60 protein-coding genes, 1 rRNA gene and 1 pseudogene (1 of these 62 running past the window's edge) are annotated in these 53,777 nt (G+C 68.7%); 34 read left to right on the top strand and 28 right to left on the bottom strand.

Going from position 1 to position 53,777, the window contains the following annotated elements; all coding sequences use genetic code 11:
- Positions 1 to 512, top strand: the 3' portion of a protein-coding gene (locus AC07U4_RS08105) for an SDR family oxidoreductase (RefSeq protein ID WP_495195068.1). 277 nt of this gene lie to the left of the window's left edge; 512 of the gene's 789 nt are visible here — the last part of the coding sequence; its start codon lies beyond the left edge, outside the window; the stop codon is at positions 510 to 512.
- Between the two features lie 101 nt (positions 513 to 613).
- On the opposite strand, the gene AC07U4_RS08100 is transcribed toward AC07U4_RS08105, so the two are convergent.
- Positions 614 to 907, bottom strand: coding sequence for a 4a-hydroxytetrahydrobiopterin dehydratase (locus tag AC07U4_RS08100; RefSeq protein ID WP_038664984.1), 294 nt, complete (start codon positions 905 to 907; stop codon positions 614 to 616).
- 49 nt (positions 908 to 956) lie between these two features.
- Here AC07U4_RS08100 and AC07U4_RS08095 point away from each other — a divergent pair, with 49 nt between their 5' ends.
- From AC07U4_RS08095 to AC07U4_RS08085, 3 genes are read left to right on the top strand one after another with little or no spacing between them, the layout of a single operon-like run.
- Positions 957 to 1,367 carry a metallopeptidase family protein gene (locus AC07U4_RS08095; protein WP_249340758.1) on the top strand — a complete coding sequence of 137 codons (411 nt, stop codon included), beginning with the start codon at positions 957 to 959 and terminating at the stop codon, positions 1,365 to 1,367.
- Complete coding sequence (gene ccmA, locus AC07U4_RS08090; protein WP_495195067.1) at positions 1,364 to 1,918, top strand: heme ABC exporter ATP-binding protein CcmA; 555 nt, start codon at positions 1,364 to 1,366, stop codon at positions 1,916 to 1,918. Before AC07U4_RS08095 ends, ccmA begins: the two co-directional genes overlap by 4 nt.
- Positions 1,918 to 2,565 (top strand): heme exporter protein CcmB, encoded by a 648-nt coding sequence (locus AC07U4_RS08085; RefSeq protein WP_495195066.1) that lies wholly within the window; start codon positions 1,918 to 1,920, stop codon positions 2,563 to 2,565. Before ccmA ends, AC07U4_RS08085 begins: the two co-directional genes overlap by 1 nt.
- Positions 2,566 to 2,572: 7 nt before the next feature.
- On the opposite strand, the gene AC07U4_RS08080 is transcribed toward AC07U4_RS08085, so the two are convergent.
- From AC07U4_RS08080 to AC07U4_RS08040, 9 genes are all read right to left on the bottom strand, one after another.
- Entirely contained in the window at positions 2,573 to 2,869 is a 297-nt protein-coding gene (locus AC07U4_RS08080) for a hypothetical protein (RefSeq protein ID WP_495195065.1), read from the bottom strand.
- A gap of 11 nt (positions 2,870 to 2,880) precedes the next feature.
- The gene (locus tag AC07U4_RS08075) at positions 2,881 to 3,750 is read right to left on the bottom strand and encodes a class I SAM-dependent methyltransferase (protein ID WP_179506905.1); all 870 of its coding nucleotides are present in this window, start codon (positions 3,748 to 3,750) and stop codon (positions 2,881 to 2,883) included.
- On the bottom strand, positions 3,747 to 5,138 hold the full coding sequence (gene thrC, locus AC07U4_RS08070; protein WP_495195064.1) for a threonine synthase: 1,392 nt from the start codon (positions 5,136 to 5,138) through the stop codon (positions 3,747 to 3,749). The genes AC07U4_RS08075 and thrC overlap by 4 nt, the downstream gene beginning before the upstream one ends.
- Before the next feature lie 221 nt (positions 5,139 to 5,359).
- On the bottom strand, positions 5,360 to 5,947 hold the full coding sequence (locus tag AC07U4_RS08065; RefSeq protein WP_495195063.1) for an SURF1 family cytochrome oxidase biogenesis protein: 588 nt from the start codon (positions 5,945 to 5,947) through the stop codon (positions 5,360 to 5,362).
- The gene (locus AC07U4_RS08060; protein WP_495195062.1) at positions 5,944 to 6,339 is read right to left on the bottom strand and encodes a DUF983 domain-containing protein; all 396 of its coding nucleotides are present in this window, start codon (positions 6,337 to 6,339) and stop codon (positions 5,944 to 5,946) included. Before AC07U4_RS08060 ends, AC07U4_RS08065 begins: the two co-directional genes overlap by 4 nt.
- A 20-nt stretch (positions 6,340 to 6,359) precedes the next feature.
- On the bottom strand, positions 6,360 to 7,292 hold the full coding sequence (locus AC07U4_RS08055; RefSeq protein ID WP_495195061.1) for a cytochrome c oxidase subunit 3: 933 nt from the start codon (positions 7,290 to 7,292) through the stop codon (positions 6,360 to 6,362).
- Between the two features lie 38 nt (positions 7,293 to 7,330).
- Positions 7,331 to 7,897, bottom strand: coding sequence for a cytochrome c oxidase assembly protein (locus AC07U4_RS08050; RefSeq protein ID WP_495195060.1), 567 nt, complete (start codon positions 7,895 to 7,897; stop codon positions 7,331 to 7,333).
- Positions 7,894 to 8,028: a cytochrome c oxidase system small membrane protein gene (locus AC07U4_RS08045; protein WP_495195059.1), complete on the bottom strand. Its 135-nt coding sequence runs from the start codon at positions 8,026 to 8,028 to the stop codon at positions 7,894 to 7,896. Before AC07U4_RS08045 ends, AC07U4_RS08050 begins: the two co-directional genes overlap by 4 nt.
- Positions 8,025 to 8,927: a heme o synthase gene (locus AC07U4_RS08040; RefSeq protein ID WP_495179813.1), complete on the bottom strand. Its 903-nt coding sequence runs from the start codon at positions 8,925 to 8,927 to the stop codon at positions 8,025 to 8,027. The genes AC07U4_RS08045 and AC07U4_RS08040 overlap by 4 nt, the downstream gene beginning before the upstream one ends.
- 145 nt (positions 8,928 to 9,072) lie before the next feature.
- Between AC07U4_RS08040 and AC07U4_RS08035 the strand changes: the two genes are divergently transcribed.
- Positions 9,073 to 9,966: an iron-containing redox enzyme family protein gene (locus AC07U4_RS08035; protein WP_038665014.1), complete on the top strand. Its 894-nt coding sequence runs from the start codon at positions 9,073 to 9,075 to the stop codon at positions 9,964 to 9,966.
- A gap of 144 nt (positions 9,967 to 10,110) precedes the next feature.
- On the opposite strand, the gene AC07U4_RS08030 is transcribed toward AC07U4_RS08035, so the two are convergent.
- The 4 genes from AC07U4_RS08030 to coxB all read right to left on the bottom strand — a co-directional run bounded on the left by AC07U4_RS08030 (position 10,111) and on the right by coxB (position 16,160).
- Positions 10,111 to 11,493 (bottom strand): DUF1501 domain-containing protein, encoded by a 1,383-nt coding sequence (locus AC07U4_RS08030; RefSeq protein ID WP_495195058.1) that lies wholly within the window; start codon positions 11,491 to 11,493, stop codon positions 10,111 to 10,113.
- Between the two features lie 5 nt (positions 11,494 to 11,498).
- Positions 11,499 to 13,208, bottom strand: coding sequence for a DUF1800 domain-containing protein (locus AC07U4_RS08025; protein WP_495195057.1), 1,710 nt, complete (start codon positions 13,206 to 13,208; stop codon positions 11,499 to 11,501).
- Positions 13,209 to 13,357: 149 nt separating this feature from the next.
- Positions 13,358 to 15,019, bottom strand: a complete 1,662-nt coding sequence (ctaD, locus tag AC07U4_RS08020) for a cytochrome c oxidase subunit I (RefSeq protein WP_038665022.1) — start codon at positions 15,017 to 15,019, stop codon at positions 13,358 to 13,360.
- A gap of 1 nt (position 15,020) precedes the next feature.
- On the bottom strand, positions 15,021 to 16,160 hold the full coding sequence (gene coxB / locus AC07U4_RS08015; RefSeq protein WP_495195056.1) for a cytochrome c oxidase subunit II: 1,140 nt from the start codon (positions 16,158 to 16,160) through the stop codon (positions 15,021 to 15,023).
- A 207-nt stretch (positions 16,161 to 16,367) separates the two neighbouring features.
- Between coxB and pyrE the strand changes: the two genes are divergently transcribed.
- From pyrE to AC07U4_RS07990, 5 genes are all read left to right on the top strand, one after another.
- Positions 16,368 to 16,949: an orotate phosphoribosyltransferase gene (pyrE, locus tag AC07U4_RS08010; RefSeq protein ID WP_495195055.1), complete on the top strand. Its 582-nt coding sequence runs from the start codon at positions 16,368 to 16,370 to the stop codon at positions 16,947 to 16,949.
- Positions 16,946 to 17,677: a pyridoxine 5'-phosphate synthase gene (locus AC07U4_RS08005; RefSeq protein WP_495195054.1), complete on the top strand. Its 732-nt coding sequence runs from the start codon at positions 16,946 to 16,948 to the stop codon at positions 17,675 to 17,677. The genes pyrE and AC07U4_RS08005 overlap by 4 nt, the downstream gene beginning before the upstream one ends.
- Before the next feature lie 165 nt (positions 17,678 to 17,842).
- Positions 17,843 to 18,253 carry a holo-ACP synthase gene (gene acpS / locus AC07U4_RS08000; RefSeq protein WP_038665027.1) on the top strand — a complete coding sequence of 137 codons (411 nt, stop codon included), beginning with the start codon at positions 17,843 to 17,845 and terminating at the stop codon, positions 18,251 to 18,253.
- Positions 18,250 to 19,197 (top strand): signal peptidase I, encoded by a 948-nt coding sequence (gene lepB / locus AC07U4_RS07995; protein ID WP_495195053.1) that lies wholly within the window; start codon positions 18,250 to 18,252, stop codon positions 19,195 to 19,197. Before acpS ends, lepB begins: the two co-directional genes overlap by 4 nt.
- Before the next feature lies 1 nt (position 19,198).
- On the top strand, positions 19,199 to 20,275 hold the full coding sequence (locus AC07U4_RS07990) for an AI-2E family transporter (protein ID WP_495195052.1): 1,077 nt from the start codon (positions 19,199 to 19,201) through the stop codon (positions 20,273 to 20,275).
- Here AC07U4_RS07990 and AC07U4_RS07985 read toward each other — a convergent pair.
- Positions 20,249 to 21,304 (bottom strand): glycosyltransferase, encoded by a 1,056-nt coding sequence (locus AC07U4_RS07985; protein ID WP_495195051.1) that lies wholly within the window; start codon positions 21,302 to 21,304, stop codon positions 20,249 to 20,251. The two genes, AC07U4_RS07990 and AC07U4_RS07985, sit on opposite strands and share 27 nt — an antisense overlap.
- 115 nt (positions 21,305 to 21,419) lie before the next feature.
- Between AC07U4_RS07985 and AC07U4_RS07980 the strand changes: the two genes are divergently transcribed.
- The 3 genes from AC07U4_RS07980 to AC07U4_RS07970 are packed head-to-tail and all read left to right on the top strand — an operon-like array spanning position 21,420 to position 24,081.
- Positions 21,420 to 22,361 (top strand): hypothetical protein, encoded by a 942-nt coding sequence (locus tag AC07U4_RS07980; protein WP_495195050.1) that lies wholly within the window; start codon positions 21,420 to 21,422, stop codon positions 22,359 to 22,361.
- Positions 22,358 to 22,885: a DUF2141 domain-containing protein gene (locus AC07U4_RS07975; RefSeq protein ID WP_495195049.1), complete on the top strand. Its 528-nt coding sequence runs from the start codon at positions 22,358 to 22,360 to the stop codon at positions 22,883 to 22,885. Before AC07U4_RS07980 ends, AC07U4_RS07975 begins: the two co-directional genes overlap by 4 nt.
- Positions 22,885 to 24,081 carry a glycosyltransferase gene (locus tag AC07U4_RS07970; RefSeq protein WP_495195048.1) on the top strand — a complete coding sequence of 399 codons (1,197 nt, stop codon included), beginning with the start codon at positions 22,885 to 22,887 and terminating at the stop codon, positions 24,079 to 24,081. The genes AC07U4_RS07975 and AC07U4_RS07970 overlap by 1 nt, the downstream gene beginning before the upstream one ends.
- A 217-nt stretch (positions 24,082 to 24,298) precedes the next feature.
- Here AC07U4_RS07970 and AC07U4_RS07965 read toward each other — a convergent pair whose 3' ends face one another.
- The 4 genes from AC07U4_RS07965 to ubiG all read right to left on the bottom strand — a co-directional run bounded on the left by AC07U4_RS07965 (position 24,299) and on the right by ubiG (position 27,414).
- Positions 24,299 to 25,018 carry a polysaccharide deacetylase family protein gene (locus AC07U4_RS07965; protein WP_038665045.1) on the bottom strand — a complete coding sequence of 240 codons (720 nt, stop codon included), beginning with the start codon at positions 25,016 to 25,018 and terminating at the stop codon, positions 24,299 to 24,301.
- The gene (locus tag AC07U4_RS07960; protein WP_495195047.1) at positions 25,015 to 25,965 is read right to left on the bottom strand and encodes a hypothetical protein; all 951 of its coding nucleotides are present in this window, start codon (positions 25,963 to 25,965) and stop codon (positions 25,015 to 25,017) included. Before AC07U4_RS07960 ends, AC07U4_RS07965 begins: the two co-directional genes overlap by 4 nt.
- On the bottom strand, positions 25,848 to 26,471 hold the full coding sequence (locus AC07U4_RS07955) for a hypothetical protein (RefSeq protein ID WP_495195046.1): 624 nt from the start codon (positions 26,469 to 26,471) through the stop codon (positions 25,848 to 25,850). Before AC07U4_RS07955 ends, AC07U4_RS07960 begins: the two co-directional genes overlap by 118 nt.
- A gap of 217 nt (positions 26,472 to 26,688) precedes the next feature.
- The gene (gene ubiG, locus AC07U4_RS07950; RefSeq protein WP_495195045.1) at positions 26,689 to 27,414 is read right to left on the bottom strand and encodes a bifunctional 2-polyprenyl-6-hydroxyphenol methylase/3-demethylubiquinol 3-O-methyltransferase UbiG; all 726 of its coding nucleotides are present in this window, start codon (positions 27,412 to 27,414) and stop codon (positions 26,689 to 26,691) included.
- A gap of 52 nt (positions 27,415 to 27,466) precedes the next feature.
- Between ubiG and AC07U4_RS07945 the strand changes: the two genes are divergently transcribed.
- The 3 genes from AC07U4_RS07945 to AC07U4_RS07935 all read left to right on the top strand — a co-directional run bounded on the left by AC07U4_RS07945 (position 27,467) and on the right by AC07U4_RS07935 (position 30,703).
- Positions 27,467 to 28,729, top strand: a complete 1,263-nt coding sequence (locus AC07U4_RS07945; RefSeq protein WP_495195044.1) for an aspartate kinase — start codon at positions 27,467 to 27,469, stop codon at positions 28,727 to 28,729.
- Between the two features lie 29 nt (positions 28,730 to 28,758).
- Positions 28,759 to 29,745 (top strand): NAD(P)H-dependent flavin oxidoreductase, encoded by a 987-nt coding sequence (locus tag AC07U4_RS07940; protein WP_495195833.1) that lies wholly within the window; start codon positions 28,759 to 28,761, stop codon positions 29,743 to 29,745.
- A 202-nt stretch (positions 29,746 to 29,947) separates the two neighbouring features.
- A complete protein-coding gene (locus tag AC07U4_RS07935; RefSeq protein ID WP_495195043.1) occupies positions 29,948 to 30,703 on the top strand; it encodes a hypothetical protein in 756 nt (251 codons plus the stop codon).
- Here AC07U4_RS07935 and AC07U4_RS07930 read toward each other — a convergent pair.
- Both AC07U4_RS07930 and AC07U4_RS07925 read right to left on the bottom strand, forming a co-directional pair.
- Positions 30,693 to 30,899 (bottom strand): helix-turn-helix transcriptional regulator, encoded by a 207-nt coding sequence (locus AC07U4_RS07930; RefSeq protein WP_038665063.1) that lies wholly within the window; start codon positions 30,897 to 30,899, stop codon positions 30,693 to 30,695. The two genes, AC07U4_RS07935 and AC07U4_RS07930, sit on opposite strands and share 11 nt — an antisense overlap.
- Positions 30,896 to 31,306: a hypothetical protein gene (locus AC07U4_RS07925; RefSeq protein WP_156143853.1), complete on the bottom strand. Its 411-nt coding sequence runs from the start codon at positions 31,304 to 31,306 to the stop codon at positions 30,896 to 30,898. The genes AC07U4_RS07930 and AC07U4_RS07925 overlap by 4 nt, the downstream gene beginning before the upstream one ends.
- Positions 31,307 to 31,402: 96 nt before the next feature.
- Here AC07U4_RS07925 and AC07U4_RS07920 point away from each other — a divergent pair, with 96 nt between their 5' ends.
- The 6 genes from AC07U4_RS07920 (at position 31,403) to pal (ending at position 36,278) form a co-directional block, all read left to right on the top strand.
- Positions 31,403 to 31,861, top strand: coding sequence for a YbgC/FadM family acyl-CoA thioesterase (locus AC07U4_RS07920; protein ID WP_038665067.1), 459 nt, complete (start codon positions 31,403 to 31,405; stop codon positions 31,859 to 31,861).
- Complete coding sequence (gene tolQ / locus AC07U4_RS07915) at positions 31,858 to 32,550, top strand: protein TolQ (RefSeq protein ID WP_038665070.1); 693 nt, start codon at positions 31,858 to 31,860, stop codon at positions 32,548 to 32,550. The genes AC07U4_RS07920 and tolQ overlap by 4 nt, the downstream gene beginning before the upstream one ends.
- Before the next feature lie 4 nt (positions 32,551 to 32,554).
- Positions 32,555 to 32,995, top strand: coding sequence for a protein TolR (gene tolR / locus AC07U4_RS07910; protein WP_137899561.1), 441 nt, complete (start codon positions 32,555 to 32,557; stop codon positions 32,993 to 32,995).
- Positions 32,995 to 34,020, top strand: coding sequence for a cell envelope integrity protein TolA (gene tolA / locus AC07U4_RS07905; RefSeq protein WP_495195042.1), 1,026 nt, complete (start codon positions 32,995 to 32,997; stop codon positions 34,018 to 34,020). The genes tolR and tolA overlap by 1 nt, the downstream gene beginning before the upstream one ends.
- A gap of 304 nt (positions 34,021 to 34,324) precedes the next feature.
- Complete coding sequence (gene tolB, locus AC07U4_RS07900; protein ID WP_495195041.1) at positions 34,325 to 35,701, top strand: Tol-Pal system beta propeller repeat protein TolB; 1,377 nt, start codon at positions 34,325 to 34,327, stop codon at positions 35,699 to 35,701.
- A 52-nt stretch (positions 35,702 to 35,753) separates the two neighbouring features.
- Positions 35,754 to 36,278, top strand: coding sequence for a peptidoglycan-associated lipoprotein Pal (gene pal / locus AC07U4_RS07895; protein ID WP_038665080.1), 525 nt, complete (start codon positions 35,754 to 35,756; stop codon positions 36,276 to 36,278).
- 102 nt (positions 36,279 to 36,380) lie between these two features.
- On the opposite strand, the gene AC07U4_RS07890 is transcribed toward pal, so the two are convergent.
- The 3 genes from AC07U4_RS07890 to AC07U4_RS07880 are packed head-to-tail and all read right to left on the bottom strand — an operon-like array spanning position 36,381 to position 39,373.
- Entirely contained in the window at positions 36,381 to 37,241 is an 861-nt protein-coding gene (locus tag AC07U4_RS07890) for a S1/P1 nuclease (RefSeq protein WP_038665083.1), read from the bottom strand.
- 48 nt (positions 37,242 to 37,289) lie between these two features.
- Complete coding sequence (locus AC07U4_RS07885; protein ID WP_495195040.1) at positions 37,290 to 38,219, bottom strand: isoaspartyl peptidase/L-asparaginase family protein; 930 nt, start codon at positions 38,217 to 38,219, stop codon at positions 37,290 to 37,292.
- Positions 38,216 to 39,373: an acyltransferase family protein gene (locus AC07U4_RS07880; protein ID WP_495195039.1), complete on the bottom strand. Its 1,158-nt coding sequence runs from the start codon at positions 39,371 to 39,373 to the stop codon at positions 38,216 to 38,218. Before AC07U4_RS07880 ends, AC07U4_RS07885 begins: the two co-directional genes overlap by 4 nt.
- A gap of 65 nt (positions 39,374 to 39,438) precedes the next feature.
- Between AC07U4_RS07880 and ispG the strand changes: the two genes are divergently transcribed.
- The 5 genes from ispG to AC07U4_RS07855 are packed head-to-tail and all read left to right on the top strand — an operon-like array spanning position 39,439 to position 42,645.
- A complete protein-coding gene (gene ispG / locus AC07U4_RS07875) occupies positions 39,439 to 40,575 on the top strand; it encodes a flavodoxin-dependent (E)-4-hydroxy-3-methylbut-2-enyl-diphosphate synthase (RefSeq protein WP_038665090.1) in 1,137 nt (378 codons plus the stop codon).
- 36 nt (positions 40,576 to 40,611) lie between these two features.
- Positions 40,612 to 40,908, top strand: a complete 297-nt coding sequence (locus AC07U4_RS07870; RefSeq protein WP_495195038.1) for an AbrB/MazE/SpoVT family DNA-binding domain-containing protein — start codon at positions 40,612 to 40,614, stop codon at positions 40,906 to 40,908.
- Positions 40,905 to 41,282 (top strand): type II toxin-antitoxin system VapC family toxin, encoded by a 378-nt coding sequence (locus AC07U4_RS07865; protein ID WP_249340739.1) that lies wholly within the window; start codon positions 40,905 to 40,907, stop codon positions 41,280 to 41,282. The genes AC07U4_RS07870 and AC07U4_RS07865 overlap by 4 nt, the downstream gene beginning before the upstream one ends.
- Positions 41,279 to 42,172: a DMT family transporter gene (locus tag AC07U4_RS07860; protein WP_495195037.1), complete on the top strand. Its 894-nt coding sequence runs from the start codon at positions 41,279 to 41,281 to the stop codon at positions 42,170 to 42,172. The genes AC07U4_RS07865 and AC07U4_RS07860 overlap by 4 nt, the downstream gene beginning before the upstream one ends.
- Positions 42,169 to 42,645, top strand: a complete 477-nt coding sequence (locus tag AC07U4_RS07855) for a GNAT family N-acetyltransferase (protein ID WP_495195036.1) — start codon at positions 42,169 to 42,171, stop codon at positions 42,643 to 42,645. The genes AC07U4_RS07860 and AC07U4_RS07855 overlap by 4 nt, the downstream gene beginning before the upstream one ends.
- Positions 42,646 to 42,895: 250 nt before the next feature.
- Here the strand turns inward: AC07U4_RS07855 and ppa are convergent, their stop codons facing one another.
- The 3 genes from ppa to AC07U4_RS07840 form a co-directional block, all read right to left on the bottom strand.
- Complete coding sequence (gene ppa, locus AC07U4_RS07850; RefSeq protein ID WP_038665105.1) at positions 42,896 to 43,474, bottom strand: inorganic diphosphatase; 579 nt, start codon at positions 43,472 to 43,474, stop codon at positions 42,896 to 42,898.
- 32 nt (positions 43,475 to 43,506) lie between these two features.
- Positions 43,507 to 45,423 (bottom strand): M61 family metallopeptidase, encoded by a 1,917-nt coding sequence (locus tag AC07U4_RS07845; protein ID WP_495195035.1) that lies wholly within the window; start codon positions 45,421 to 45,423, stop codon positions 43,507 to 43,509.
- 67 nt (positions 45,424 to 45,490) lie between these two features.
- Positions 45,491 to 46,078 carry a DUF1345 domain-containing protein gene (locus AC07U4_RS07840; protein WP_495195832.1) on the bottom strand — a complete coding sequence of 196 codons (588 nt, stop codon included), beginning with the start codon at positions 46,076 to 46,078 and terminating at the stop codon, positions 45,491 to 45,493.
- Here AC07U4_RS07840 and AC07U4_RS07835 point away from each other — a divergent pair.
- From AC07U4_RS07835 to AC07U4_RS07810, 6 genes and pseudogenes are all read left to right on the top strand, one after another.
- Positions 46,045 to 46,161 (top strand): annotated as a pseudogene (locus tag AC07U4_RS07835) (hypothetical protein); the annotation flags it as partial. The gene AC07U4_RS07840 and the pseudogene AC07U4_RS07835 sit on opposite strands and share 34 nt — an antisense overlap.
- A gap of 36 nt (positions 46,162 to 46,197) precedes the next feature.
- Complete coding sequence (hisS, locus tag AC07U4_RS07830) at positions 46,198 to 47,442, top strand: histidine--tRNA ligase (protein ID WP_495195034.1); 1,245 nt, start codon at positions 46,198 to 46,200, stop codon at positions 47,440 to 47,442.
- Positions 47,443 to 47,479: 37 nt separating this feature from the next.
- A complete protein-coding gene (prfA, locus tag AC07U4_RS07825) occupies positions 47,480 to 48,559 on the top strand; it encodes a peptide chain release factor 1 (protein ID WP_038665117.1) in 1,080 nt (359 codons plus the stop codon).
- Between the two features lie 472 nt (positions 48,560 to 49,031).
- Positions 49,032 to 49,847, top strand: coding sequence for a peptide chain release factor N(5)-glutamine methyltransferase (gene prmC / locus AC07U4_RS07820; RefSeq protein ID WP_137899636.1), 816 nt, complete (start codon positions 49,032 to 49,034; stop codon positions 49,845 to 49,847).
- Between the two features lie 308 nt (positions 49,848 to 50,155).
- The gene (locus AC07U4_RS07815) at positions 50,156 to 51,169 is read left to right on the top strand and encodes a DUF4167 domain-containing protein (RefSeq protein WP_495179776.1); all 1,014 of its coding nucleotides are present in this window, start codon (positions 50,156 to 50,158) and stop codon (positions 51,167 to 51,169) included.
- Between the two features lie 148 nt (positions 51,170 to 51,317).
- Complete coding sequence (locus tag AC07U4_RS07810; protein WP_495179777.1) at positions 51,318 to 51,746, top strand: CBS domain-containing protein; 429 nt, start codon at positions 51,318 to 51,320, stop codon at positions 51,744 to 51,746.
- Here AC07U4_RS07810 and AC07U4_RS07805 read toward each other — a convergent pair whose 3' ends face one another.
- The gene (locus AC07U4_RS07805) at positions 51,747 to 53,231 is read right to left on the bottom strand and encodes a lipopolysaccharide biosynthesis protein (protein WP_495195033.1); all 1,485 of its coding nucleotides are present in this window, start codon (positions 53,229 to 53,231) and stop codon (positions 51,747 to 51,749) included.
- Positions 53,232 to 53,703: 472 nt separating this feature from the next.
- On the opposite strand from AC07U4_RS07805, the gene AC07U4_RS07800 reads away from it, so the two are divergent.
- Positions 53,704 to 53,777: ribosomal RNA gene (locus AC07U4_RS07800) — 16S ribosomal RNA — on the top strand; the annotation flags it as partial.

Below are 53,777 nucleotides of genomic sequence, written 5' to 3'. Positions count from 1 at the left end.
GCGGGCCGCTCGCCGAGGCGCGGTTCGAGGAGATCGACCGGACGATCGCGATCAACTTCACCGGCGTGGTGAACGGCGCGCGGATCGGCCATGCCTATCTGGCGCGCACGCCGGGATCGGTGCTGCTCAACACCTCGTCGGCGTCGGGCATCTATGGTTCGTCGGGACTCGCCACCTATTCGGCGACCAAATTCGCGGTGCGCGGGCTCAGCGAGGCGCTGGACGGCGAATGGCATCGCGAGGGGATCAAGGTGCGCTGCCTGCTGCCGAGCTTCATCGAGACGCCGCTGCTCGATGGCGTCGCCGGCGGCACCAACCGGACGATCCGCGAATCGGTGACCGGCGCAGGGCTCGAACTGACCCCGGTCGACGCGGTGGCGGAAGCGGCGTGGAAGGCGGTGCATGGCGACGCGGTTCACACCTATGTCGGCAAGACCGCCGAACGGCTGCGCTTCGCCGCGCGCTGGTTCCCCGGCGCGCTGCGGAAGCGGATGCGGCGGTCGCTGCGCTGATCGGGGCGCGGTATTTCCGCCCCGTTCGCCCTGAGCCTGTCGAAGGGCCTGAGTCTCAAGCTGCTTCGACAGGCTCAGTACCAACGGCCAGGCGTGTCGGCCTATTCGTCGACGATCGCGTCGATCGCCTCGGCCATTTCGATGTCGCGGCCCGACAGGCCGGCGGCATCGTGCGTGGTCAGCAGGATTTCGACGCGATTGTAGACGTTGCGCCATTCGGGATGATGGTTGGCCTTTTCCGCCATCAGCGCGACCTGCGTCATGAAGCCGAACGCCTCGACGAAATCGGCGAAGACGAGGCTGCGGGTGATCGCGTCGCGCGCCTCGTCATAATCCCATTCCGGCAGGCCATCGAGCGCATCGGCACGTTCGGCTTCGCTAAGGGCCTCGATCATCGGCGGTCTTCCTTGCTGGACGGGAAAGGGACGCGGTATGGCGACAGGCATGAACGGGCAAGATGCTAATGGACCGGCACCCGATGCCGATGCGATCGAGCGGATCGCCCGCGACACGATCGCGCGGCTGCCCGCGGCATTCGCCACGCACCTCGGCGACGTCGTGCTGCTGGTCGAGGAGGAGGCGGACGCCGAGACGCTTGCCGCTTTGGGGATCGAGCATCCGCTCGACCTGACCGGACTCTATCACGGCCGGCCGCTGGGCGAGAAATCGTCGATGGAATCGGGCGCGCTGCCCGACCGCATCCATCTGTACCGGCAGGCGATCCTCGTCGAATGGGTGGAGACGGGGGTGCGGCTCGACGATCTCGTCCGCCACGTCACCATCCATGAGATCGGCCATCATTTCGGCCTGTCCGACGACGATATGCACGCGCTGGAAGACGCGGTGGTCGATTGACCGGGCTCGCACTGGCGGATGTCGCCTGCATGCGTGGCGGCCGGATGCTGTTTGCGGGCGTGAGCGTCGCGCTCGGCGCGGGCGACGCGGCGCTGGTCAGCGGACCCAATGGCGTCGGCAAATCGAGCCTGATCCGCATCGCCGCCGGACTGCTGCGCCCCGCCGCAGGCGCGGTGACGCGCGACGGCGCGGTGGCGCTGCTCGGCGAGGCGCATGCGCTCGATCCCGAACTGCCGCTGGCGCGGGCGTTGGCCTTCTGGGTCGGCGGGCGAACCGAGGCGGCGATGGCGGCGGTCGGGCTGGCGCATCTCGCCGCGGTGCCGGTGCGCGTGCTGTCGACCGGGCAGCGCCGCCGTGCCGGACTGGCGCGCGTCGTGGGTGCGGACGCGCCGATCTGGTTGCTCGACGAGCCGGCCAACGGCCTCGACGCCGACGGGGTGACGCAGATCGAGACGCTGATCGCCGCGCATCGCGCCGCCGGCGGGATCGCCATCGTCGCGACGCATCAGCCGGTCGCCTTACCCGGCGCGGTTCGCGTGACGCTGCACTGATGCGGATCGGCGGCATCGTCTGGCGCGATCTGCGCCGCGCCTGGGCGGGTGGGGGCGCCTTGTGGCCGGTCGCCTTCTTCCTCCTCACCGCGATCCTCTTTCCGTTCGCCGTCGGGCCCGACACGGCGTTGCTGGCGCGGATCGGTGGCGGGGTGATCTGGGCCGCGGCGCTGCTCGCCGCGTTGCTGCCGGTCGAGCGGCTGGTGGCACCCGACGTCGAGGCGGGGGTCATCGATCAATATGCGGTGCGCGAGGTCCCGCTGACGCTGGTCGCCTTCGCCAAGATCGTCGCGCACTGGCTCGGCTTCGCGCCGCCGCTGATGCTGGCGGCGGTGATCGCGGCGGGGCTGTTCGACCTGTCGGCGACGACGCTGGTGCGTATCGAGCTGGGGCTGCTGATCGGGACGCCGGGGCTGGCCGCGCTCGGCGTCGCCACCGCGGCGCTGGTTGCGGGCCTGCGCGGCAGTGGCGCAGTGGCGGGGCTGGTGATGCTGCCGCTGGCGATCCCGCTGCTCATCTTCGGCGCGGGATCGCTCGATGGCGAGGCAGGGGCGGGGGCGGTGAAGCTGCTCGCCGCGGTCAGCCTGCTGCTGACCGCCGGCGCGCCGTGGATCGCCGCAGCGGCGATCCGGAGCGGGATGGATTAAATTACGGTTACGACTTCGATCCGTGATCCGAAGCATAGACCATCGCTGCGGCCGTGCCGGTCGCCGGTTTCAAATGAAACCATTCGGGACGGTCGATCGCAGTAAGAAACGCGAGCACGGTCAGGCCGAACATCAGCAGCGCCAGCCGACCCCACAGCGGATTCGGCTCGGCATCGTCATGCGTCGTTTTGGCGAGATCGTCATTGGGTCGCATCATCGTGCCTCCATGTGCTGATCTACCGATATAGGCAGAAAAGCCTTCTGATCGACGAGCGTTCCGTAACGTTTGTTTGCTGCGCTGCACCAACCGCCGCGTCAGCGGCTCCAGCGGGCCCAGATCGCGGTCGGCAGCGTCAGGCCGCGTGCCTCCTCGCGCACGCCGAGTTCGCCCGCCTCGACCTTGCCGGGCAGGTCACCGAACAGCTGGCGGACCAGCTCACCGATCGCCAATGCCGACATGCGCACCGCATAGACGGTGAGGAACAGGAAGCGGCTGTCGGCGTCGATCAGCTTGCGGCAGTCGGCGATCAGCCGCGGCAGATCCTCCTCCAGCCGCCACAATTCGCCCTCCGGCCCGCGGCCATATTTGGGTGGGTCGAGCAGGATGCCGTCGTAGCGGCGCTTGCGACGCACCTCGCGCGCGACGAACTTGACCGCATCGTCGACGATCCAGCGGATCGGCGCCTCGGTCATGCCGGACAGGACGGCATTGCCGCGCGCCGCCTCGACCGATTTCTTCGAGGCGTCGACATGGACCATCTTCGCGCCCGCGGTCGCCATCGCCAGCGTGCCGACGCCGGTATAGCCGAACAAATTGAGGCATTCGGGCTGGTCGAGATCGGCGACCTGCTCGCGCATCCAGCTCCACACCGGCGCCATGTCGGAGAAGAAGCCGAGGTGGCGGAACGGCGTCGGCTGCGCGGTGAAGCGCACCTCGTTCCATTTGAGCGGCCAGCCCTCGCGCGGCACCGGCTCGGCAAAGACCCAGCGGCCGCCGCCATCCTCGTCGCTTGCCGGCACGAACTCGCCCTGCGCGCGCCAGTTCTCGGTGGCGGGCGCCCACATCGCCTGCGGCTCGGGGCGGATGAAGCGGTAGCGGCCGTAGCGTTCGAGCTTGCGGCCGTTACCCGAATCGACGAGGCCGTAATCCGCCCAGGGCTCGCCGATCAGCGTGTCGAGCTTCATGGCTTCGGCACCGCGCGCTCGGCGACATAAGCGGTGACCGCGTCGAACGTGCCGGGGAGGGTGGCGTAGCGCTCCTCGCGCTCGAACAGGTCGCCGATCCGGCCGGGCAGGGTCGGGCGCTGGCCGGTGGCGCGTTCGACCGCGTCGCGGAACTTGGCGGGATGCGCGGTAGCGAGCGTCACCACCGGCACGTCGCTGGGATGACGGCGCGCGGCGGCGAGCGCGATCGCGGTATGCGGGTCGATCACCTGCCCGGCATGTTCGTGCGCCCAGCGCATCGCCAGCGTCATGTCGTCGAGGTCGACGCGGTCGCTGGCGAACAGCGCCGCGCCGGTATGCTGCGCATTGGTGAGGCGCATCGCGCCCGACGATTCGAAGCCCTTCATCTGCGCGCTGAGCGCGGCGCCGTCGCGGGCGCCGAGATCGAACAGCAGCCGCTCGAAATTCGAGCTGACCTGGATGTCCATCGACGGCGTCGGCGTCTGCTGGACGATTCCCTTGCTGTAATCGCCCGCCGAGATGGCGCGATGGAGGATGTCGTTGACGTTGGTCGCGACGATCAGCTTGGCGACCGGCAGACCCATCTGCGCGGCGACATAGCCGGCGAAGACGTCGCCGAAATTGCCGGTCGGCACCGAAAAGGCGACGCTGCGCTCGGGCGCGCCGAGGCGGACCGCGGCGTAGAAATAATAGACCACCTGCGCCATCAGCCGCGCCCAGTTGATCGAATTGACCGCGGACAGCGCGAACGTCCCCGAGAAGCCGGGATCGTTGAACATCTGCTTCACCAGCGCCTGCGCGGTGTCGAAGTCGCCGTCGATCGCGATATTGTGAACGTTGGGGGCGAGCACCGTCGTCATCTGGCGGCGCTGCACGTCCGACACCCGGCCGGCGGGATGGAGCATGAACACGTCGACCCCGGCGCGGCCGGCGAGCGCGTCGATCGCCGCCGAACCGGTATCGCCGCTGGTCGCGCCGACGACGGTGAGATGCCGGTCGCTGCCATTCAGGAACCGCTCGAACAGCAGGCCGAGGAGTTGCAGCGCGACGTCCTTGAACGCCAGCGTCGGGCCGTGGAACAGCTCGAGCAGCCATTGATCGTGGTCGAGCTGCACGAGCGGTGTCACCGCGGCATGGCTGAACCGGCCATAGGCGCGGGTGCAGAGGTCCTTCAGCTCGTCCGGCGTGAGCGCGTCGCCGACGAACGGCGTCATCACCGCGACTGCGGTATCGACATAGGAGAGGTTGGCGAGGCCGGCGATCTGCTCGCGGGTGAGGCTCGGCCAGCGCTCGGGCAGATAGAGGCCGCCATCGGAGGCCAGCCCGGCGAGGGTGACGTCGCGGAAATCGAGCGCGGGCGCGGCGCCGCGGGTGCTGACATAACGCATCGCGGCTGGGTAGCGGGCCGATGCGCGAGGGGCAACGCCGGGTTTGCTTGGGGGCGATGGGTTTGGGGCTATGGGGGGCTTAGTCCTCCCCCGCCAGGGGGAGGTGGCAGGCCGAAGGCCTGACGGAGGGGGAGGATACGGCGCACTCCGCGGTTATGGAAACACCCCCTCCACCACGGCCTTCGGCCGCGGTCCCCCTCCCCCGCTGCGCGAGGGAGAAATTAGGCGGCGACCCGCCGCCTTAGCGCCAGCACGTAGATCACCGCAGCGATCGCGGCGAAGAAGAACCATTGCACCGCATAGGACAAATGGTTGTTCGGGACGGAGGACAGGTCCGGCTTGCCGTTCGCCGCAAGGCCGAGCGGCGGCGCGTCGGCGACAAGCAGCAGCCGCTGCGGGCTATGGTCGAACAGCGACCCGATCAGCGAGCGGCCGTCGGGGGCGTGGCTGATATAGCCGCTCACCGCGCCGCCGGACCAGCGCGGCCTGAACATCGGGTCGGGTGTCGTGCCGAGCTGGACGACCAGTCCGTCGCCGCAATCGGCGATCAGGCGAAAACCCGCCGCCCCCGCGCCGGCGAGCCGCTGCGCGACCGGACGCGCGCATGTCGCGGTCGTGCGACGGAACAGCAGCTGGTCGTCGGGCGTCGCCGGAAAGGCGATCGGCGGTTTCGCCGGATTGGCGGCGAGCTGCGCGAGATACGCCTCTTTCTTCGGCGCACGGTCGAGCAATTGCCACAGGCCCAGCGCGATCATCGCCGCCACCGCGAGTGCGACGACGAGGGTCGGGATCAGCGGCACGCGCCTCATGGTCGCGGGTCGATGCGCCCTTCGCGCGCGGCGTTACGGAATTCGGCGGACATCAGCGCGCCCTTGGCGAGGCGCAGCGACCAGATCACGCCGGCGAGCGTCACGGGGATCCAGATCAGCATGTGCAGCCACAGCGGCGGGTGCAGCGTCAGTTCGAGCATGATCGCGCCGATCACCACGATCGTGCCGAGGATCAGCGTCAGGAAGGCGGCCGGCCCGTCGCCGACGTTGAACTGGGTGAAGTCGAGCCCGCAGGCCGAACAGCGATCGGCGAATTTGATCGCCTTGGCGAACAAAGTGGGCTTGCCGCAGCGCGGGCAGAGGCCGCGCAGGCCGGCCTGGACGACCGAGGGCATGGCCTCGGTCGGCGGCAGGGGCGTCGGATCAGTCATAGGCGACGCCCCTCATGCGATCAGCCGCCGTGGACCGGCGCGCCCCAGCCACCCCAGACGTAGATGGTGACGAACAGGAACAGCCACACCACGTCGACGAAATGCCAATACCAGGCCGCCGCCTCGAAACCGAAATGCTGGCGCGGCGTGAAGTCGCCCTTGTAGGCGCGGATGAGGCAGACGGCGAGGAAGATCGTGCCGATCAGCACGTGGAAGCCATGGAAACCGGTCGCCATGAAGAAGGCGGCGCCATAGTTCAGCCCCTTGAAGGGGAAGGGCGCGTGCACGTATTCATACGCCTGGATCGAGCTGAACAGCACGCCGAGCGCGACCGTCAGCCACAACCCCTTGAGCACGCCGTCGCGGTCGCCGACGCCGAGCATCCCCCACAGGCCGGTCTTCTCACCGCCGCGCTGGTTGTGGATCAGCGCGTGATGCGCCCAGGTGACGGTGGTGCCGCTGGTGAGCAGGATCAGCGTGTTGAGCAACGGCAGTTCGAAGGCGTTGATGACCTCCAGCCCCTTGGGCGGCCATTGCGCGGCGATCGCCGCGGCCCCTTCGGCGGCGCGTTCGACCTGGCCGTCGACGAAGCTCATCGCGGTCGGGAACAGCGCAAAATCGAAGAAGGCCCAGAACCAGCCGACGAAGAACATGACTTCGGAGGCGATGAACAGGATCATGCCGTAGCGGAAGTGGAGCTGGACGACCGGAGTATGGTCGCCGTGATGTGCCTCGCGCACCACCTCGGCCCACCAGCTGTACATGGTGAACAGCACGCCCGCGAGACCGGCGAGGAAGATCCAGCCGCCGCCATTGGCCTTGTCGGCGGCAAGGTGGCCGCCGTGCATCCACATGATCGCGCCCGACGCCATCACCAGCGCCGACAGCGATCCGAACAGGGGCCAGATGCTGGGGGGCAGGATATGGTAATCGTGGTTCTTGGCGCCGGCCATGGTCGTTTCCCTGTTCTCTAATCCTCTTGGGTCAACGCTTAGCCCGCGGATTTCGCGGAATCCACCGGGTAAAACGTATAGGAGAGCGTGATCGTCTCGACGTCGCGCGCATCGGGGTCGTCCATGATCTTCGGGTCGACGAAGAAGATCACCGGCATGCGCTGCGTCTCGCCGGGCTGCAGCGTCTGCTGGGTGAAGCAGAAACACTGGATCTTCGTGAAATATTTGCCCGCCTGGCTGGGGGTGACGTTGAACGTCGCGGTGCCGGTGATCGGCTTGCTGTCGGTGTTGGTCGCGGTGAAGAACGCCATGTCGCGCGCGCCGATCTTGACCGTCTCCGACCCCGCCTCGGGACGGAAGCGCCATTTCATCCCGGGCGCGACGTTGCTGTCGAAATCGATGCGGATCAACTTGTTGACCGCGCCGGGCGCCTCCAGCCCGCGCTGCGTCGTGCCGTTGAGACCGGTGACCTGACAGAACAGGCGGTAAAGCGGGATGCTCGCCCAAGCGACGCCGGTCATGAAGCAGATGCCAAGCACCGCGAACAGCGCGGTGCGCAACTGGCGCTTCGTCGCGGCGCTATTGGCCTGCGCCGGCGCGCTCATATCATCCCCTGGCGGATCTTGGTGATCGCGATCGCGAAGATCAGGATGACGAAGGCGCCGAGCAGCAGCGCCATCACCCGCGCGCGAGACCGCTGGCGCTGGCGGATCAGATCCTGTTCCTCGGGGGTCATGCGAACACCCAGCGGTCGACGACGAGCGCGCCGAACACGACGAAGAGGTAGAGGATCGAATAGCTGAACAAGCGCTTCTCCGGCTTCATCGTATCGTCGGGGCGGGTGGTGCGGGTCGCGACGACGAGCGCGAGCGCAGCGAAGATCGCGGTGGTGACGGTGGCGACGCCGCCATAGAGCGGCCCCGTCAGGCCGAGCGGCCAGGGCAGGACCGCGACCAGCGCCATAGGGATGGTGTAGAGGCCGATCTGGCGGCGCGTCACCCGTTCGCCGGCGACGACGGGCAGCATCGGCACGCCGGCATTGGCGTAATCGGTCTTCACGAACAGCGCGAGTGCCCAGAAATGCGGCGGCGTCCACAGGAAGACGAGGCCGAACAGCAGCAGCGGCAGCAGCGCCACCTCGCCCGTCGCCGCCGCCCAGCCGATCAGCGGCGGAAAGGCGCCGGCGGCGCCGCCGATCACGATGTTCTGCGGCGTGCGGCGCTTGAGCCACACGGTGTAGATGAGGACGTAGAACAGGATCGAAACGGTCAGGATCGCCGCCGCGGCGAAATTCACCGCGAAATACATCAGGATGACCGAGAAAGCGGCAAGCCCGACGCCGAAGTGCAGCGCCGATTCGCGGTCCATCCGGCCATCGGGCAGCGGGCGTTTCTGCGTCCGCCGCATCTTGGCGTCGATATCTGCCTCATACCATTGGTTGAGTGCGCCGGCGGCGCCCGCACCGAGCGCGATGCACAGGATGGCGGTGAAGCCGAGCACCGGGTGGATGCCGACCGGCGCCGCGAGCATTCCGCACAGGCCGGTGAAGACGACGAGCGTCATCACCCGCGGCTTGGTCAGCGCAAGGAAGTCGCGCCAGTCGGCGGGGGGCAGCAGGGGCGTCGCGACCGTCATCATCGATCGGCTATACGCGCGGCGGGGGGCTTGGGGAAGCGGCGCGGGGGCCGGATCACGATCGTCCTGATCCATGTCAAGCGACTCGAAGGCGCAAGGAACGAACGATCGATCAAGCGGTTGGCCAGCCCACTAGGAGATTCGAATGGCTACCCGCATCGTTGACGCCGACCTACGCGCGTCACAATTCCTCACCGACAGCTTCCAGCGCGGGCTGGCCCATTGGAACCGGGAGCGGCTGGAACCGACGTTCCCCACCGCCGACTGGCAGCGCGTGCTCGACCGCGACGTCCGCATGCAGCGGCTCGAAGGGGGCTTCATCGAGGAGTTGCGCGAGGAGGTGGCCGCGGAAGCCGCCGCCGCGCCGACCGATGTCGAGGGCTTCATCGCCTGGTTCGAGGAACTGAAGCAGAGCGGCCCCGGCCAGCATGATCCGCTGTTCCCGTGGCTTGCCGAAGCGGCTGACCTCGACCAGCTGCGTTGGTTCTTCGAGCAGGAGGCTGCGGGCGAGGCGGGGTTCGACGATCTCGTCGCGATGACGCAGGTCAAGCTGCCGACCTATCCCAAGCTGGAACTCGCACGCAATTATTGGGACGAGATGGGCCGTGGCAATGCCAAGGGCATGCACGGGCCGATGCTCGACGCCTTGGTCGAGACGCTGGCGGTCAACCCGGTGATCGAAAATACGCTGTGGCAGAGCCTCTGCCTCGCCAATGCGATGACCGCGATGGCGACGAGCCGCCGCTATGCGTGGCATTCGGTTGGCGCACTCGGCGTGATCGAACTGACCGCGCCGGATCGCTCGGCGGCGACGGCCAAGGGGCTGCGCCGGCATGGCTTCTCCGACAAGGAGCGGCGCTATTTCGACCTGCATGCGGTGCTCGACATCAAGCATAGCGAGGATTGGAACCGCGAGGCGATCCGCCCGGCGGTGGAGGAAGACCCGCGTCGTGCGACCGCGATGGCCGAGGGCGCGCTGATTCGGCTGCGCTGTGGCGAACGCTGTTTCGAGGCGTATCGCGGTGTGTTGATGGGATGACTTTAATTCCTCTCCGGCACGGGGAGGTGGCGCCGCGAAGCGGGGACGGAGGGGGGCATCCTCAAGCGATGCGCTTGCCGAAGCCCCCCTCCACCATTCGCTTCGCGAACGGTCCCCCTCCTCGTGCCGGGGAGGATCTGCGGTTCACACGAAGCCCAGATTCCAGTTTGACGCATTGTAATTGCCCATATTGGGCAACACCGTCGTCAGATCGCCGTTGCCGACCCCGAACCAGCTCGCCAGCGTCGCGGCATATTGGTCGACCGCGATCGTCGGCAGCAGCCGGCCCTGACCGACGTCGTCGGGGGTGCCGTTGCCGACCTGCGGCGCGGTGCCGTAGAACCGCTTGCCCCGCACCGCGCCACCCATCACCAGATGATGGCTGCCCCAGCCGTGATCCGATCCGTCGTCGTTCGACTGGAGCGTCCGGCCGAAGTCGGAGGCGGTGAAGCTCGTCACCTTGTCGGCGACGCCGAGCGCGACGGTGGTGTCGTAGAAGGCGCGCATCGCATCGGCGACCTTGCCGATCAGCCCCGGCTGCACCGCGACGAGATTGTCGTGCAGGTCGAAGCCGCCGATCGACACGAAGAACACCTGTCGCTTGGCACCCAGTTGCGACGAGACCGAGATCAGCCGCGCGACCATCTTGAGCTGGTCGGCAAGCTGGTTGCCGGTCGGGAACAGCGTGAAGCCGCTCGCCGGGGCGGAGGCGAGTGCGCCGCTGACCTGCGCATAGGTATCGAGCGCGCGCTTGCTCACGCGGGCGTGCTCGTTACCGAGCAGATGCGCGCTGCCGCCGGTCATCAGGCTGCGCAACGTCGCCGCCGCGGTACTCGACCCGTAGAGCGTTGTGCCGCCGCTGAGCGCGATCGGGCCGCCGGTGCCGATCGCATATTGCACCGCCGATTTGCCGGTGAGGTAGACCGCATTGCCGCTCGCATTGATGCAGGTCAGCGTCGACGCGCCATTGCCCGACTGGAACAGGTCGCCGATCCGCCCGCCCCAGCCCGAGGTCGCGCCCTCCGGGTTGGACGCCTGGAAATAGCTCTGCTGGTCGTTGTGGCTGAACAATTTGGGCGGCAGCTTGACAGCGTTCTGCTGGAATTGCGCCTTGGTGGTCGGCTGGACGAGCGTACCGACGTTGAGCGTCACCGCGAGCTTGCCCTGATCGAACAGCGGCAGGAGCGACCCCATCGTCGGCGCGAGTGCATATTGGCGGCCACCGGGCAGGCCGGCGGTCGGGTTGAGCACGGTGGCGGCGAGCGATTCGCGGGTCAGCGCGATGTTCGACCGCGCGGCGAGATAGGCGGCGTAGCTCGCCTGATCGTACGCCGCGACGGTATTGGCGTAATCGTTGCCACCGTAGAGGAAGATGCAGACCATCGCCTTGTAGTCGGTCGCGGTCGCCGCCGCGGCCTCGCCGATCGCGGCTAGGCTGGTGACGAAGGGCGTCGCCACCCCCGCCACGCCCAGCGCGGCGGAGCGTTTGAGAAAGGCGCGGCGCGAGGAATCCCGGGTAAAGTCCATGATGGTCACCGCAGCGTCAGGAAGTCGGGAGAGGCGAGCGTCAGCAGCAATGCGATGCCGACGCGGTTGATCGCGGCGTTGCTCGCGGTCGTCGCGACGCTGTCGACCGCGGCGCGAATCGCGGTGACGGTTGCGCTGCCGAGCTGGCCGGCGGCGAGCACGACGTTGATCTCGTCGACCAGCGCCGCACTGTCGCCCGCCTTGGCGATGAGATCGGTATAATCGGGCTTGGCGTCGCCGGCGCCGTTGGCGACGAGAGACTGCATGTAATTGACGTAGGCGACGACGCTTTGTTCGTTGGTGATCTGGAATTCGGGCGCGACGAGCCCGGCATTGCCGATCGCGCTCGCCGGCGGCGTGTAGGCGGGGCGGAAGAAGTTGAAGACGGTCTGGCTGCGCCCCATCGACTGGCCGAGCCGGTTGGACTGGCTCGACGTGTCCCCGAACGCCCAGGCGTTGGACGGCGAATCGACCTTGGCGAGCCGCGCCCAGGCGGTCAGTCGCATCACCGGCTCGCGCAGCTTGCCCGCGGTGGTGCTCGCCAGCGCATCGTCGCTGCGTGCCTCGGTATCGAGCAGGATCGCCTTGATCACCGCCTTCATGTCGCCGCGCACGCCCGATCCGTTGTTGGCGAAGGTCGCGGCGACGCGGCCGACATAGCCGGCGCTCGGGTTGCTGGTGACGAGCCGCTGGATGAGCTGTTTCGAGACGAAGGGCGGCAGGTTCGGGTGGGCGAAGATCGTGTCAAGCGCGACCTTGACTGCCGCCATGCCGCCGCCGGTCGTCGCGGCGCCGAGGAAGCTCGCCGCGCCGGTCTCGTTGATCGCGGCGTTCATCACCAGCGGCTGGCGGTAGCGATCGGGGGTGGTGTTGTCGGTGGTCGCGAGGCTCAATCCGGTGAAGACGCGGGCGAGACCCGAGACGTCAGCGGGGCCGTAGGTTTCGAGCGGCACGCCGCCGCTCGTCCTGACGCTGCCGTCCATGTTGAGCTGGTAGAGGCCGAGCGTGAAGAGCTGCATCAGCTCGCGCGCGTAATTCTCGTCGGGCTGCGCGCCGGTCTTGGCATTCGCCTTGCGATTGCCGAGGAAGGTGAGGAACGAACCCATCGCCGCATTGGTGGTGATCGCGTCGAGGAGCGTGCGGTAATTGCCGAAGGCATTGTCGAGCAGCACGTCGACATAAGCGGCGGTGGCGAATTGCTTCCAGTTGAGATTGACGCCGCCGATGCCGACGACGAGCAGGTCGAGCAGCGCCATCCCGATCCGCTGGCGGAGCTGATCGGGCTCGACGATCATCTGCCGCCACAGCGTGGCGTCGAAACCCGTCTCGCTGTTGATGTTGGCGGCGACGTTATAGCCCCGGGCGACCAGCCAGTCCCAGTGCGAGGTGGCGCGCGGCAGCGCGAACTGGTCGTCGATCCAGCCTTCGTAGCGGCGGGCGACGATGCTCTCGATCATCGTGCGGGTGCCGCCCATGCTCGCCTGCGCGAGGAAGCGGCTCGCCTGCGTCGCGGTGATCGCGGCGGGGACGACGACGACCGGTGCGCTCGACGTCGGCGGTGCGCTGGCGGTGCCGCCGCCGCTGCTGCCGCCACCGCAGGCGGCGAGCAACAGCGCGGGTGCGATGACACCCCCGGCCTTGAGCGGCGGGGCGATGCCGCCCGCCTCGTCCAGATCGACGCACGCCCCCGCGTCCGCCCGGTCCTCGTCCAGCACTGATGTGATCCCCGACCCCGATACGCCGGAGCGCTTCCCGCAAGCGCCGCGTATGCGACGGAAACCTAGCCGTTACGGTCTTAACGAAGCGTTTTTGTGGCGCACCTGCAAACAAAAACCCCGGGGTTTCCCCCGGGGTCCTTGGTGCCTCAGTCGATCTTCGGCAGCGTCTCGAACTGGTGATAAGGCGGCGGCGAGGACAAGGTCCACTCCAGCGTCGTCGCGCCCTCGCCCCAGGGATTGTCGGGCGCCTTCGGCCCGGCGATCAGCGAATAGATCACGTTGACGAAGAAGATCACCATGCCCGCGGCCATGATCTCGTAACCGTGGCTCGCCAGCGCGTTCCACGTCGCATAGGCGTCCGGATAATCCGGATAGCGGCGCGGCATGCCCTGCAGCCCGAGGAAGTGCATCGGGAAGAACAGCAGGTTCACGCCGACGAAAAACACCCAGAAGTGCGCCTGGCCGAGGAACTCGTTGTACATCTTCCCGAACATCTTCGGGAACCAGTAATAGAAGCCGGCGAACAGGCCGAACACCGCGCCGAGCGACAGCACGTAGTGGAAGTGCGCGACGACGTAATAGGTGTCCTGCATGTAATCGTCGATGCCGCCGTTGGCGAGCACGACGCCGGTGACGCCGCCGACCGTGAACATGAAGATGAAGCCGATCGCCCAGACCATCGGCGTCTTGAAGGTCAGCGAACCGCCCCACATCGTCGCGATCCACGAGAAGATCTTGATGCCGGTCGGCACCGCGATGACCATCGTCGCGGCGGTGAAGTACATCTTCACGTTCACCGACAGGCCGGTGACGAACATATGGTGCGCCCAGACGACGAAGCCGACGACGCCGATCGCGACCATGGCATAGGCCATGCCGAGATAGCCGAAGACGGGCTTGCGGCTGAACGTCGCGATGATCTGGCTGACGATGCCGAAGCCCGGCAGGATCATGATGTAGACTTCGGGGTGACCGAAGAACCAGAACAGATGCTGGTACAGGATCGGATCGCCGCCGCCGGCCGGATCGAAGAAGGTGGTGCCGAAATTGCGGTCGGTGAGCAGCATCGTGATCGCCGCGGCGAGCACCGGCAGCGCAAGCAGCAGCAGGAAGGCGGTGACCAGCACCGACCAGACGAACAGCGGCATCTTGTGCAGCGTCATGCCCGGCGCGCGCATGTTGAAGATGGTGGTGATGAAGTTGATCGCGCCGAGGATCGACGAGGCGCCGGCGAGGTGGAGCGACAGGATCGCCATATCCACCGACGGTCCGGGCTCGCCATAGGTCGACAGCGGCGCATAGACCGTCCAGCCGGTGCCGGCGCCGCCGAAGAAGGGCGAGGCGAGCAGCAGCGTGAACGCCGGGATGAGCAGCCAGAAGCTGACGTTGTTCATCCGCGGGAAGGCCATGTCGGGCGCGCCGATCATGATCGGCACGAACCAGTTGCCGAAGCCGCCGATCATCGCCGGCATCACCATGAAGAAGACCATGATGAGGCCGTGCGCGGTGATCAGCACGTTCCACAGGTGGAGCGCATGATCGAGCCCGCCGTCGCCGCCGGGCAGGAAATTCGCCCAGCCGACGAGATACTGGATGCCCGGCTGCGCCAGCTCGGCGCGCATCAGTCCCGAGATCGCGCCGCCGATGATCCCCGCGATGATCGCGAAGATCAGGTAGAGCGTCCCGATGTCCTTGTGGTTGGTCGACATGAACCAGCGGGCGAAGAAGCCGGGCTTGTGGTCCGCATCGCTGTGCGCGTGATCGTCGTGCGCGACGAACGCGGAGGGGTGGAGGGCGGTGTCGGTCATCTTACTGTCCCGCGTTGCCGGTGGCCGGATTGCCGGTCGCACCCTGGCTGGAGGTGGGGGCGGTCGTCGTCACGTTCTCGACCGGGCCGGTGGCGGCGTCGGCGGCATTGCCTTCCGCCTGCGTGGCGGCCGAGCCCTCGGCGCCGGGCTGCGGGATGACCTTGTCGCTGGCCTTGCCCGGGGTCGGCATCGTGCCGCCCTTGGCGCGGACCCAGGCGGCGAATTGTGCCGGCGGCACCGCTTCGACCGCGATCGGCATGAAGGCGTGGCGCGCGCCGCACAGTTCCGAACACTGGCCGAAATAGAGGCCGGGCTGCTTGATCGTGAAGCTCGTCTCGTTGAGGCGACCGGGGACCGCGTCGAGCTTGATCCAGAAGGCGGGGACCGCCCAGCTGTGGATCACGTCCTGCGAGGTGGTGATCAGGCGGATCGGCACGCCGACCGGCAGCACGATGCGATTGTCGGCGGCGAGCAGGCGGGGACCGTCGGCATCGGTGCGGAACCGCTCGCCCTTGGCGACCTGATCCTTTTCCTTGAGCATGTTGGCGGTGACTTCGAAGCCGCCGTTATCGGGATATTGATAGCTCCAATACCATTGGTTGCCGATCGCCTTCAGCGTCACCGCGCCGGCCGGCGCGGGCTTGAACTGCGCCTGCAGCAGGCCGATCGACGGCACCGCGATCAGCACCAGGATGACGACCGGCGCCAGCGTCCAGACGATCTCGATCGCGGTATTGTGGCTGGTCTTCGACGGGATCGGGTTCGCCGCCTTGCGGAAGCGGAAGACGACCCAGAGCAGCAGCAGCAGCACGAACACGCAGATCGCGACGATCAGCGGCACCAGGATCGAATCGTGGAACCAGTGGGCGAACTGGCCATTGGTCGTCACCTGCGGCTGGATGCCGATGCGACCGGCGACGGGATGGCCGATACCGGGCTCGATCGTCGTCGCGGGTGCGCCGTCCTGCGCCAGCAGCGGCGAGGCGGGGGCCGCCGGCGCGGTGGCGTTGGCGGTGGTCGGCGCGATGTTGGAGACGCCGGCAGGCGCGGCGGCACCCTGCGGCGCGGCCTGCGATGCCGCGCTCAGACCGGCGAGGGCGACCCCGGCGGCGAGTGCTAACCCCTTGAACCTCTTGCGCATGCGTTTCGTCACCCCGTCCAGATTCCCTCGCCTGCCCGGCGAACGGGCCGTTATGGCGTATGACTACGCCCCTTTTGCCATGGCCTATACGCGGGCGCCGTCCCGGCCTCAAGCACCTGACCCATGTTTATCGCTTGCGCCCGCTTGGCGGCGGCGCGGCGACTTCCTATGAGCGACCGCATCCGACCGACTTATCCGGGACCGCCGATGACCGACGACGACGTGCTGGCCGAATTCCGCGCCGCCGATGCCCTGCTCGAGGGGCATTTTATCCTCTCGTCCGGCCTGCGCAGCCCGCGCTACCTGCAATGCGCGCGCGTGCTGATGGACCCGCGCCGCGGCGCGCGCCTCGCCGAGGCGCTGGCGGCGCGCATCCCCGCCGAGATCCGCGGGCGGATCGCCGCGGTCGTCGCGCCGGCGATGGGCGGCGTCATCGCCGGCCACGAAATGGCGCGCGCGCTCGGCGTCGAGGCGATGTTCGTCGAGCGGCCGACCGGCACGTTCGAGCTGCGCCGCGGCTTCCGCCTCGCACCGGGGCAGGAAGTGCTGATGATGGAGGACGTCGTCACCACCGGATTGTCGTCGCGCGAGGCGATCAAGGCGATCGAGGCGGCGGGCGGCAAGGTGATCGCCGGCGCCGCGCTGGTCGACCGCTCGGGCGGCACCGTCGATCTCGGCGTGCCCTTCTTCCCGCTGATCCGCCTCGACGTGCCGACCTATGCGGCCGATGCGCTGCCGCCCGAACTGGCCGCGATCCCCGCGATCAAGCCGGGGAGTCGCGCGGCGTGACCCGGACGCTGCGGCTGGGGGTCAACATCGATCACGTCGCGACGGTGCGCAATGCGCGCGGCGCGGGCTATCCCGATCCGGTGCGCGCCGGACTGCTCGCCGCCGAAGCGGGGGCGGACGGGATCACCGCACATCTGCGCGAGGACCGGCGGCACATAACCGACGACGATATCGCGCGGCTGTCGGCGGAACTGACCATCCCGCTCAACCTCGAAATGGCGGCGACCGACGAGATGCTCGCGATCGCGCTGCGCCATCAGCCGCATGCCGCATGCATCGTGCCGGAAAAGCGCGAGGAGCTCACCACCGAGGGCGGGCTGGACGCGGCGGGGCAGCACAACCGGCTCGCGCCGCTGGTCGGCGAGCTGGCCGCGGCACGGATCCGCGTGTCGCTGTTCATCGAACCCGATCCACGCCAGATCGAGGCGGCGATCCGGCTCGGCGCGCCGGTGGTCGAGCTGCACACCGGCCGTTATGCCGAGCTGGACGGCGAGGCGCGCACCGCCGAGCTGCGCCGGCTGTCGGACGCCGCGGCGCTGGCGGCGAAGAACGGCATCGAGGTGCATGCCGGCCATGGCCTGACCTTCGACAACGTCGGGCCGATCGCCGCGATCCCGCAGGTGCGCGAACTCAACATCGGCCATTTCCTCGTCGGCGAGGCGCTGTTCGTCGGGCTGGGCGAGGCGGTGCGGCGGATGCGCGAGGAGATGGATGCCGCGCGTGGGTGAGCCTTATTCCTCCCCGGCACGGGGAGGGGAACCGCCGCGCAGCGGTGGTGGAGGGGGGCTTCCGCATACGTTTTCGCCAAAGAGAGGGGCGCGCTCGTGGAGCCCCCCCTCCACCACCGGCCTGCGGCCGGCGGTCCCCCTCCCCGTGCCGGGGAGGAATGGGGTATGATCGTCGGGCTTGGCTCAGACCTGTGCAATATCGAGCGGATCGCCGCCTCGCTCGACCGGTTCGGCGCGCGGTTCGAGGCGCGCGTGTTCACCGACGCCGAGCGCGCACGCGCCGCGCGGCGGCCGTTCACCAAGGCGGGCACGCTCGCCAAGCGCTTCGCCGCCAAGGAGGCGTTTTCGAAGGCGGTCGGCACCGGGTTCAAGGCGGGCGTGTTCATGAAGGACATCGGCGTCGTCAACGCGCCCTCGGGCGCGCCGACGCTGGCGCTGACCGGCGGCGCGAAGGAACGGCTTGACGGCATGATCCCCGAGGGCCACGTCGCTCGCATACATTTGACTTTGACCGACGATCATCCCTGGGCCCAGGCCTTCGTGATCATCGAGGCGATCCCGGACCCCAAGGCATGAAGGAAGCGGTGTTGGACGGCAGCAACCCCAGCGAGGCAGCGGTCCCCGCGCCCGCGCCACCGGCCGCCGCACGCAAGAAGACCGATTGGTGGGGCGAGATCAAGGGCATCTTCTGGCTGATCCTGATCGTGCTCGGCTTCCACAGCTTCATCGCCAAGCCGTTCTACATCCCGTCCGAATCGATGCTGCCCGGCCTGCGTATCGGCGACCGGCTGGTGGTCTCCAAATTCGCCTACGGCTGGTCGTTCGTCTCGCCGACGATCCCCAATCCGGTCTCGATCTTCAAGGGCGTGGTGATGCGCCAGCCCGAGGAAAGCTGGAGCGTCGGCCTCCCGTTCATCCACGGCCGGCTGTTCGGTAGCCTGCCGCAGCGCGGCGACGTCGTCATCGTCACCCCGCCGGGCACCCGCAACGACTATATCAAGCGCGTCATCGGCCTGCCCGGCGACACGCTGGCGGTGCGCGGCGGCGTCGTGATCCTCAACGGCAAGCCGATTCCGCGCGGGCCGCTGCATTACGTCGACCTGCCGGTCGACACCAACAGCCCGTGCAGCGACCGCGACTATTTCGGCGCGCGCCGGCCGGCCGCGGGAGGCGGCTATGTCTGCCATCTGCCGCTCGTCACCGAGACGCTGCCCGGTGGCCGCCATTACGACACCGTCGACCTCGAACCCGACAGCCCCGGTGACAATTATCCGCAGGTCACCATCCCGGCCAATCACGTCTTCCTGATGGGCGACAATCGCGACCGCTCGGCGGACAGCCGTTTCCCGCTCGCGCAGCTCGGCCTCGGCGGGCCGGTGCCGTATGAGAATCTCGGCGGGCGTGCCGAATTCCTGACCTTCAGCCTCGACGGCGACGCGACGCTCAACCCGCTGACCTGGTGGGGTTCGCTGCGGTCGGGTCGCGCCGGACTGTCCCTCCACCCAGCCACGGGACAATGACGTGAGCGAGACGCCGGCGACCCGGGACCCCAGCCCCAATGAGCTGCGCGATCCCCTCGTCCGGCGCGAGCTGAAGCGCGCGGCGGTCTGGCTCGGCCTCGCCGCAGCGATGGCGCTGGCGGTGATCCTCGTCCAGCCGCTGCTGATCATCTTCGCGGGCCTCGTCTTCGCAGCGCTGCTCGACGGCGGCGTGCGGCTGCTCGGCAAGGTACTGCCGATCGGGCGCGGCTGGCGGCTGCTGATCGTCGTGCTGCTGACGATCGCCTTCCTCGCCGGCACCTTCTACCTCACCGGCGTGCAGGTCGCCGACCAGTTCTCGCAATTGCGCGCGACGCTGGAGACGCAGGCCAACCGGCTGGCGCGCTGGCTGAGCGGGCAGGGGCTGATGCCCGGCGCCTCCGACGTCAGCGGCATCGCGCGCCAGGCACTGAGTTCGGTCGGGCGGATCACCTCCTGGGTCGGCACCGCGTTCGGGGCGCTGACGACGATGTTCATGATCATCGTCATCGGCCTGTTCGTCGCGATGGACCCCGGCACCTACCAGCGCGGGCTGGAATGGATGGTGCCGCGACGCAATCGCGCCGAATTCGCGACGGTGCTCGACCGGATGGGCAAGATCCTGCGCCGGCTGCTCGCGGGGCGCCTGCTCGGCATGCTTGCGGAGGGGATATTGACCGGCATCGCGCTGTCGATCGGCGGCGTGCCGATGGCGATGATCCTCGGCATCCTTACCGGGCTGCTCGCCTTCATCCCCAATATCGGCGCGTTCATCAGCGGTGCGCTGATGATCGCGGTCGGCTTCTCGGCGGGCACGCACATCGGCTTCTGGGCGGTCGGTACCTATGTCATCGTCCAGGGGTTCGACGGGTACGTGCTGCTGCCGATCGTCGCCAAGAAGACGGTCGACCTGCCGCCGGCGCTGACGCTGGGCGCGCAGATCATGGCGAGCGCGCTGTTCGGCATCCTCGGCCTCGCGCTCGCCGATCCGATGACCGCGATGATCAAGACCGCGCTGGAGCGCAGCTCGGAACGCGAGGCCGAGCGCGACGGCTCAGACGAGGGTGTCGAACAGGCGTAGGTAGCGCGCCGCCGAATCGACGCCGGGCTGCGGTACCGGGGCGGGGCGGGGCGCGACGAGCCAATGGTTGAGCGCGGCGGCGAGGCCGGCGGCATCCTCCGGCGCGACGACGCTGCCGAGGCGCGGATCACCGACGATCTCGCGCACCGCCGGGCTCGATGCGGTGGCGACCACCGGCGTTCCCACCGACAGCGCCTCGCGCAGCACCCCCGGCACGCCCTCGTAATCGGAGGGCAGCGCCAGCACCGCCGCCGCCGCCATCGCCGGCAGCGGGTCGCCGACATGGCCGGGCAGGTGGACGCGCCCGGCAAACCCCGCCGCGGCGACCTGCCGCTCCAAGGCGGGGCGCAGCTCGCCCTCGCCGAGGATGACGACGCCGACGTCGTCGGGCAGCGCCGGGATCGCGGCGATCAGCCGGTCCCAGCGCTTCTGCGGCACCAGCCGGCCGACGCCGAGCACGATGCGGCCGGGCGGCAGCGCCGCGCCGCCCGTGCCGACATCCGTCGCGCGCGGTGCCGGCGGATTGGGGATGACGCTGGTCCGCCGCTCCATCCGCATCGCCCGCGCCGCCAGCGCCGCGGTCGCCGGCGTCATCGCGACGAGATGATCGAGGAAGCGGCCGTGCTGGGCCAGCCACAGCCGGTGCCCGGCGCCCATGATCCGGCCATGATCGGCGCGATCGATCGCGTTGGACAATTTGGCGACGATCGGCGGGCAGGCATCGCCGAGCCGCCAGCGCAGCCATGCGGCCACCAGGGTATAATGGTTGCCGGGGCAGAAGATGAGATCGGGGCGCAGCCGCAGCGTGATCGCCGCCAGCCGGCGCTGCGCGACGTAGCGGCGATGGCCGAGCGGTTCGAGTCCCAGCCCCGCGGGCAGATCGGCGGCGAGCGGGCCGCCGGAGTCGCCGATCGCCAGCGTTACCCGCCGCCCCGCGCCCAGCCATTGCGCCGCGAGCCGCAATTGCGCGCGCTCGACGCCGCCACCCGATAAATCTTGTGCAAAGGTAAGGATATGGTCGGCAGACATGGTCGCGGACCGCTGTGCCACAGAGCTTCGTGACGCGACAGTGAAACGAAATTCATGTGCAACACAGGGGCGATAGGGCTAAGCGACCCCCCATCGTCATCGTTCGGATCAACGGGTGCAGATCGATCACAGTGCCGGCCGTCCCCTCGTCGAGATCGTGCCGCCCTCCCCCGACATCGCGGGACTCCAACCCTTGAAGACCATCAAGAGCCGCTGGCCTGCGATCATCGGCGCGTTGGTGACGTTGGCGATGCTGGCCGGCCTCGCGCACGAGCTGCTGAGCTCGGGGCTTGCCGGGCTGGACCGGGCGACGCCGCGCAACCCGTTGTTCTACATCGCCTTCGCCGCGCTCTATTTCGTGCCGCCGCTCGCCGATTACTGGATCTTCCGGCGGCTGTGGCACATCCCCCTCGGCGGGCTCGTCGCGCTGATCAAGAAGCGGATCGCGAACGACGTCGTCATGGGCTATTCGGGCGAGGCCTATTTCTACGCCTGGGCGCGCGCCCGCGCGCAGCTCGTCGCGGCGCCGTTCGGCGCGGTCAAGGACGTGTCGATCCTGTCGGCGATCGCCGGCAATGCGGTGACGCTGGCGATGATCGCGGTGGCGCTGCCGGTCGGCCGCAACCTGATCCCGCCCGAGATGATGCGCTACGTCTACGGCTCGCTGGCGGTGATCTTCGGCACCTCGCTGCCGTTCCTGATCTTCTCGCGCAAGGTGTTCTCGCTGCCGCGGGGCGAGCTGTGGGCGATCTTCGGCATCCATTGCCTGCGCCTGATCCTCGGCGGCTTCTTCCTCGCGCTCGCCTGGGCGCTGGCGATGCCGAGCGTCGCGATCGGCACCTGGCTGTTCCTGTCGGCGGGGCGCATGCTGTTCTCGCGCCTGCCGCTGCTGCCCAACAAGGACCTGCTGTTCGCCAATTTCGCGATCCTGATGATCGGCGAGGACCAGGCGCTGTCCGAGCTGATCGCCTTCACCGCGGCGGCGGTGCTGCTGATCCACGCGCTGCTGATCGTCGCCTTCGGCATCCATCACCTGCTGACGAGGAAGCCGTCATGACCCCGTCGGCGATCCTTGCCGTTCTGCTGCCCGCGGCGCTGCTGCTCGCCGCGCCCGCCGCGGCGCAGGTGCTCGGCAGCGACGCGGCGGCGTGCAATCCCGGCGGCGGACCCGCGATCCTCGCGCAGATCGCCGGGCTCAAGGATCGCAAGGGCCGGATCAAGCTCGAACTGTATCCCGCCAACGAGACCGACTTCCTCGCCGACGATTCGGTACTGCTCGCCGCGGGCAAGACCTTCCGCCGGGTGTGGACGGCGATCCCGGCGAGCGGCCAGGTGCAGGTGTGCATCCGCGTGCCGCGCCCCGGCCGCTATGCGCTGTTCGTCACGCACGACCGCGACGGCAAGAACAAGTTCAACTTCTTCGCCGACGGCGCCGGCTTCCCCGGCCCCGGCAAGATCGGCATGTCGCGGCCCAAGGTCGAGCGCGCGCTGGTCGACGTCGGCACCACCACCACCGAACGCACCGTCCAGATGCAATATCTGCACGGCCTCGGCGGCTTCTCGCCGACGAGGGACGAGTGATGCGGATCGTCGACGTCAACGAGATCTATTCGCCGACCGGCGGCGGCGTGCGCACCTATATCGATCGCAAGATCGAGGTGCTGGCGAGCATGGGCCACGAGCTGATCGTGCTGGCGCCCGGTCGCGAGGACCGGATCGAGGAGCGGCCCGGCGGCGGCGCGGTCCATTACATCAAGGCGCCGGGCATGCCGTTCGACGCCAATTACGGCCTGTTCTGGGATGCCGAGCCGATCCATCGCCGGCTCGACGCGCTCGACCCCGACGTGGTCGAGAATTGCTCGCCGTGGAAATCGGCGTGGATCGTCGCGCAATGGCAGGGTGGCGGGAAGGGGCGCGCGCTGCGCTCCTATTTCATGCACAACGACAATCTCGAGGCCTATCCCAAGCGCTGGTTCAAGCCGGTCGCCTCGGCCCCGCGGATCGAGCGCGCCTTCGCCTGGTACGATCGCTATCTCAACCACTGCCTCGCGCAATATGACACGGTGGTCACCAACGGCCCGTCGCTGACCAAGCAACTGGCGGCGCGCGGCATCCGCGTCGATGCAACGATGCCGCTCGGCATCGAGCGCGCGCATTTCTCGCCCGATCTGCGCGACGAGACGCTGCGCGCCGCGCTGCTGCGCCAATGCGGCCTGCCGCCGGAGGCGCAATTGCTGCTCGGCGTCGGCCGCCATCATCCCGAGAAGCGCTGGCCGACGGTGATCGACGCGGTGCAGCGGATCGGGACGCAGGCGCCGGTCGGGCTGGTCATCCTCGGCCAGGGGATGGATACCAAGACGCTCGAACGGCATATCGGCGCCAATCCGCACATCCGGCTGTTCCGCCCGGTCTACGACCGGCGGCGGCTGGCGACGATCATGGCGAGCGCCGACGTCTATATCCACGGCTGCGGCACCGAGACGTTCGGGCTGGTCCCCGCCGAGGCGCTGGCGAGCGGCACGCCGCTGATCGTGCCCGACGGCGGCGGCACGGCGGAGATCGCCGATCCCTTGTTCGCCGAAGTCTATGCGCAGCGCGACGCGCACAGTTGCGCCGATGCGATCCAGCGCATGCTCGCGCGCGACCGTGCGATCGTGCGCCGCGCCGCGCGGGTGGCGTCGGCGACGGTCCGCAACGACGAGGAACATGCCGCCGATCTGGTGGCGCATTACGCCGCGGCGATCGCGGCGCGCGACGGGGTGCGGAAGCGGGCGTGACAGCCCCTTAAGGGCTTCTATCGACGGTTCATGCTTAGCGTGTCGGACGAGGTGAGCCTCGGGCTCGCCGAAAAGTCAAAAGCGAGCCGTCGCTTATGCCGCTGTCTTCCAACCGTTCGCCCTGAGCCTGTCGAAGGGCGTGGCCACAGCGGGACCGCCGTATTTGGCCCCGTGCTTCGACAGGCTCAGCACGAACGGTGTCGGGGTGATTCGCCGGCTACCCCGCCAACTCCGCATAGGCCGCCGGCCGATGCCGCCGGAACGCCGCGAAGGTCGTCGTGATGCTCTCCAGGAGCGCCGGCACGGTCGTGTCGCCCGGATGCACCGCGATCCGCACGTTGCGCGTCGGCTGCAAGACGTGGCGCAGCGCGCCCGCCGCGGCGAGCGAGCTCAGCTGTCGCATCCGCGTCCGGCTCGCCCAGGTGATCACCGGCCCGCGCGCGACCACGGCGCCGCCCGGCCGCCATACCCGCGCATGATCCTCGGCGAGCGCGAACCCCGCATCCGCCAGCGCCGCGCGCGCGCCTTCCGAATAGAGCCACGCCGGCGCGATGAAGCCCGTCGCCGCGCGCCCGGTGATCTCCTCGACCAATGCCTTGCCGCGCCGCATCCGGGCCAGCGCCTCGGCGTGGCTGAGGCCGAGGAATTCGCCCTCGCCGGCGGTCATGTGCCTCGCCTTCAGCGCCGCGGCGCGACCGGCATGGGCGCTGTCGTCGCGATGCGTCCAACCGTGGACGAACATCTCGACGCCCTCGTCCGCCCAGCCGCGCAGCCGGGCGGCGAAGGCGGGGGTGATCGGTGCGCTCGACCAGTGATCGGGGACGACGAGCATCGCCAGCCGCCGCCCGACGTGCGGCGCGAGATGGTCGAGCAGGCGGTCGACCTCGCCCTCGAACCGGGGCGAGACGTCGTGGATGGAGGCGAACAGGCGTTTCATCGCGCGCGATGATAGACGCGGAGATGCTCGTTGCCCATCGGCAGCGTGGCGGTGAGCCGGTAATCGCGCGCCATCGCCGCGGTCACGATCGCATGCGCGGCGGGGCGCTCGCCGCGATAGGGCGGGCGGATCACGACGACCGCGGGCCGGGCGGCGAGGATGCGGCGGATCTCGGCGTCCTGATCGACCCCGGTCGCCCCCGCCTCGCGGAAGCGAATCAGGTGCGAGGGCACCAGATAGCGCGACAGCGCGCAGCGCCCGGTCGCGCTGTAGAGCATGTCGGTCCCCGAATAGACGTACAGACACCCCGGACCGCGCCCGACCGCCTGCGCCAGCGCGGCGAGCTCGCCCGCGTTGCCGCGACCGGCACGCTGCAGGATCAGCACGATCTGGCCGGCGAGCGCGGCGGTGAGCAGCAGCGCCGGGGTGCGCCAGCGTTGCCAGTCGGGCCGGCCGAGCATGCCGGCCGCGGCGGCGCACGCGGGGAGCAGGACGGGCAAAGCGTAATGATCGAACCACGGCCGGAAGATCGCGACGCTGCCGATCGATGCCGCCAGCCACAGCGCGACGAACCGCCGCTCGCGCCCGTGCGCGCGACCGCCGCGGCTGCGCCGGAGCGCGAGGATCGCCAGCGTCACGATCGGCGAGACGATCAGGATCATCTCGCCGATATTGCCGGCCAGCTCCGACAAGGGATCGGGATTGCGGTGGAAGATCGACAGGAAATTGGCGAAGATGAAGGCGTCCCACTGGCCGACCGCCGCATAATAGACGGCGGCCAGCGCGGTCGGCAGCAAAGCGACGACGATCAGCGCCACGCCATAGCCGATCACTCGCAGCGGCCGGCGCGTCGCGTCCCAGCGATCGGCGAGGAGCCACAGGCCGAAGAAGATGCCTTCGAACACCACCGAATATTTGATCTGCAAGGCGACGCCGACCAGCGCCATGACCAGCAGGCCGTGCGAGGCGCGCTGCGGCGGCGGGCGCAGCGCGAGCAATGCGGCGGCGGGCGCAGCGCGAGCAATGCGGCGGCGAGCATCAGCAGATTGTAGAAGACCGGCGATTGGCCGCTCTGCCCGCCCAGCAGGTCGAGCCAGAGGATATAGGCGAGCGCGCCGGCGGTCGCCCCTGCGCCGAAGCCGAGCCGCTCGGCGAGCCGGGCGATCCCCCAGGCGGTGGCGACGGTGCCGGCGAGGGCGAGCGCCTGATAGCCCCAGATGCCGGCGGGGAAGCCGAGCGCGGCGGGGACGGCGTAGAGCAGGAACAGCCCGACCGGCTTGCGGTCCCAGATGTCGACGAAGGGCAACGCCCCCTGCCACATCCGGTGTGCGGTGACGAAATAGAATTCCTCGTCGACGTGGACGAGCGGATTGCCGAAGGTCAGCGCCCGCGCGGCGATCGCGACGAGCAGGAGGATCGGCAGGCGCAGCCGCGGGTTGGCAAGGAGAGGCATCGCGCCGGGCGGTAGCGGCGGCCGGCTGGATTGGGAAGGCGGCTCCGGTTCCTCTCCCCGGCGAGGATGGGCCACCGCTTATGATCGATTTGTGGGCCGGACGTGTTTCCAAACCCGCTCCGTCACTCCGGCCTTGCGCCGGGGTCCCGCTTCTTCCGACGGTGCGAAGAAGCGGGATGCCGGATCAAGTCCGGCGAGACGAGGATTTTACGTGCCGTCAGACGCGTTTCGCCGTCACGAAATAGTCGAGCTGCGTCGAGCCGCTCAGCACGAACCCGGTCGCCGGCGAGAAGCCGAGGCCCTGCACGTCGGTCACCGTCAGTCCGGCGCGCTCCAGCAGGTCGGTGAGGTCCTCGGGGGTGAGGAACTTGTCCCAGTCGTGCGTGCCGCGCGGGATGCGGCCGGTGCCCTCCGCCAGCGTGATCAGCGCGAGCCGCGACAGCGGCGTGCGGTTGGGCGTCGACAGCACCAGCAGGCCGCCGTCGGCGAGCGATTCCGCCAGCCCGCGGACGAAGCCGGCGGGATCGGCGACATGTTCGATCACCTCGAGGCTGGTGACGAGGTCGAAGCGGCCGGTCATCGCCTCGACACCGACCGCACGATAGTCGATCGCGAGTCCCGCCTGCGCGGCATGCGCCTGCGCCACCGCGATATTCTCCGCCGCCGCGTCGATCCCCGTCACCGCCGCGCCGAGCCGCGCCAGCGGCTCGCACAGCAGCCCCGCGCCGCAGCCGACGTCGAGCGCGGTCTTGCCGGCGAGCGGCGTGAAGCTGGTGTCGTCGCCGTCCCAGTGCAGATCGACCGCGGCACGAATATAGCGCAGCCGGACCGGATTGAGCTTGTGCAGCATCGCCGAAGAGCCTTTCGGGTCCCACCAGTCCTTCGCCATCGCGCCGAAATGTTGCGCCTCGCGCGGATCGATCGTGCTGCTTGCCATCATCATGGCCGCTACCTATCAGGGCGGCCCCTTTACCCCAAGGAGTTTGGCGACGCAGATGGCACGCATCGTGATGAAGTTCGGCGGCACGTCGATGGCCGGGATCGAGCGCATCAGGAGCGTCGCCGCGCGCGTCAAACGCGAGGTCGAAGCGGGCAATCAGGTCGCGGTGGTCGTCTCGGCGATGGCGGGCGAGACCGACCGGCTGGTCGGCTTCTGCCGAGAGGCGTCGTCGCTCTACGATCCGCGCGAATATGACGTCGTCGTCGCCGCGGGCGAACAGATCACCAGCGGCCTCCTCGCGATCGCCTTGCAGGCGGCGGGCGTGCCGGCGCGCTCGTGGCTCGGCTGGCAATTGCCGATCCATACCGACGACGCGCACGCCAAGGCGCGGATCGGCACCATCGAGGTCGACGCGCTCAACGCCAGCATGACGGCGGGCGAGGTCGCGGTGATCCCCGGTTTCCAGGGCCTATCGGACGACGGCCGCGTCACCACGCTCGGCCGCGGCGGTTCGGACACGTCGGCGGTGGCGGTGGCGGCGGCGATGAAGGCCGACCGTTGCGACATCTACACCGATGTCGACGGCGTCTATACCACTGACCCGCGCATCGTGCCGCGCGCGCACAAGCTCAACAAGGTGACGTACGAAGAGATGCTGGAACTCGCCAGCGTCGGCGCGAAGGTGTTGCAGACCCGTTCGGTCGGCCTCGCGATGAAGGAACAGGTCCGCGTCCAGGTGCTCTCGTCCTTCACCGGACCCGAGGCGCCGATGGCGGACACATTGCCCGGAACGATGATCGTGGGCGAAGAGGAGATCGACGACGTGGAACGCCAGCTCATCACGGGTATCGCGCACGACAAGAACGAGGCGAAGATCACGCTGACCAGCGTTCCCGACCAGCCGGGCGCGGTGTCGGCGATCTTCGAGCCGCTCGCGGCGGCGAACATCAACGTCGACATGATCATCCAGAATATCGCGCACAACCACGGTTCGACCGACGTCACCTTCACCGTGCCGTCCGCCGATCTCGCGCGCAGCCTTGAGGCGCTCAACCAAGCGCGCGAGACGATCGGCTTCGCCGAGCTGGTCCACGACACGCGCGTCGCCAAGGTCTCGGTGGTCGGCGTCGGCATGCGCAGCCATGCCGGTGTCGCCAGCACGATGTTCACCACGCTGGGCAAGCGCGGCATCAACATCCAGGCGATCTCGACCAGCGAGATCAAGGTCAGCGTGCTGATCCACGAGGACGAGACCGAACTTGCCGTCCGCATGCTCCACACCGCCTACGGCCTCGACGCCGCGGACGCCGCGGCGTGACCGTCGGCCAGGAGCGGCTGCAGCGCCGCATGGCGCGCGGCGCCGCCTTCCTCGGATCGGACGTCGCGATCATGGCGGGCGCCATGTCGTGGGTGTCGGAGCGCAACCTCGTCTCGGCGATGTCGAACGCCGGCGGCTTCGGCGTGATCGCCTGCGGCGCGATGACGCCCGAGCTGCTCGATACCGAAATTGCCGCGACGAAGGCGATGACGGACAAGCCGTTCGGCGTGAACCTCATCACCATGCATCCGGCATTGTTCGACCTGATCGCGGTCTGCACCAAACATGAGGTCGGCCATGTCGTGCTCGCCGGCGGCCTGCCGCCCAAGGGTTCGCTCGAGGCGATCAAGGCGGGCGGCGCCAAGGTGATCTGTTTCGCGCCGACGCTGGCGCTCGCCAAGAAGCTGATCCGCTCGGGCGTCGATGCTTTGGTGATCGAGGGGATGGAGGCGGGCGGCCATATCGGTCCCGTCTCGACCAGCGTGCTCGCGCAGGAAATGCTGCCCGAGATCGCCGGATCGGTGCCGGTGTTCGTCGCCGGCGGCATCGGCCGCGGCGAGGCGATCGCCGGCTACCTCGACATGGGCGCGGCGGGCGTCCAGCTCGGCACGCGCTTCGTCTGCGCGACCGAATCGATCGCCCACGCCAATTTCAAGAAGGCATTCATCCGCGCTTCGGCGCGCGATGCGGTGGCGAGCGTCCAGCTCGACCCGCGGCTGCCGGTGATCCCGGTGCGTGCACTCAAGAATGCGGGCGGCGAATTGTTCACCGCCAAGCAGCGCGAGGTGGCGCTGAGCCTCGACGAGGGCGCGGTCGCGATGGGCGAGGCGCAATTGCAGATCGAACATTATTGGGCAGGCGCGCTGCGCCGCGCGGTGATCGACGGCGACGTCGAGCACGGCTCGGTGATGGCCGGCCAGTCGGTCGGCATGGTGACGAAGGAAGAACCGATCGCCGAGATCATCGGCGCGCTGGTCGCCGAGGCAGCGGCGGCGCTGGAGAAAAGGGCGGGGTAACCATTCCTCCCCGGCACGGGGAGGTGGCGCCGCGAAGCGGTGACGGAGGGGGGCTTCCGCCAGCGCAACGTGCGTGGAAGCCCCCCTCCACCAGCTACGCTGGTCCCCCTCCCCGTGCCGGGGAGGAATTATTCGTCGCTTACCGCGCGTTAACCATTTCTGCCGCAGAGTCTGACCGGCCGGGGGGCAGGGAAGGACTGCGATGCGCCATATCATAGCTCTCACCGGCGTCGGTCTGGCGCTGCTCGCCGGTTGCGCGGTCAGGCCGAAGGTGGTCGCGGTCGCGCCGCCGCCGGTCCCCGTCGCGCCCGCGCCGGCCGCGCTCGCGATGCCGAAGGGCGCCTATGTCGGGATGCAGATCCCGGCGCTGATGGGCGACGGTCGCTATGCCACCCCCAATCGCAACCTGTCCGCCGACGGGGCCGTCTGGCACCTGCGCGCCGCACTCAACGTCGCCGCGCTCGCCTGCCGCGGGCCGGACGAAGCGGCGATCATCGCCGGCTACAATGCGCTGATCGCGCAGCAGAAGGTCGTCCTGAACGGCGCTCAGACGCGGCTCACCGCCGAATATAAGGCGGCGGGCGGCGACTGGCAGGATCGCTACGACGACCAGATGACGCGGCTCTACAATTTCTTCTCGCAAAGCCAGGCGCGCGAGCCGTTCTGCAACGCCGCGGCGGCGACGCTCGCCGATGGCGCGACGGTGACCGCCGCCGATCTGCCCGCCTTCGCGCAAGGCCGGCTGGCGGTGCTGGAGAAGCCGTTCACCGATTTCTACGCCGCCTATGACGCGTGGCGCGCCGAACGCGCCGCCGCGACTCGTATGGCGATGGCCACCACCGCGCCGCCACGCGCATTGGTGGTGCAGGCGGTCCCCGCCGCCGCGCCGCCACCACGCCCGCGGCTCGAACTCGACCCCAGCGTGTTCGTCGATACCAGCACCACCGTCACGCGCTGATCCGGAACAATGCCTCCACAGGGCGGTCGAGTACGGCCGCCAGTTTCAATGCGAGGATCGTCGAGGGGACGAACACGCCGTTCTCAACCGTGTTGATCGTCTTGCGGCTGACCCCGGCCCGCTCCGCGAGCGCCGCCTGCGTCAGGCCGAGCCGCTCGCGTTCCTCCTTGAGGCTGTTGAGGAGGATTTCGTTCATCGCGCCGCGCGCAATTCGAGCGTTGCGAAGCTGACGAGGGTCGCGACCAGCGTTGCCGTGAGGATGGTGCGCGCGGTAAGGATCGCGGTCATCGGTAAGAGCGTGGCGAGGAGCGACAGGAGAAGCGCCGCGACGAGGGCGGCCCAGAATCCGCTGGTGATCGCCATCGCCCGATGCTGACGCGTCGATTCATCGTTGACCAGCGCTTTGAGTCGTCGAGACCGGAGCAGGCCGACGGTAAAGATATTGGCGGCCGCCAGTCCGATCGTGACGAACCAGGGCAGCAGGCGCACCGGATCGTTTTCCCGCCCCGTGATGACGAGCGAAAACACCAGCACGATCGCTAGCAGATAGAAGATGATGGCGCGTTGCATTGAAACGCGTTCGGCCTTGTCGATATCACCCACGTCAACCTCCTGTAACTCACAGGTTACATGTAACCCATGCGTTACATCCGTCAACAGGGTTCCCCCTGCGCGCAGGTTCGGTTAACGCCGGCCGTGATGAGGGACGAGGACCAGCCGCAGGCAGGACGCTTCTTGGGAGCCGAGCATCGCTTCGCGGTGCGCGTCTACTTCGAGGACACCGATCTGTCGGGCGTCGTCTATCACGCCAATTACCTGCGCTACATGGAGCGTGCGCGCTCCGACATGCTGCGCCTCGCCGGCATCGACCAGCGCGCCACGCATGACGCGGGCGAGGGCGCCTATGCCGTCGCCGATCTCGCCATCCGCTATCGTGCACCGGCGCGGCTCGACGATGCGCTGCTCGTCGTCAGCCGCGTGATCGCCGTGCGCGCCGCCAGCGTCGTCATTCATCACACAGTCAGGCGCGGTTCGCTTGTCTTGGCGGAGGCCGAGGTCACGGTGGCGCTGGTCGCGCCGTCGGGGCGGCCGAAGCGTCAACCGGCCGCCTGGACGGATATCTACCAAAGCCTGATCTGGCAGGGGACCAATTCATGAATCCGGTGTTCAACATGGATGCGGCGACGCTGTCGCCTGTCGCGCTCTTCCTCCAGGCCGATCTCGTGGTGAAGTTCGTGATGGCCGGGCTGCTGCTCGCCAGCATCTGGACCTGGGCGCTGATCATCGCCTTCTGGCGGCGGCTCGGCCGCATCCGCAAGGGCATGGCCGGGTTCGAACGCGACTTCTGGAAGGCGGAGGATATCGACGCCTTCTACAAGGCGGAGGCGGACAAGGACCTGCCCTCGGCGCGAGTGTTCGTCGCCGGCGTGAAGGAATGGCGCCGCTCGACCGCGGGCGGCTCGATCGACAAGGGCGGCACGCGCGAGCGGCTCGCGACCGCGATGGGCGCGGCGGCGGCGCTGGAGATCGACACGATCTCCGACCGGCTCAACATCCTCGCGACGATCGGCTCGGTGGCGCCGTTCGTCGGGCTGTTCGGCACCGTCTGGGGGATCATGCGCAGCTTCACGGGGATCGCGCAGGCGCAGAATTCCTCGCTGGCGGTGGTCGCGCCGGGCATCGCCGAGGCGCTGTTCGCGACCGCGATCGGCCTGTTCGCGGCGATCCCCGCGGTGATCGCCTACAATCGCTTCAGCCACGGCGTGAACCGCATCGAGGCGGCACTCAACCGCTTCGCCGACGGCTTCCACACGACGCTGTCGCGCCAGCTGGACAGCGGGCGCTGATCCGATGGGCATGAATCTCCCATCCAACCGGGGGCGCGGGCGGCGGGCCCCGGTTGCCGATATCAACGTCACGCCGCTGGTCGACGTGATGCTGGTGCTGCTGATCATCTTCATGGTGACCGCGCCGCTGCTCACCGCGGGCGTGCCGGTCAATTTGCCCGACAGCCGCGCCAAGGCGCTCGATCAGGACCAGAAGCCGGTGCAGCTCTCGCTCGACGCGAGCGGCAAGCTGTTCCTCGACGACGAGGAGATCGGCGAGGCGGCGCTGCCGCAGCGGCTGGAACAGATCGCCGCGGTCCAGGCCGGCGGCGAGCCACCGCAGATCTTCCTGCGCGCCGATCGCGCGCTCGATTACGGGCGGGTGATGCGGGTGATGGGCGAACTCAACCGCGCCGGGCTCAACCGCGTCTCGCTGCTGACGGTTGAAGGCGGAAGCGCGCGCTGATGGATCGGGCGGAAAAGATCGGACTGGGCGTTGCGGTCGTCGGGCATGTCGTGCTCTTCGGCCTGCTGTCGGTCGGCTTTCTCGCGACGCCCAATCCGCAGAAGCTCCAGCAGACCCCGATGGAGGTCAGCCTGGTCAAGGACGTCGCGCTCGAGGCGACCGCGCCGCAGGCGGTGACGCCGCCGGCGCAGTCGGTCGCGCCCGAGGAGGGCGAGCCGGAAGACGCTGCGCCGCCGCCCGAGCCCGCTGCGGAGCCGGCACCCGAGCCCGAACCCGCGCCGCCCGCACCCGCCCCGAAGCCGGCGCCCGCCAAACCAGCTCCGCCCAAGCCCGCGCCGCCGAAACCGGCGCCCGCACCCGCGCCCAAGCCGGCCCCGGTCAAGCCGCAGCCCAAGCCAAGGCCTGCGGCGGAGGCGCCCGCCAAGCCGTCGCCCAAGCCCGCACCTGCCAAGCAACCGGCCAAGCCGGCAAAGGCCGCACCGGAGAAGCCCGCCGCCAAGGCACCTGCCGCTCCCGCCAAGACTGCGGGCAAGCCGTCGACGGCACCGGCCAAGCCTGCCGCTGCCAAGGGATCGGGCAGCAGCGAGAGCGCGAAGGCCGCCAAGCCGCGTGGATCGCGCCTCGGCTCGGACTTCCTCGCCGGGCTGACCAGCGATCCGTCGCCGAGCAAGTCGACCGCGCCGCGCGCCGCCAAGATCGACGGCCGCGCGATGGCGTCGATCGTCCAGGCGATCGCGCGCCAGATCCAGCCCTGCGCCGACCGGCAGGTCAATCCGGGGCCGGGCGCCAATGAGATCGTGACGACGCTCAACCTGCGCCTCAACGAGGACGGCACGCTCGCCGCGACGCCGCGGATGGTCCGCCAGTCGGGCGTCACCGACGAGAACGAGCGCTACAAGCAGCGCGTCGTCGATCTCGGCGTGGCGGCGTTCAAGGGCTGTTCGCCGCTCAAGCTGCCGGCCGAATATTATTCGACGCCGTCGGGTGGGTGGAACAACATCAACTTCCAGTGGAAGCTGCAGTGATGGGTATCCCCGTTCGTGCTGAGCCTGTCGAAGCACGGGCCCGCCACCGGAGCGGCCCCCTCGTGGCACGCGCCCTTCGACGGACTCAGGGCGAACGGTGGGGTGGGGCGTTTCGTCTCGCTTCCCTCCGTCACCCCGGCCTCGAGCCGGGGTCCCGCTTTTCCCCGCAGTCGATGGGCGGCAGCGGGACCCCGGCTCGAGGCCGGGGTGCCGGGCTGGTCCGGAGAGGTCCGGAACGAGTCCGGGATGACGGCAAGTTTGTGGTAAGCGGCATCCATATCGCTCGCGAAAAGGGTTTGAGGTCATGATCCGGTCGTTGCTCATCGCGCTCAGCGTCACCACCGCCGTCCCGGCGTTCGCGCAGGACGCGCCCGCGCCAGCACCGCAGCAGCAGCCGGCGACCCCGGCGGGGCAGGAGGCCGCGCCGCTCGAAGTGTCGGTGACCGGCGGCGTCTCGGCGCCGATGCCGATCGCGATTCCGGCGATGCCGACCGCGCAGGTCGTGTCGACCCCGGCGGGCGCTACCGACGTGCTCGGCCGCCAGATGGCCGAGATCATCGCCAACGATCTCAAGAACTCCGGCCTGTTCACGCCGCTCGGCGCGGGCCAGCTCCGCCCCGTCGGTTTTCAGGAGGTCAACGCCCCCGCCTTCGATTATTGGGGCGGCACCGGCGCGCAGGCATTGGTGCAGGGCTTCGTCCGTGCCACCGGCGATGGCAACCTCACGATCGGCTGCTATCTCTACGACGTCTCCTCGAAGGTCGAGCTGACCCGCTCGGGCTTCGTCGTCTCGCCGTCCGACTGGCGGCGCGCGGGACATAAATGCGCCGACATGGTCTACGCACGGCTCACCGGCGAAGGCCCCTATTTCGATAGCCGCGTCGTCTACGTCTCGGAAACCGGGCCGAAGGGCAAGCGCGTCAAGCGGCTCGCGATCATGGATCAGGACGGCGCCAACCACCGCTTCCTGACCAACGGCCAATCGATCGTGCTGACGCCGCGCTTCGCGCCCAACCAGCAGTCGATCGTCTATATGAGCTACGAGAACGACAAGCCGTCGATCTACGTCTACGATCTCGGCTCGGGCCGGCCGCGGCGTGTCGTGCAGAATGCCGCGTTGACCTTCGCGCCGCGCTTCTCGCCCGATGGCCGCTGGATCCTGTTCTCGATGGCGCAGGGCGGCAATACCGACATCTATCGCGTCTCGGCGCAGGGTGGCACCCCGCAGCGGCTGACCAGCTCGCCGGGCATCGACACCGGCGGCAGCTATTCGCCCGACGGCGCGCGCATCGTCTTCGAGAGCGATCGTTCGGGAGGCCAGCAGATCTACGTCATGAACGCCGACGGCTCGGGCCAGCAGCGGATCAGCTTCGGCGGCGGGCGCTATGCGACGCCGGTGTGGAGCCCGCGCGGCGACCTGATCGCCTTCACCAAATTGGGTGGCGCGTTCCGCATCGGCACGATGTCGCCGTCGGGCGGTGGCGAGAAGATCCTCACCGGCGGCCAGGACGAGGGGCCGAGCTGGTCGCCCAACGGTCGCGTCATCACCTTCTACCGCAGCGGCCAGGGCAGCGGCGGCAAGGCCGATCTGTGGATGGTCGACCTCACCGGACAGGTCGAGCGCAGGATTCCGACGCCGCTCGACGGGTCGGACCCGGCATGGGGACCGCTACGGCCGTAACGCACTATAAGGTTTCGGGGGCGAAACGCACTTACTCACGGGAGATACGACGATGGCCAGACTGACGACCACCCTGCTGACCGCAGCCGCGCTCGCCTCGCTCGGCGCCTGCGCGCACAAGCCCAAGCAGCTGCCGCCGCCGCCGGTCGACAACAGCGCCGGACTCAACACGCCGCCGCCGGCGACTGCGGGTAACGGCGACGGTGCGATCACGCCGGGCTCGGACGCCGACTTCCGCCGCTCGGTCAGCTCGAACACCGTGCTGTTCGGGCTCGACCAGAGCGATATCGATGCGGAGGCGCGCGCGATCCTCGACAGCCAGGCGACGTGGCTGCAGCGCTTCCCGCAGGTCCGCGCGACGGTCGAGGGCCATGCCGACGAGCGCGGCACGCGCGAATACAATCTCGCGCTCGGCGACCGCCGCGCGAATGCGGCGAAGAACTATCTCGTCGCGCGCGGCATCGATCCGTCGCGGCTGACGACGATCAGCTACGGCAAGGAACGTCCGGTGGCGCTAGGCTCGGACGAGGCGAGCTGGGCGCAGAACCGGCGTTCGGTGACGGTGGTGCTGAACTAACGGAACGCGCCGCCCGTGTTGTCCGGCGGCCGATCCGAACGTTTGTCGGGAGGGTGGAGGCAGAGGCCTCCGCCCTCTTCGTCCTCACGGTGAGGAAGCTCGTCACCCCAGCGCCTCGTCGAGCAGCTTCGCCAGCCGCAGGCCGCCGCGCTCCACTTCCAAGCGGGCGACGGGCACGATCCGTTCGATCGTCGCCTCGTCGAGCGTCACCTTGGCCGGCGAGGGCGCGCAGGGATCGCCGTTCAGCGCGCTCGCATAGACGACGTCATGCGCGACCTGCCACGATTCGCGGCTCCAGTCGGTCACCGTCCCCGCCGCGATCCGCCGCTTCTCTGCCGCCGGATAGCGCCGCACCAGCGACGGCCCGCTGGTGATCGCACGTTCGGCGAGCGTGCCGTCCCAGATCGAATGAAGGTTGAAGCGCTTCGGGCTGTAGCTGCCATAGACCGCGGCGACGTCGTTGCCGCCCTTGTCGTTCTTCTCGCCGGCGTGGAGCGGCTGGTGCAGATCGCCGACGAAATGGATCAGAAAGACCAGAGCCTGTGCGCGCTCCTTCGCGGGCGCGCGCCGGTTCTTGAGGATCGCGACGTCGCGCGTGATCTGCGCAGAGACGCAATTGCCGTCCTTGCACGCTTCTTCGAGCGTGAACGGCTGGCAGATGTTCACGTCCTGAAAGTGCCAGTTATAGGCATAGCCGAAGCGCGACTTGCCATCCGGCCCCTTGAGCGGCTTGACGCAATCCGCCCAGGTGCTCGCGCCCTCGATCGTCGTCGCGGGGCATTCGGGCGTGTCGAGCCGCGGCGTCTCGGCGAGCAGCTTGCGGATCGCCGCTTGCGTGCGCGGCGCGACGTTGGCGTAAGCGATCCGGGCGACCGTCTGATGCCCGAACTCCCAATAGGCCGACGCCGGCGCGGCGAACCCGAACGCCGGCAGAGCGGCGGCGACAAAGCGGAGGATTTTCATGGCGCTAGGCCATAGCCGCTCGCCGGTGCCACTCCAATGAAAAGCCCGTCACTCGTCGCCGTAGATCGCCACTTCGCGCAGGCCCGCCGCAGTGGCGCGGGCGCGGTACATGCCGGGCGTGGTGAAGCTCCACACCGCCTCGCCGCCCGGTGCGGCGACGATGACGCCGCCGGTGCCGCCGAGCGCACGCACCTCCGCCATCACCGCATCCGCGGCGGCCTGCGGCGTCTCGCCCGACAGGCGGATGCGCGCGCCGATCTCGTGGCCGACGCCGACGCGGATGAAGAATTCGCCCGAGCCGGTGCAGGAGATCGCCGCCGAACGATCGTCGGCATAGGTGCCCGCGCCGATCAGCGGCGAATCGCCGATCCGGCCCCAGCGCTTGCCGGTGACGCCGCCGGTCGAGGTCGCCGCGGCGAGATGCCCCGCGGCATCGCGCGCGACCGCGCCGACGGTGCCGTATTTCATGTCGATGTCGAAGGCGTCGGCATTGCGCGCGAGCAATTCGTCGAGCTGGCGGCGGCGCTCCTCGGTGGCGAACCATGCCGGGTCCTGCGCCGCGATCCCCTGGTCGCGGGCGAAGCGTTCGGCGCCGTCGCCGCTGAGCAGCACGTGCGGGCTCGCCTCCATCACGCGGCGCGCGAGGCCAACCGGCGAGCGCGTAGCGGTAATGCCCGCCACCGCCCCGGCGGCGCGGGTGCGGCCGTCCATGATCGCCGCGTCGAGCTCGATCGTGCCCTCGCGGGTATAGGCGGCGCCGCGGCCGGCGTTGAAATGCGGATCCTCCTCGAGCACGCGCACCGCCGCCTCGACCGCGTCGAGCGCGCCCCCGCCCTCGGACAGGATCGCGGCGCCGGTGTCGAGCGCCAGCGCGAGCGCCGCGCGGACGCCGCGGTCCTGCGCGGCGGTGAGGCGGTGGCGTTCGATCGAACCGGCGCCGCCGTGGAGGACGAGCGACCAGTCTGGCGTATCGGTCATGATGCAGCCTTATGTGTGGGATGGGGCAGGGGCCGCAGCCCGATCAAAGGCCGCAGCGGCGCGATCCGCCGCCCGACCAGATAGAAGCCGAGGCAGCCGAGGATCGTCGCCGCGATCAGCAGCGCGCATTCGACGCCGCCGGACAGGCCGACCGGCATCAGCCAATAGGCGACGACGACGATGATCGTCTGGTGGACGAGGTAGAAGGGGAACACCGCCTCGGTGAGCAGCGGCCGCCACCGTGCGTCGCGATTCCAATGCCGTTCGGCGAAGCCGATCAGCGCGAGGATCGTCCCCCATTGCTGCACCGCATGTGCCGCGCCGTAGATCGGGTAGAGCCAGCGCGGCGCATCGCCGTTCAGCCCAAGCTCGACCGCGAGGATGAAGCCATAGCCGAGCACGCCCATCGCTGCGCCGGCCCAGCGCCAGCGCACGCACGTGGCGAGCACCGGCGGCGACCCCGCCAGCGCGAAGCCGAACAGGAAGGCGGGCAGATAGATGAGATGCGCCATCGCGTCGGTAAACGGATTCTGCGTCTCGTAGCCCATCGGGAACCACCAGCCGTGGACGCACACCAGCCATAAGGTCGGCACGATCGGCAGCGCCAGCCCGGCGAACAGCCGGTCGAACGCCCCTTGCGCGCCGCGCCAGCGGACCAGCGGCACCAGCAGCGCGAGCACGACCGTATAGAGCCACAGATACAGCACGAACCACAGATGGTTGAGCGCCGGCAGCACGATCCCGCCGAGCGTGCCGAAGCGGAAATAGTCGTGCGTCCAGAAGGTGAGGAAGCCGCCGGTATAGCCATGTTGCGTGACCAGCTCGACCCAGGATTGCGGCGGCACCACCAGAGCGACGCCGAAGCCGAGCGGCACCAGCAGCCGCAGCGTACGCTGGCGCAGGAAGCCGCTTACCCCCGGCGCGCGGGTCAGCAGCGCGCGACTCGCATAGCCCGAGACGACGAACAACAGGCTCAATCGCCACGCATTGACCGCGAGCATCGGCAGCACCGCCCAGGCGGCGCCGTGCGCGCTCTTGGCGTGAAAGCCCCAGGGGACGAAGACCATGCCGACATGATAGACGATCAATATGGCGAAGGCGGCGACGCGCAGCCAGTCGAGGCCGTAATGGCGGGGGATCGGGACGCGCGACATCGTAAGTGGTTAGCGCCCTACACCAGCGCCTTTGAACCGCAACCCGGCTGCTGTATATAAGCCCCATGTCCTTACGTCCGTGGCGCGATATCGTCCGCCGTCCGAGCCGCCAGATCATGGTCGGCAACGTTCCCGTGGGTGGCGACGCCCCGGTCACCGTGCAGACGATGACCAATACGCCGACGCCCGATATCCGCGCGACGCTCGACCAGATCCGGCGGTGCGAGGAGGCGGGGGTCGACATCATCCGCGTCTCCTGCCCCGACGTCGATTCGACCGTGGCGCTGAAGCAGATCGTGCGCGGCTCGAACGTGCCGATCGTCGCCGACATCCATTTCCACTACAAACGCGCGCTGGAAGCCGCCGACGCGGGTGCCGCCTGCCTGCGGATCAACCCGGGCAATATCGGCAGCAGCGAGCGCGTCGCCGAGGTGGTGCGCGCCGCCAAGGCGAACGGCTGTTCGATCCGCATCGGCGTCAACGGCGGCAGCCTCGAGAAGGATCTGCTCGAGAAATATGGCGAGCCGTGCCCGGATGCGCTGGTGGAAAGCGCGCTCGATCATATCAAGCTGCTCCAGGACCACGATTTCCACGAATATAAGGTGGCGGTGAAGGCGTCCGACCTGTTCCTCGCGGTCGCCGCCTATCAGCAGCTCGCCGAGGCGGTGGATTGCCCGCTGCACCTCGGCATCACCGAGGCGGGCGGCTTCGTCGGCGGCACGGTCAAGTCGGCGATCGGCATCGGCAGCCTGCTCTGGTACGGGATCGGCGACACGATCCGCGTCTCGTTGTCGGCCGAGCCCGAGGACGAGGTGCGCGTCGGCTTCGAGATGCTGAAGGCGCTTGGCATCCGCAACCGCGGCGTGCGTGTGGTGAGCTGCCCGAGCTGTTCGCGGCAGGGGTTCGACGTGATCCGCACCGTACAGGCGCTGGAGGAGCGGCTCCAGCATATCCGCACGCCGATGAGCCTGTCGGTGCTCGGTTGCGTCGTCAACGGCCCGGGCGAGGCGCGCGAGACCGACATCGGCATCACCGGCGGCGGCAACGGCAAGCACATGGTCTATCTGTCGGGCGTCACCGACCATCACGTCCAGGACGAGGGGATGATCGACCATATCGTCCGGCTGGTCGAGGCCAAGGCGGCGGAGATCGAGGCGGCGGATGCGGCGGCGCAGGCGCCGCAGGTCGTGGCGGCGGAATAGGTCCTGTGGTACAAGCCGGGTATCAGGAGACTCGGCATGACCCAACAGGCCAAGGTGATCGATGGCGGCAAGGTCGTCATCCCGGCGAACATCCGTCGCGAACTTGACATCAAGCGGGGCGACTCGCTCGTCGTCGAGCGTGATGCGGCAGGTGCAATCATCCTGAAGACCTATGCGCAGGTTTCCCGCGAAGCACAGCAGCGGTTCCGTGATATGCGCGGTGCCGACGGGGCGGGCAGCAGCAGCGTGGTCGACGAGCTGATCGCCGATCGCCGCGACGAGGCACGCCGCGAGGCCGCCCGGGACGAGGCTTGGCAGGCGCGCCAGCGGTGACGGTCGTCGATGCGTCGGCGGTGCTGGCCATGATCTTTGAAGAGCCCGGCAGTGCGATGGTATTGGCGCACTGTCGCGGTGCGCTGTTCAGCGCGGTCAATCTCGATGAGATTCTGCACAAGGTCGCACGCCGCGGACTCGATCCAGCGGCGATCGAGGAGCAACTGACCAAATTGCAGATCATCGTCGTGCCGTTCGATGCCGGTCAGGCACGGGTCTCCGCTGCCTTGCACCCGCGGTTGCACGGCACCGATACGTCCTTTGCGGATCGCGCGTGCCTTTCGCTCGCTCTGGCGACAGGGGGTGCGGTACTGACCGCGGACACGAAGTGGAGCGCGCTGGGTCTGGATCTCGACATCTGCTTGATCCGATGAAGCGCGAGGTTTCGCCGCTTGCCGCCTTCGCCGTCGCGGCGGCCGGCATCGCCGTCTATTCGGCGATGGATACGCTGATGAAGGGGCTGTCGATCGCAAGCGGCGCCTATGCCGCGGTGCTCTGGCGGTCGCTCGCCGGGGTCGCCTTGCTCGCGCCGGTCTTCCTTGCGCGACGCATGCGCTGGCCCGGGGCGAAGGCGTTGCGACTGCACGTCGCGCGCGGCGCGACCGGTGGGGCGTCGGTGCTGCTGTTCTTCTGGGGGCTGGCACGCGTGCCGATGGCGCAGGGCGTCGCGCTGACCTTCCTCGCGCCGCTGATCGCCTTGTTCCTCGCCGGGCTGACGCTGGGCGAGCGCATCCGCCGCGCCGCGATCGGCGGGTCGCTCGTCGCCAGCCTCGGCGTGCTGATCATCGCCGCCGGGCAGGTGCAGGCGCATGCCTCCGATGCGGTGGTGATGGGCAGCGTCGCGATCCTCGCCGCCTCGGTGATCTATGCGGTCAGCCTGATCCTGCTGCGCCAGCAGGCGCAGGCGGCCGATCCGCTCGAAGTGGCGCTGTTCACCAGCGTCGTGCTGAGCGTGCTGCTACTGGTCGCCGCGCCGTGGTTCGGTAGCTTGCCGACGACCGATCAACTGCCCGTCGTGTTCGGTGCGGCGCTGCTCGGCTCGATCTCGGCGGTCGCGCTCGCCTGGGCCTATGGCCGGGCCGAGGCGCAGGTGCTCGCGCCGACCGAATATACCGCCTTCGTCTGGTCGGCGCTGTTCGGCTGGCTGGCCTTCGCCGAGCGCGTCTCGCCCTATACGGTCGCCGGTGCGCTGTTCATCATCGCCGGCTGCCTCGTCGCGATCCGCAAGCCCGCGCCGGGTCCGCAAACGGAAGCCGCCTTATGATCCGCCCCGCCACGCCCGCCGACATCGCCGTCATCCTGCGCTTCGTCCGCGAGCTCGCTGCGTTCGAGCGCGAACCCGATGCGGTCGAGGCGACGGAGGCGACGCTGCACGAGGCGCTGTTCGGCGCGCAGCCGGCCGCGGAGGCGGTGATCGCCGAGGACGACACCGGGCCGCTCGGCTTCGCGGTGTTCTTCCACAATTTCTCGACCTGGGCGGGACGGCGCGGGCTGTATCTGGAGGATCTGTACGTGACGCCGGACGCGCGGGGGAAGGGCGTCGGCGGCGCCTTGCTGCGCCATCTCGCCGCGCTGGCGGTGGCGCGCGGCTGTGCGCGGTTCGAATGGTCGGTGCTCGACTGGAACGCCGACGCAATCGCCGTCTATCGCCGGATCGGCGCGGTGGGGATGGAGGACTGGACGATCCAGCGGGTCAGCGGCGACGCGCTGAAGCGGCTGGCGGCAAGCGGCGGCTGACGCGAGGCGCCCCGCCGGCGTGTCGATTGCCCCGCCCCGACCATCGTTCAGGCGCACGGCGAACGGGCGGGGGAGGGAGCGGGATGTGTCGCCCCGTCTGTCCCGACCACCGTTCGGGCTGAGCCTGTCGAAGCCCATGGTCCCGATCGCAAGTTGCCCTTCGACAGGCTCAGGGCGAACGGTTGTTCATATAATTTACCGCCCTCAAGGGGCAGATCGGGGCGCGACCGACGGCCGCGCCCCGCGTCGCTCAGTCGCGGCCTGGAACCTCATATTCGTGCGGCTCTTCGCCCTGCGCCTTGGCGGCGTCGTAGCGTTCGATCGCCTCGCGGACGATGCGGCGCGCCTCTTCGCGGTCGCCCCAGGTGCCGACGCGCACCCACTTCTTCTTCTCCAGGTCCTTATAGTGCGTGAAGAAATGCTCGATCTGCTCGAACACGATCTCCGGCACGTCGGCGCGGCCGCCGACGTTGGAGTAATAAGGGAAGACCTCGTCGACGGGGACGCAGACGAGCTTCTCGTCGCCGCCGGCCTCGTCCTCGAGGTTGAGCACCGCGATCGGCCGGGCGCGGACGACGCAGCCGGGGATGAACGGCGAGCGCGCAATTACCAGCGCATCGAGCGGATCGCCGTCGGGCGACAGCGTGTGCGGCACGAAGCCGTAATTGGCCGGATAGCGCATCGGCGTGTGCAGGATGCGATCGACGAACAACGCGCCCGACGCCTTGTCGAATTCGTACTTCACCGGCTCGCCGCCGGTCGGCACCTCGATGATGACGTTGAGGTCGTCGGGCGGGTTCTTGCCGACCGGAATCAGATCAATACGCATGCATGTCCTTCACAATTCTTGGCCGCCGCCCCTCAGCGCGGCGCCAACAGCTTGTCGAGCCCGGTCTCGCCCGTGCCGGTCTTCTGCAAGTGCGGATACCGCGGGCCGCCGTGATAGTCGATGGCGACTTCGCGGTACCGTGGCCCATTCTTGAGCAATAATCGGATCGGTTGCTTGGACGTCTGGGCATTGACGATCGCTGCTTTCATGGCATCGCCGCTATAGGCGGTGTCGTTCACCGCCTGGATCACGGTGCCGACATCGAGTCCCGCCTTGAATGCCGGCGAATCCCAGATCACCTGCCCGACTTCGCCGTCCTTGCCGATCGACAGACCGATCGAATAGGTGACGTTGATCGTGCCGCTCTTCTCGGCATTGGTGAAATACTTGGTCGGCTCGGAACCGTAGACGAGCGTATAGCCGTTCATCGCGAAGCCCTTGACCGGCGCGGGCTGGCCGGTCTCCGTGATCCGCTTGCGCAGGAAGCCCGCCCAGTCATAGGGCTGGATCGCGTTGAGCGTCGCGGCGACATCCTCGAAGCGATAGGTCAGCTCGCCCCAGTCGCCGTCGCGCACGCCGAAGAAGGCGCGGGCGAAATCGTCGATCGACTTGGTTCCACCCGACTGCTGGCGGAGCATCGCATCGACCTCCATCCAGACCATCAGGCCTTCGTTGTAATAATCCTCCGACCGCTGCCAGCTCGTCCAGCCCTTGGGCCGGCGGGCCGAGATCACCGGATCGTTGGTGGTGTCGACCAGATCGCGCCACTGGCGTGCCGGCGCGAGATCGTAGAGGCCGGCGATGCCGGCATAAGCGTCGAGCGTGTCCTGCTTGCTGACCAGCCCGGAGCGCGCCTGGAGGACATAGCCCCAGAACTGCGTCTGTCCCTCGTAGACCCAGAGCAGCGAGCCGCGCATCGGCGTACGGTAATCGGGCGTCCACAGATCGGCGCCGCGGCGGAACTTGCCGTCCCAGCTATGGGTGAATTCGTGCGGCAGCAGATTGCGTGCGGCGACGTTGCTGTCCCATTCGGTGAAATAGGTCGGCCGCGAGCCGTTTTCCGAGCTGCGATGATGTTCGAGGCCGATGCCGCCAAGCTGGTCGGAGAGCGACAGCAGGAATTCGTAATGGTCGTAATGCTGCGCACCGAAGGTCTTCACCGCCTGCTCGACGAGCCGCTTGTGCGCGTCGATCTGTTCGGGCTTGGCGGCGAGCAACTCGGGCGAATCGGCGAAGACGTTGAGCTTCACCCGGTCGCTGAGCGGCCAGGTCTTGCCGTAGCGGCCGGCGAGCATCGGCGAATCGACCAGCACCTCGTAATTGGTCTTGTCATAGGCGTAGGTCGAGCCGACCGCCTTGGCGGGCACCGCGCCCGCCGCGGTCCAGCCGGTCGGGAACTTGACCGTCATCTGGATCGGGATCTGGCGGGTGAAATAGCCGGCCGGATAGAGGCTGACCGAATTGGGCTGCAGGCTGATCAGGTTGGGCGTCACCGCGATGCGGCCCTGGTCGGGCTTGGTGGCCGACAGGAACTGGAATTCGACGTCGAGCGTGCGCACGCCGGCGGGCACGTCGATGTGGAAGGCGAAGACGTCGACCGGATCGCGCGTCCACGGCAGGATGCGGCCATTGCCGCGGATCACCAGCCCGGCGAGCTTCTCGATCTCGCCGCGCGGCGAATGCGCGCCGGGCAGCCATTTGGGGAACAGCAGCGCCATCGCGCCCGCCTTGGCGACGGGGATCGTCTCATGCACGCGGAAGATGCCGCGGTCGGTATCGGTCGCGTCGACCTCGACCTTCAGCGTGCCGGGATAGGGCACGTCGCGCGGCGCCGGGATCGTGTCGACGAAGGGCGACGGCTGCGGCGCGCTATTGCCGGCGGGGACCTGTGCCAGCGCCGGCGCGGCGGCGGACAGGAAGAGGGACGCGACGACGAGCTTGCGGATCATGGAGGGCTTTCGGCGAAAGAATGTTGCGGCAATGTGTAAGCGGCCGAAAGGTCACCCGTCCAGTCCTTTACCCGCCGCCGCCGCCCAATACGTTGACGGTGAACGCCACCACGCCGAGATTGAACACGAACGCCGCGAGCGTATGGCCCAGCACCACCCGCCGGATGCGCCGCGAGCCGATCTGCACGTCCGACGTCTGGAAGGTCATGCCCAGCGTCGCGCTGAAGTAGAGGAAGTCCCAATAATCGGGCTCTTTGCACGCGGGGAAGTCGAGTCCGCCCTCGTCCTTCCCGTCCTCGCCCGCGCTGTAGAACAGATGCGCGTAATGCATCGCATAGACCATGTTGACGAACAGCCACGCCAGCGCCAGCGTCGCGATCACCAGCACGATCGCATAAGCGTCGTTGCGCCCCTTCAGTTCGCCGGCGACCGCGACCAGGATCACCACCATCGTCGCCGCGGTGATCGCCAGCAGCGCAGCGCGATTGGCGTCGTTGTCGCGCGCCGAACGCCGCATCCGTGCCGCCTCGCCGTGGCGGAACAGCGTCGAGACGGCGAGGAGGAAGACGATCGCGGCGATGTCGAACGCCGCCATCAGCCCGCGACCGCGGCCCAGCACGGGGATCAGCCCCGCCAGCCCCGCGACGAAGACGATCGCGAACAGCGCGAACCGCGGCGGCGCGATGCGGCTGCCGATTCCCCAATAGGCTTGACGGTCGGTCATCGTTGGGGTGCTAGCGCTTGGCCGCGGGCTCGCCTAGATAGCGCCCGCATATGGCCCGTATCGAAACGCCGCGCCGGGTGCGCGGAACCCAGGACATCTTCGGCGACGACCAGCGCCGCTTCGCTTATGTGCTCGCGACGTTCGAGCGCGTGCGGCATCTGTATTGCTTCGGCCGCGTCGACCTGCCCGTCTTCGAGGCGACCGAGGTGTTCGCGCGCTCGATCGGCGAGACCACCGACGTCGTGTCGAAGGAGATGTACACCTTTCCCGACCGCGGCGGCGATTCGCTGACGCTGCGCCCGGAGTTCACCGCCGGGATCGCCCGCGCCTTCCTGACCGAGGGCTGGCAGCAATATGCGCCGCTCAAGATCACGACGAGCGGTGCGGTGTTCCGCTACGAGCGCCCGCAGAAGGGGCGCTATCGCCAGTTCCACCAGATCGACGCCGAGATCCTCGGCGCGGCCGAACCGGCCGCGGACGTCGAATTGCTGGTGATGGCGGACCAGCTGCTGCGCGAGCTCGGCATCGCCGATGGCGTGACGTTGCAGCTCAACACGCTGGGCGATGCCGAGACGCGCGAGGCATGGCGCGCCGGTCTGGTCGCGCATTTCGAGGCGCACCGGCGCGAACTGTCCGAGGACAGCCTGACCCGGCTCGACAAGAACCCGATGCGCATCCTCGATTCGAAGGACCCGCGCGACCGGCCGATCGCCGATGCTGCGCCGGACATCGACGCCTATCTGACGCCCGAGGCGCGCGCCTTCTTCGATGCGGTGACCGCGGGGCTGGATGCGGCGGGCGTGGCGTGGACGCGCAATGCGCGGCTGGTGCGCGGCCTCGATTATTACCGGCACACCGCGTTCGAATTCGTCACTGACCGGCTCGGCGCGCAGGGCACGGTGCTGGCGGGTGGCCGCTACGACGGGCTGGTCGAGAGCCTCGGCGGCGCGCCCACCCCCGGCGTCGGCTGGGCGGCGGGGGTCGAGCGGCTCGCGATGCTGCTCGACGAGCCGGCGGCGCCGACGATAGACGCGGTGGTCGTGCCGATGGGCGCGGCGGCCGAAACGCGCGCGCTCGGCCTCGTCGCCGAGCTGCGCCGCGCCGGCGTCGCGATCGACATGGCCTATAAGGGCAAGATGAAGCAGCGGCTCGCCAAGGCGGACGCGCTCGGTGCCCGCCATGCGCTCATCATCGGCGACGACGAACTCGCCGCCGGCGTCGCGACGGTGAAGACGCTGGCGAGCGGCGATCAGCGGCAGGTCGCCTTCGCCGCTCTCGCCGAGGCGCTGCGATGAGCGCGCTGGCAATCCTCCCGGTGTCGGGGAGGATCGGATGACCACCATCTCCCCCGAACGGATCGCGCAGATCGAGGCGCGGCGCGACGAATTGCAGGCGCTGATGGCGACCGGCGACCTGCCGTCCGATCGCTTCGTCGCGGTGTCGAAGGAATATGCCGAGCTCGAACCCGTCGCAGCGGCGGCGGGCGAGGTACGCCGCCTGCGCCAGGAAGCGGACAGCCTCGCCTATATGGCGGAGGATACCGGCGACGAGGAATTGCGGCTGATGGCGGCCGAGGAGCTCCGCGACAATCGCGCCGCACTCGACGCCGCCGACCGCCGGCTGGCGCTGGCGCTGCTGCCGCGCGATGCCGCCGATGCGCGTGCCGCGATGCTCGAGATCCGCGCCGGCACCGGCGGCGACGAGGCGGCGCTGTTCGCCGGCGACCTCTTCCGCATGTATCAGCGCTACGCCGAGCGGCAGGGCTGGCGCGTCGAGCTCATCAGCGGCTCGTCGTCGGATGCGGGCGGCTTCAAGGAAGTCGTCGCCTCGGTCACCGGCACGGGCGTGTTCGCGAAGCTCAAGTTCGAGGCGGGCGTCCACCGCGTCCAGCGCGTCCCCGCCACCGAGGCGGGCGGACGCATCCACACCTCGGCGGCGACGGTCGCGGTGCTGCCCGAGGCGGAGGATGTCGACGTCCGCATCGACGAGGCGAAGGACCTGCGCATCGACGTCTATCGCTCGTCCGGCCCCGGCGGCCAGTCGGTCAACACCACCGACAGCGCGGTGCGCATCACCCATCTGCCCACCGGCCTCGTCGTCATCCAGCAGGACGAGAAGTCGCAGCACAAGAACAAGGCCAAGGCGCTGAAGGTCCTGCGCACCCGGCTCTACGAGGCGGAGCGCGAGCGGCTCGCCAACGAGCGGTCGGGCACGCGCCGCGCGATGGTCGGCTCGGGCGACCGGTCGGAGCGGATCCGCACCTACAATTTTCCGCAGGGGCGGGTGACCGATCACCGCATCAACCTGACGCTGCACCGCCTGCCCGAGATCCTCGAAGGCGAGATGGACGAACTGATCGGCGCGCTGATCGCGCAGGACGAGGCGGAGCGACTGGCCTCGCTCGACGGGTGATGCGGGCGGACCGCTGCGGATGCCCTTCGTCATCCTGGCGGAAGCCGGCACGCATGGACGCGATGTCCACGTGGATGAGCGCTGCCGTCCGCCCTCGTCCACCGCTCACCGCCCTGCCAACTACTCGGCCAACGTATCGCGCGTATGGCGCGCCTCCCCACCTTCCACTGTCATCCCCGCGAAGGCGGGGATCCATACCCGCTGACGCCGCGCATCTATCGCTACCGTCAGCGTTTATGGATCCCCGCCTGCGCGGGGATGACGAGGGGAGGGGTATTGCCGACTTCGCCTGTCGTCCCGCCAGTGCGTTCACCCCACCCCGATCGTCATCCCGGCGCATGCCGGGACCCATGGATGCGATGTCGTCCGCATGGCTGCGCGCCGTCGGTCGCCCGCAATCATGTCCTCCGGCATGCTCCGACATGACTGAGGAAGGGGCCATGACGGCGTGACCACCCCCAACCCCGCCGCCATGCGCGCCGCGCTCGCCGAAGCAACCGCGCGCCTCGCTTTCTCTCCGACCGCACGCCTCGACGCCGAGCTGCTGATGGCGCACGCGCTCGGCATCGAGCGCAGCCGGCTGCTGCTCGACATGGCGCGCGCCGTCCCGCCCGCCTTCGCCGCGCTGGTCGACCGCCGCGCGGCGCACGAGCCGGTCGCCTATATCACTGGCACGCGCGGCTTCTGGACGATCGACCTCGCCGTCGGGCCCGGAGCGCTCGTTCCGCGCCCCGACAGCGAGACGCTGCTGATCGCCGCCGCCGGCCATTTTGGCGGCGATGCGCCTGCGACGGTGCTCGATCTCGGCACCGGCCCCGGCACGCTGCTGCTCGCCGCGCTCGACGAATGGCCGGCGCGTGGCCTCGGCATCGACCGTTCGGCGGTGGCGCTCGATTATGCCCGACGCAATGCCGAGCGGCTCGGCATGGCCGACCGCGCGCGCTTCGTCCGCGGCGACTGGGCGGCGGCGCTCGATGCCCGTTTCGACCTCGTCCTCGCCAATCCGCCCTATATCGGCACCGGCGAAACCCTCCCCGACGAGGTCCGCGCGCACGAACCCGCCAGCGCCTTGTTCGCCGGCGCCGACGGCCTCGACGACTATCGCGTCCTCGCCCGGCAACTGCCGCGGCTGATCGCGCCAAGTGGCTGCGCCGCCGTGGAAATCGGTCATACCCAGGCAAAATCGGTCGCCGCCTTGTTCGCTGGGCAGGGGCTGACCAGCCAGATCCACCGCGATCTCGGCGGGCGCGACCGCTGCCTGCTCGTCCGGCTCGCGCATCGGGGTTGAAAGAAGCGAGGCCGGCCCTCATATTTCGCTTGTCGGACCTGCCTCACGCCAGCTATTGGTCGGGCCGGGGCACGCAGCATCAGCATTGGCAGGTTGATCGGCACGCGGTGACCCGCATCCTTCGTCATGTCGCCACCGACCATCGGTGGCCGTGGCAGGCTCGAGCGGCGCTTATGGCACGCGGCGACCCGGAAGGGCGCGTTGTTCGGCTGGCGGATGCCGGGTCGGGCAGGTCGATGCGGGATTGGCCGCGATCGACCGGATTGGTTTTCCAGGGACCATTTATACTCTGATCATGGGACAGTAGCTTGATCAACAATCGGCAGCAGAACGGCCGCCGTCGCGGTCGTGGCGGTAACAATGGTGGCAATAACGGTCCCCGTCAGGGCGGCCAGGGTCGGCCCGACAACGGCAACCGCATCGACAGCCGCGCACGCGGCAACGCGAACCAGTTGTTCGAAAAGTACAAGAACCTCGCCGGCGAGGCACAGCGCCAGGGCGATCGCGTCACCACCGAATATTACCTCCAGTTCGCGGATCATTATTTCCGCGTGATCGCCGACCAGCGCGGCCGGTTCGAGGACAACAGCCAGCCCAAGCGCCAGCAGCCGTTCGATCTCAACGACGACGACGATTACGGCGACGAGGGCGAACCGATCCGCGCCGGCGAGCAGGACGGCAACGATCAGCGTGACCAGCAGGGTCAGGCGCGCGGCGACCAGCAGCGCGACGACCGCGGCAATCGCGACGACCGGCCGCAGCGCCAGGCACGTCAGTGGGAGGACCGCGGCAATCGCGACGACCGCGGCCAGCGCGACGGCAATCGCGATTCCGGCCGCGACGCCAGCCGTGACGATCGCCCGCAGCAGCGCGAGGAGCGCTCCGCCCGAGAGGATCGTCCGCAGCAGCAGCGCGAGGATCGCCCGCAGCGCGAGGATCGCGTCCGCCGCCCCCGGTTCGAGGCGGCCGAACAGCCGGTCGAGGTCGCCGGCCAGCGCCGTGCCGATCCGCTCGCCGAGGGCGAGAATCTGCAGGAGCGGACCGAAGCGGTGCTTGAGGCGGATTCGCCGGTGCTCGCACCGCGCCCGCGTCGGGGCCGTCCGCGCCGCGACGCGCAGGCCGATGTTGCGCCCGAGGCCGCTGTCGCACCCGAGGCGCCGGCCGCACCGGTCGCCGAGGCGCCGGAGAGCAATGGCGTCGATGCCGATCGTCTGCCGCCGTCGCTCAACATCTCCGCCGCCAACGACGCCGGGGACGAGGCGCCCAAGCCGCGTCGCCGCCGCGTGCGCACCCCCGCCGCGGACGTTCCCGCCGCGGAGTGAGCGGATCGTTCTGATCTGATCCGGAGGCCGGTTCCGCGAGGAGCCGGCTTTCGTCGTTTCCGACGCTTTGCCAAGTCGCTGCAAACGTGGTCTCCTGCCGGCAACCGCCTTCGCATCGTACGGAGTCGGAACGAAGGAGAGGAATGGCATGACGATCGCGGCAATCCTGCGCGACAAGGGCGGCGACGTGGTCTCGCTGCCGCGCGATGCGACCTTGGGGCAGGCGGTGGCGCTGCTCGCCGAACGCCGGATCGGCGCGGTGCCGGTGATCGACGCGGGCAGCGTGGTCGGCATCGTCTCCGAACGCGACGTCGTCTATTCGCTCGCCGCGCATGGCGTCGCGGCGCTCGATCTCGCGCTTGCCGAGGTGATGACGCAGCCGGTGCAGCAGGTCGTGCCGGGCGAGCCGGTGATCGGCGCCCTGTCGCTGATGACCCGGCGGCGCATCCGCCATCTGCCGGTGGTCGAGGGCGCGCGGCTGGTCGGCTTCGTCTCGATCGGCGATCTCGTCAAATATCGCATCGACCGGATCGAGGCGGAAGCCGCGGCGATGCGCGACTATATCCAGCACGGCTGATCAGGCCGCCGGCAGCGGCCGTTTGCGGACGAGGGCGATCAGTTCGCGGATCGTGCCGCGCGCGAAGAGCGCCAGCCACGCACCATAGGTGGCGGCGCCGACCGCGACGAGCGCCGCCAGCCGGGGCGGCGGCGGCAGCGCCGGCAGCAGCCGGTCGACCAGCGTCACCAACAGCGCCATGCCGATCGCGGCGCATGCCGACGGCGCGATCGCGCCGACGAGGTCGCGTCCGCTCGCGCCGATCACCGGCAACGACCGCCGGCTGCTTGCGAGCAGATAGAGCGGATAGGCGGCGATCCAGCTCCAGCCAAGCCCGACCGGTCCCCAACGCACGCCGATCAGGAAGGCGAATCCGAGCAGCATTGCGCCGACCGCACCGTTGCGCGCGCCGATCCCCGGGCGGCCGCGCGCGTCGCAGGCGGGTGCATAGAGCACTTGCAGCGTCATGAACGGCATCGCCAGCGCGATCAGCCGGACGACCGGCGTCACCTCCGCCCATTTGGCGTCGAGCATCGTCAGCACCAGCGGTTCGGCGGTTGCCGCGAGACCGAGGTAGAAGGGCAAGGCGAGCACCATGATGACGCGCACCGCGCGCACGAAGGCGCGGGCGACCGCACCCTCGTCATGCTGCATCCGCGCATAGGCGCTGAACGCCACCTCGTTGAGCGGCGGCACGAACTTCGAGACGAAGATCTGCGCGAGGAACAGCGCGGTGGTGTAGATGCCGAGCTGGTGCGGGTCGAAGCGGCGGCCGGCGATGAACACGTCGATCTGGCTCTGCAGGAACCAGAAGAACTGTCCCGCCGCCATCATCCCGCCATAGCGCGCGAGATGACCGGCGCCGCGGAAGTCGAAGCTCGGCCGGATCAGCGACCGCGCTGCCCAGGTCAGCATGATCGCGCGCACCGCGTAGAGCGCGATCGGCGCCCAGACGAGCGTCCACACCCCCCATCCGGCCAGCGCGCCGCCCAAGGCCGCGCTCGCGCCGGCGAGCGAGGCGGCGAGATTGGCCGCCGCCTGCTTGCGGAACTCCATCGCTCGGCTGAGCAGCGCATAAGGGAGCGCGGCGAACGGGGTGATGAGATAGATCAGCGCCTGGACGCGCAGCAGCGCGGCGACCTCCGGCTGCCGGTAATAGGCCGCGGCGAGCGGCGCGATCGAGACCTGCGCAATCGCCAGCACGAGGTTGAGCGCGATCAGCATCCCGAACGATTGCCGCACCTGCCGCGCCGAAACGTCGTCCCGCTGGATCAATCCACTCGCCAGCCCATAGCCGTTGAGCATATTGAGAAAAACGAGGATCACCCCGGTCATCGCATACAGCCCGTAGTCGCGCGGATCGAGGATGCGGATCACCAGGAAGGTCGCCGCCCATTGCACCATCTGCGCGCCGATCTGGCTTCCCGAGCGCCAGATCACCGCACGGCGCACCTGTGTACCGAACGATTCGGCGGCGTCTGTGCGGGGAGGGGGGGGGGTCGCCATGACGGGGCGGTACAGACCTTGCTCTTCACATCTCGTAAACCCCCGGAAATCCGAGGCTTGAAGATTTGTGACAGGAAAAATGCAAAAAGCGTTTGACGGCTCGGAACACCCCGCCTAGAGGGACGTCACCGCAGCGACGGACCACACGGTTCGCTTCTACGGTCACCGAAATCAAGGCGCTGATGTCGCCCTCCCAAAAAGAGGGTTGGACGAAGCGTCGGTTTTGTCGGCTCTTTGACATTGTTGAACAGATGAAGGGACATGTGGGCGGCGGCTCCGGTCTACGGCGTTTCAAGGCGTCGTGCGGTCGGTTAAAGCTTAGCTCGCTCTATATGTCCTTCACGTATCCATACGTAATGGGGCGTTTGGTGTGGCGAGAGTCGTATCGAGCGTCCTGAAGTTAATGTGCAGAGCGGGTCCTTGAGATGGATTGCCTGACGTCGGTTATTCCGCTGGCGCTGGGTGGTTACATAAACTTGAGAGTTTGATCATGGCTCAGAACGAACGCTGGCGGCATGCCTAACACATGCAAGTCGAACGAGATCT

The organism is Sphingomonas sp. GW821-FHT02B09, from assembly GCF_059421875.1.
Note: the sequence above shows the minus strand (reverse complement) of the source record. Positions and strands in the feature narration are given on the sequence as shown.

Bases quoted from the DNA above. Each gene is read 5' to 3' on its own strand.
- AC07U4_RS08100 (WP_038664984.1), bottom strand. From the start codon at position 907: ATGATCGAGGCCCTTAGCGAAGCCGAACGTGCCGATGCGCTCGATGGC.
- AC07U4_RS08095 (WP_249340758.1), top strand. From the start codon at position 957: ATGAACGGGCAAGATGCTAATGGACCGGCACCCGATGCCGATGCGATC.
- AC07U4_RS08085 (WP_495195066.1), top strand. From the start codon at position 1,918: ATGCGGATCGGCGGCATCGTCTGGCGCGATCTGCGCCGCGCCTGGGCG.
- AC07U4_RS08075 (WP_179506905.1), bottom strand. From the start codon at position 3,750: ATGAAGCTCGACACGCTGATCGGCGAGCCCTGGGCGGATTACGGCCTC.
- thrC (WP_495195064.1), bottom strand. From the start codon at position 5,138: ATGCGTTATGTCAGCACCCGCGGCGCCGCGCCCGCGCTCGATTTCCGC.
- AC07U4_RS08065 (WP_495195063.1), bottom strand. From the start codon at position 5,947: ATGAGGCGCGTGCCGCTGATCCCGACCCTCGTCGTCGCACTCGCGGTG.
- AC07U4_RS08060 (WP_495195062.1), bottom strand. From the start codon at position 6,339: ATGACTGATCCGACGCCCCTGCCGCCGACCGAGGCCATGCCCTCGGTC.
- AC07U4_RS08055 (WP_495195061.1), bottom strand. From the start codon at position 7,292: ATGGCCGGCGCCAAGAACCACGATTACCATATCCTGCCCCCCAGCATC.
- AC07U4_RS08050 (WP_495195060.1), bottom strand. From the start codon at position 7,897: ATGAGCGCGCCGGCGCAGGCCAATAGCGCCGCGACGAAGCGCCAGTTG.
- AC07U4_RS08045 (WP_495195059.1), bottom strand. From the start codon at position 8,028: ATGACCCCCGAGGAACAGGATCTGATCCGCCAGCGCCAGCGGTCTCGC.
- AC07U4_RS08040 (WP_495179813.1), bottom strand. From the start codon at position 8,927: ATGACGGTCGCGACGCCCCTGCTGCCCCCCGCCGACTGGCGCGACTTC.
- AC07U4_RS08035 (WP_038665014.1), top strand. From the start codon at position 9,073: ATGGCTACCCGCATCGTTGACGCCGACCTACGCGCGTCACAATTCCTC.
- AC07U4_RS08030 (WP_495195058.1), bottom strand. From the start codon at position 11,493: ATGGACTTTACCCGGGATTCCTCGCGCCGCGCCTTTCTCAAACGCTCC.
- ctaD (WP_038665022.1), bottom strand. From the start codon at position 15,019: ATGACCGACACCGCCCTCCACCCCTCCGCGTTCGTCGCGCACGACGAT.
- coxB (WP_495195056.1), bottom strand. From the start codon at position 16,160: ATGCGCAAGAGGTTCAAGGGGTTAGCACTCGCCGCCGGGGTCGCCCTC.
- pyrE (WP_495195055.1), top strand. From the start codon at position 16,368: ATGACCGACGACGACGTGCTGGCCGAATTCCGCGCCGCCGATGCCCTG.
- acpS (WP_038665027.1), top strand. From the start codon at position 17,843: ATGATCGTCGGGCTTGGCTCAGACCTGTGCAATATCGAGCGGATCGCC.
- lepB (WP_495195053.1), top strand. From the start codon at position 18,250: ATGAAGGAAGCGGTGTTGGACGGCAGCAACCCCAGCGAGGCAGCGGTC.
- AC07U4_RS07985 (WP_495195051.1), bottom strand. From the start codon at position 21,304: ATGTCTGCCGACCATATCCTTACCTTTGCACAAGATTTATCGGGTGGC.
- AC07U4_RS07975 (WP_495195049.1), top strand. From the start codon at position 22,358: ATGACCCCGTCGGCGATCCTTGCCGTTCTGCTGCCCGCGGCGCTGCTG.
- AC07U4_RS07970 (WP_495195048.1), top strand. From the start codon at position 22,885: ATGCGGATCGTCGACGTCAACGAGATCTATTCGCCGACCGGCGGCGGC.
- AC07U4_RS07965 (WP_038665045.1), bottom strand. From the start codon at position 25,018: ATGAAACGCCTGTTCGCCTCCATCCACGACGTCTCGCCCCGGTTCGAG.
- AC07U4_RS07960 (WP_495195047.1), bottom strand. From the start codon at position 25,965: ATGGCGCTGGTCGGCGTCGCCTTGCAGATCAAATATTCGGTGGTGTTC.
- AC07U4_RS07955 (WP_495195046.1), bottom strand. From the start codon at position 26,471: ATGCCTCTCCTTGCCAACCCGCGGCTGCGCCTGCCGATCCTCCTGCTC.
- ubiG (WP_495195045.1), bottom strand. From the start codon at position 27,414: ATGATGATGGCAAGCAGCACGATCGATCCGCGCGAGGCGCAACATTTC.
- AC07U4_RS07945 (WP_495195044.1), top strand. From the start codon at position 27,467: ATGGCACGCATCGTGATGAAGTTCGGCGGCACGTCGATGGCCGGGATC.
- AC07U4_RS07940 (WP_495195833.1), top strand. From the start codon at position 28,759: ATGGCGCGCGGCGCCGCCTTCCTCGGATCGGACGTCGCGATCATGGCG.
- AC07U4_RS07935 (WP_495195043.1), top strand. From the start codon at position 29,948: ATGCGCCATATCATAGCTCTCACCGGCGTCGGTCTGGCGCTGCTCGCC.
- AC07U4_RS07930 (WP_038665063.1), bottom strand. From the start codon at position 30,899: ATGAACGAAATCCTCCTCAACAGCCTCAAGGAGGAACGCGAGCGGCTC.
- AC07U4_RS07920 (WP_038665067.1), top strand. From the start codon at position 31,403: ATGAGGGACGAGGACCAGCCGCAGGCAGGACGCTTCTTGGGAGCCGAG.
- tolQ (WP_038665070.1), top strand. From the start codon at position 31,858: ATGAATCCGGTGTTCAACATGGATGCGGCGACGCTGTCGCCTGTCGCG.
- tolR (WP_137899561.1), top strand. From the start codon at position 32,555: ATGGGCATGAATCTCCCATCCAACCGGGGGCGCGGGCGGCGGGCCCCG.
- tolA (WP_495195042.1), top strand. From the start codon at position 32,995: ATGGATCGGGCGGAAAAGATCGGACTGGGCGTTGCGGTCGTCGGGCAT.
- tolB (WP_495195041.1), top strand. From the start codon at position 34,325: ATGATCCGGTCGTTGCTCATCGCGCTCAGCGTCACCACCGCCGTCCCG.
- pal (WP_038665080.1), top strand. From the start codon at position 35,754: ATGGCCAGACTGACGACCACCCTGCTGACCGCAGCCGCGCTCGCCTCG.
- AC07U4_RS07890 (WP_038665083.1), bottom strand. From the start codon at position 37,241: ATGAAAATCCTCCGCTTTGTCGCCGCCGCTCTGCCGGCGTTCGGGTTC.
- AC07U4_RS07885 (WP_495195040.1), bottom strand. From the start codon at position 38,219: ATGACCGATACGCCAGACTGGTCGCTCGTCCTCCACGGCGGCGCCGGT.
- AC07U4_RS07880 (WP_495195039.1), bottom strand. From the start codon at position 39,373: ATGTCGCGCGTCCCGATCCCCCGCCATTACGGCCTCGACTGGCTGCGC.
- ispG (WP_038665090.1), top strand. From the start codon at position 39,439: ATGTCCTTACGTCCGTGGCGCGATATCGTCCGCCGTCCGAGCCGCCAG.
- AC07U4_RS07870 (WP_495195038.1), top strand. From the start codon at position 40,612: ATGACCCAACAGGCCAAGGTGATCGATGGCGGCAAGGTCGTCATCCCG.
- AC07U4_RS07860 (WP_495195037.1), top strand. From the start codon at position 41,279: ATGAAGCGCGAGGTTTCGCCGCTTGCCGCCTTCGCCGTCGCGGCGGCC.
- AC07U4_RS07855 (WP_495195036.1), top strand. From the start codon at position 42,169: ATGATCCGCCCCGCCACGCCCGCCGACATCGCCGTCATCCTGCGCTTC.
- ppa (WP_038665105.1), bottom strand. From the start codon at position 43,474: ATGCGTATTGATCTGATTCCGGTCGGCAAGAACCCGCCCGACGACCTC.
- AC07U4_RS07845 (WP_495195035.1), bottom strand. From the start codon at position 45,423: ATGATCCGCAAGCTCGTCGTCGCGTCCCTCTTCCTGTCCGCCGCCGCG.
- hisS (WP_495195034.1), top strand. From the start codon at position 46,198: ATGGCCCGTATCGAAACGCCGCGCCGGGTGCGCGGAACCCAGGACATC.
- prfA (WP_038665117.1), top strand. From the start codon at position 47,480: ATGACCACCATCTCCCCCGAACGGATCGCGCAGATCGAGGCGCGGCGC.
- prmC (WP_137899636.1), top strand. From the start codon at position 49,032: ATGCGCGCCGCGCTCGCCGAAGCAACCGCGCGCCTCGCTTTCTCTCCG.
- AC07U4_RS07810 (WP_495179777.1), top strand. From the start codon at position 51,318: ATGACGATCGCGGCAATCCTGCGCGACAAGGGCGGCGACGTGGTCTCG.
- AC07U4_RS07805 (WP_495195033.1), bottom strand. From the start codon at position 53,231: ATGGCGACCCCCCCCCCTCCCCGCACAGACGCCGCCGAATCGTTCGGT.